The following is a 57,421-nucleotide window of genomic DNA, read 5'->3' on the forward strand; positions in this document are numbered from 1 at the left end:
CGGGCTTCAGCAGCTACGCTGCTGAAGCCCGGCTTTTGCGTTTTCTTATTTATTGAACTGCAAGGCGCAGCAGCGTACGCTCAATCATGGCATCGACTACTGCACTGGCGTTTTCGGTAAATTCCCCAGTGGCCCGGTTGGCCACAATGGCATTTAAGGAGAGCACCTCGTGCCCCAACAGGCGGCCCAAAGAATAGTACCCCGCGGTTTCCATCTCGAAGTTGGTGAGGCGGAACTCCCCCTCCGCGCTCTGGTGGCGGAAGTTTTGCAGGCGCGAAATGTAGTCGGGCTGCCGTAGGTCGAGGCGCAACACGCGGCCCTGGGGGCCATAAAAGCCAGGGCAAGTGAGGGTATTGCCCATCACCATGCCAGCGCCCAGCTGCTCGCGTAGCAGGTCGGAGCCCCGCACCACATACGGCGCGAAGGGCAACTGAAGGGTTTGCTGAAGCTCGGTAGCAATCTCAGTTTCGAGGCCAGTCTCTACCAACGGGTAAAACTGCATCAGGCTGTCGAGGCCCACGGCGTGCTCGGTGGCCAGCATTGACCCAACGGGTACATCGGCCTGCAGGCTGCCGCTGGTGCCCAGCCGGATGATGCGCAGGCTCATGCGCTCTTCGACCGGCCGCACGGTCCGCGATACAAAGTCAATGTTCACGAGGGCATCCAGCTCGTTCATCACGATGTCGATGTTGTCGGTGCCCATGCCCGTGCTTATCACCGCCAGGCGTTTGCCGCGGAAGTAGCCCACATGCGTCACAAACTCGCGGTGGGTGGTCTCAAACTCCACTGAATCGAAGTGCCGGCTTATCTGCGCCACCCGGGCGGGGTCGCCCACGGTGATAATGGTATCGGAGAGGTGGTCAGGCATCAAGTTGAGGTGGTAGATGCTGCCGTCGGGATTGAGAATGAGTTCGGAAGAAGGAATCATGATGAGAGAACAGATACTCCAAATGGAGCAACGGAGAAGAATGAAAGCATATAAAGCCAGTAGCGCCTATGTAGCTTTAATGCCACTACAGCTCGTGCTTTACGCCTTATACGAGGCTAAGCCCTGAGCAGGGTTATAGTGATTGCTAACCTTGGGATAAGCGCCAGTGCCATCGTAAGGGCGTTTGTCGGGGTGTGCGGCGCAGGCTTCGGAACAGGCGCCCTGCAGTTGCTCACCACAGGCCTCGCAGAGCGGCAGGTGGGCGTTGCAGTGCGGGTTGGCACAGTTCACGAGGCGGTTGCTGGGCCCTTGGCAATGCTGGCACCGGGAAATGACGGTGGGGTTTACTCGGTTGACGTCCACGGCCACTCGGTTATCGAACACGTAGCACTGGCCATCAAAATCTTCGCCGCCCGCTTCGATGCCATACTTAATGATGCCACCGTGGAGTTGGTACACGTTTTCAAAGCCCTGCTCGAGCAGGAAAGCGCTGGCTTTCTCGCATTTCACCCCGCCGGTGCAGTACGTCAAAATCTTCTTGTCTTTAAACTCCTTGAGTAGCTCGACCCGCTCGGGGAAGTCGCGAAAGTTCTCTATGTCCAGCGTGACGGCGTTTTTGAAGCGGCCCAGGTTGTATTCATAGTCCGAGCGCACATCCACCACTACCACGTCGTCGCGGTCTTTCAAGGCCTTGAATTCCTCGGGCGATAAGTGTTGGCCGGTTTTCTCGTGCGGGCGCACGTGGCGCAAGCTACTGTGCACAATTTCGGGCTTCACCCGCACGTGCAGCTTCTGGAAAGTATGGGCAGGCACGTCGTCAATCTTAAACTCAAGCGCGGCAAAGCGCCGGTCCGCCTTCACGGCCGCCATGTAGCGCGCGCAGCTCTCCACAGTGCCCGACACCGTGCCGTTCAACCCTTCGGCAGCCACAATGATGCGCCCGCGCAAATCCAGCTCCAGGCAAAAGCGATGGTGCTCCTCCCGGAACTGCTCCGGATTTTCGAGGGGCGTATAGCAGTAATAGAGAAGAACCTGGTACATAAATTGTTATGATTAAAAATTATAAGTCATGAATTGCGGGCCTTGAATTGTTCTTGCTGTCGTAAGAAAATTCTTAACTCAAAATTCATAACTCATAATTCCCCTAGACTTTCACCGCAGGGTTTCCAAAAACAGTTTGGCCACTGGGGACATCGGCCACCACCACCGAGCCTGCCCCAACACGGGCTTTGTCGCCAATTTTAACGCCGGCCACAACCACCGCTCCCGCTCCGATGAAGGCCAGCTCGCCCACCTGAACATCGGCCCCGAGCAGCGCACCACTGCCTATCTGGGCGAAGCTGCCAACGGTGGCGCGGGCTTCGACTACGGCATTTGCACCTACCAAGCAACCATCGCCGAGGGTGGCGGTCCCTACCACAACTGCGTTAGGACCGATGTAGTTGCCGTGCCCGAGGGTGGCGTGCGCCGCCACGCTGGCGCGCTGATGGATGGCATTGACCGGTACAGCTTCGTACTCGTTGCGTAGCATCTGGGTGAGGCTGCGACGGCTCGCGGTGTCATCGGTGGCCACGAAAACTTCGCACTTCTTGCCGAGTAGTTTGAGCAGTTCGCCGTCGTCAGTGTTACCCATCACGGGCACGTCGAGCAGTTCGGTGCCTTGCAGGGTTTTGTCGTCGTCGAGCAGGCAATACACCACGATGTCATTCGACAAAAAGGCGTCGAGCACAGCTGTGCCAACCGTTTGAGCACCAAGGATGATGACGGGATTTTCCATAAGAAGCAATTTCAATTCAAAGTTCGTGCGCGGGACATGATGGCCCCGCCGACATAGGAACAAGCCGCAAAGTTACGCCACCGGCCGGGCAAGCCATTTATACGGCTCTTAAACAACCATACATCTGCCTTTAGCCGGGCCGGCTAGCCCCACCCGCCGTAATAGCATGGCAGCGCAATCATTTTGCAGCAGCACCAAAAGCAGAAACGGCAGCAGTCCACTTTTATAACGGTTCAGCGAACCTAGGTTGGGAGTAGTGAGTCCCATCAGAAAAGCTAGAATCACGCAGAAAACCACCAGCCCCAACCCCAAACCAAAGGGAAGTCGCCCGGCGCGTCCACGGGCTACGGCCGCTAGCGCGAGGGCAAGCAGGCTTAAAATTGCCGCGTTTTCCAGCCCAGCAGCTACGTAGGTTGGCTGCCTCGACTCGCCGAGCCAAGGTCTCGTCAACACATTGGCCACAGCAAGCGGGGCGTGTGCCACCATACTCTCGAGCGTAGGCCGCAGGTCCGGATACTCGAAGTGAGGTTTCCCAGCTGAGTGCGCAACCTCGAAGGTGTAAACCTTAATCACCTGATTGGTGAATTTATTGGCACTAAAGCCCATACTTAGTTGAGGAGCTAGCCATATTCCCAGCCCCAATACTGTAGCCAACACCACGGCTTGCACCCAGCGGTAACGTGCCAACCCTAGCTGCTGCAGCCAATGCCCCAGAGCTACCCCGGCCAGTACCCCAAGCAATGGCACGGCAAAAAAGTAGCGCATTTTAAAATGTAAATACGCGAGGCCTATTGTCAGCAGCCCCCAGCCCAAGCGGTTCCAGACTCTTTGGGGTTGGTCTTGGACCTTTCCGTAAAGAAGGTCCAGCACTTGGGCTGTAAGCCAGGCGCCACTCCCAAGCAGAGCAGCTTCTTTACTGATGCCAGTAGTCCAGAACCAAACCGAGGGCCATAACAGAAAAGCCACCACCCCGGCCCCGTTTGGCGTGTTTGGTAGCACCTCTGCCAGCGTACGCACCAATTGCCAGCACCCTACAAAAGCGAACAAGCTCAGATACAGTCCATTTAGCCAATCTGTTTCGAGTGAGGCTAGGTTCAGCAATGCCAAAAGCTTGATTAAGTACCAAGTGTTAGATAACCCCTGGTATACGGCATCATAGCCAGTGCCGTCGGCATGAACTATCCGGAACACATTCACGGAGCCAAACAGCAGGCTTGTGGCCTCCTCAAGGCCCGACCATAGCCTTGTGGTGACTTGTCTGCCCAAATACGTCATGAATTGGGCATCCAGCTTTGGGGTCCAGCTACGGGCCACCCCCACCACTATCCGCAGAGCCAGCCCTACTCCAAAAACGGCTCGCCACCAGCCCGCGCCCGCCCATCGCCACTGCCGAACCAGCCAGGGCAGCAGCAGGGCCAATAGCCCGGCGTTAAGAAAAATGGCCAGTACTAGCTTCACCGGGCTACGCGAGTTTGCTGCACCAAACGGCTACCGATAGCGCAGTGCAGGCAGCGGCGTGGGGCACAGTAGTTCTTGTGCAAAGCCAGCAAACCCTGCGAATCTGCAGCGCTGCCGTGAGCAAAGCCCAAGGCATCATAGACATCGGTGAACTGGTTGTGCTCAGGAGGCAATTCGCTGAGCAAAGCGACGCTGCTTTCGACCAGGGCCGGCTGGTCCAAGTGGCGGGCATAAGCCACTCGCAGGGGTACCACTACGTTGGTGATGAGCAAATAAATACTGCTTTTGCCCAAGGCCGGCGCTTTACCAGCGCGGCCGGGCCGGAAGTGCGTGCGCCAATAGTTTGACACCGGAGTCTGGAAAAACTCGGCCAAAGCCGGCACACTTTGCGCCGTCAGCAAGGCATCAAACAAGGTGGGGCGTGCGTGAAGCAGGCCCGCCAGCTGCCCTAGCCGCACGGAAGGGAAATTGGCGGGGCGTAAACGAAGATAGTTCCATTCGTGAACCTGCAGTGCCGCAGCGCCCAAGTTGTATTTGTGCCGCAAATACTCGTGCTCCTGCTTCAAGTCCTGAATGTACCTATCGGCAATTGTCTCCTCATTATCAAAGAGAAAACCGGCCTGTCCAAATAGTAGCGCCTCCAGTTGGTGCGGGTTGTGCCGGTGCCGGCGCAGCACTGCTAATGGCAGTGCTTTAGCAAGGCGTGACAGGGGCTCACTGTTTTTCTGAAAGCCGAAAGCCGCCATCAGTGCGTGGTAAGTGGTGGCTTCCCAGTCTTGGCCAAGGTGCTGGTGAAGAGCCATAACCGCATCCGCTTTTCGCTCCACTCGCTCAAGCAGGGCCTGCTCAGCCATCATTGTTTTGGTGATGTCGGGCACCAGGCCAAGCAACGGCGCACAGGGCAGCGGGGCAGCCGCAGGCGCTTCCACCAAAGCGGTGTAGCGCCCCAGCAGCTCCGGCATTAGGCGGGGCTGCAAGGCCAGGGTTGGAATCGGGCTGCCGTTGGTACGGAGCACTTCGGCATCGTGGCTGCCCACTACGTGCAAAATAACCTGGTCGTACTTGGGGTCGGTCTGGTGGTTGTGCCGGGCCCAGTCCGAAGCCCGCAGGTGGATTTCTACTGCCCCGTTCCACTCCACTTCGCCCAGGCGCAAGCGGGCATTAAGAAAGTCGGGGCCGGCATCGGCGTTGCGGTGGCCGGGGCGCAATACCTGAATTTCCTCCCCCCCGGCAGTGCGTAAATCAGCCTTGTCGAAATACTGGTGCTGCCAGATGTAGTGGAGAAAATCTTCGTGCATGACTACAAATGTAAAACGGCCCACCTCTTTCGAAGCGGGCCGTTTTTAAGAAAGTCTGGTAACTGATAACTCAACCGCGGGTTTAGCGCAGGTCTACCACCTTCACACCCTTGTATTTGGCCTTGTCGAAGGCAAACGTGTTTGCATCGATGGGCGGATTGGGCTGGAATTTCTTGATATTGAACGTGTACTGGTTGCCGTTCTTTTTGAACATCTGCCAGCTTTTCACGGAGGAATCTTTCTTACGCACCTTCAACCGCACTTTAAACACGTCATTCTGGCGGTTTTCGGGGGCCAATTCAATCACATCGAGGGCCTCGCCACCTTCCTGCACCTGCTGCACATAGGTATACTTGTAGCCCTTTTTGTACATGGTGTAAATCTGCGAAGGAGACATTTCCTGCGAATCCGGGTCAGAATCCGAGATATTCACCTCATTTTCGTTCTTTAGGTACGTCCAGGTAGTCTTACCGTCGTTGATAACCTCCTGGCCGCTGATTTTTAAGCGAAACTTCTGTCCGCTTACAAGAATATCACCACTAATATTTTGTTTCACCTTAGCCGCCGGGTTCTCCAGGGTTTGAGTAAAAGCAGCTTGGAATGCGTTTAGCGCCTGATATTTGGCACTCATTTGGTCCAGAATTTTGCCTGCTTTGGGGTCCTGTTGGGCAGCAGCGGGCAACGCCATGGTCGCCATGAACAGCAACAGGGAGAATGATTTTTTCATTTTATGAGGGAGAACTGAAAGCGTTTTTAACCGCTTCGATGGCCTGATACGGGTTCAGTAAACAAACGGCCGGCCAAAGTGCTACTTAAAGGACAATAAAACCAAAAAAAGTTTGGATTGCCCGCAGCCGTAATCGACAACGAGCTGGCCAAGAGCAGACATTGAACCAATCAAGTCCCTGTCACTCGGCCAGATCGTCGCAAGCTGCAGCGTATGCTACTTCATGGAGTTCAGCAGCTGCTCCAACTGGTACTCGTCGGGAATGAGCACGTCGCGGGCCTTGCTGCCCTCGAACGGACCCACGATGCCCGCGTGCTGGAGCTGGTCGATGAGGCGCCCGGCCCGGTTGTAGCCCAGCTTGAGCTTGCGCTGGAGCAGGCTGGTGCTGCCCTGCTGGTGGAGGACAATGCAGCGGGCGGCTTCCTCAAACATGGTGTCGCGCTCCGAGGGGTCCATCTCTTCGTTGCCACTACCGGCGTCGCCGTCGGCCCCAGCCACTTCGGGCAGCAAATATGCGTCGGAGTAGCCTTGCTGCTCGCCAATAAAGTCGCAGACGCGGTCCACTTCAGGGGTGTCGATGAAGGCACACTGTACCCGAATCAGGTCGGAACCGGCCGAGAAGAGCATGTCGCCCTGGCCGATGAGCTGGTCGGCCCCGCCGGTGTCCAGAATGGTGCGCGAGTCGATTTTGCTGGTCACTTTAAAAGAGATGCGGCAGGGAAAGTTGGCTTTGATAATACCCGTAATCACGTTTACGCTGGGGCGCTGGGTGGCCACAATGAGGTGGATGCCAATGGCCCGGGCCAGCTGCGCCAGGCGGGCAATGGGCGTTTCCACTTCTTTGCCGGCGGTCATCATCAGGTCGGCCAGCTCGTCGATGACCAACACGATGAAGGGTAGGAACCGGTGGCCTTTCTTGGGGTTGAGGCGGCGCTCGATGAACTTGTGGTTGTACTCTTTCAGGTTGCGGCAGCCGGCTTCCTTCAGCAGGTCGTAGCGCCGGTCCATCTCCATGCACAGCGAGTTGAGGGTATTGACCACCTTCTTCGTGTCGGTGATGATGGCCTCGTCGGTGTCGGGCAGCTTAGCCAAGTAATGGCGCTCAATCTTGTTGAAAATGCTCAATTCGACCTTTTTAGGGTCGACGAGCACAAATTTGAGTTGGGCCGGGTGGCGCTTGTAGAGCAATGAAGCCAGAATCACGTTCAGACCCACCGACTTTCCCTGGCCCGTGGCACCGGCCATGAGCAAGTGGGGCATTTTAGCCAGGTCGGCCACGAATACCTCGTTAGTAATGGTGCGGCCAAAGGCAATAGGCAGGTCCATTTCCGACTTGGCAAATTTCTCCGAGCCCAGCACCGAGCGGATGCTTACCATCTCCTTCTTTGTGTTAGGCACCTCGATGCCGATGGTTCCCTTACCCGGGATAGGGGCAATAATGCGGATGCCCAACGCCGCCAGACTCAGGGCGATGTCGTCTTCCAGGGCCTTAATTTTGGAGATGCGCACGCCCGCTTCCGGCACGATTTCATAGAGTGTGACCGTGGGCCCAATCGTGGCCTTGATGCTGGCGATGCTGATGCCGTAGTGGCCCAGCGTTTCCACAATCCGGTCCTTGTTGGCCTCCAGTTCCTCCTTGGTCACCTGGGCCTTGGCGATGCCGTAGTCGTTGAGCAGCTCCAGGGTTGGGAATTGGAAGCGCGAGAGCTCCAGGGTAGGGTCGTAGTTGCCGGGCGGCATGGCGTCGGCGTCCTCATCCTCGTCGGCCACGGCGGCAATGTCGGCCCCGGCGTTCGGGTCCAGGTCATCGCGGCCGGGGGTGGTGATTTCCAGCGTGCGCAAGGCGGACGCTGGCACTGCTGGCGTGGGAGCAGGCAGGTCGCCGTCGGCCAAATCGGCCAACGAAAGCGGGGTGGGAATGGTAGAAAGCGGCACACTGGGCGCAACTTCCGGGGTGGGCATCTCAATGGAGAAGGCCGGGCCTGTAGCCACCAAAGGCACTGCTACAGCCGCTGCCACAGAAGCGGCGGCCGGTGCTGCGGTGGTGCTGGCCACGCTCAACGCTACGCCGGCGCCTATCCGAGGCGCGGGTTCAAACTCGACGGGTGCCGGAGCAGACGTCAGTTCTTCCTCGGGCTCATCTATGTTGATGCCTAGGGCGGGCGCAGAAGCTTTTGCCCCGCCAGCCGAAGTACGAGCACTTGTCGTAGCGGCCGATTCCTGGGCGACGGGCTTGGCCTTGGCAGGAGCCGAAGCCACCACTGGGGCCGCAGCCGCGGCTTGTTCGGCAGCAATTTCAGCTTCTAGCTCAGCGTCTTCCTCGGCGTCGTCTTCAGCGCCCATGCGACGGAAGCTGCCCAGGTTGATGCTGGTGACATTGAAAAAGAACACCACGAACGAAATCAAAGCAAAGGCCAGCAGCAGCACCGTGCCCCAGCCAATGAGGCTATCAAGCCAAGAGGCTGCTTCAAAACCAACGCCGCCGCACAGGAAATCGAGCCGGTGGGCCAGCGCGGGGTCGGCGCCGGGCGAGGCTAGTGTCACTACCACGTAGCCCAGCAGCACGCTTAGCCATGCCATGGTGAACAGGCCCAGGGCCAGCACGTAGCTCACTGAGCCGGTGGCGGAGCGGAACACAATTTTATATCCCAGGAAGAACACTACCGGAATCAGCGCAAACGCGGCAACACCGAAGAGCTTGTAAATAAACAGTTGTGCCGCCCAAGCACCCAGGAGCCCGAGCCAGTTGCCCGACTCATGCCCTGCCTCTTTGAGCGAGGTAGTGCCCAGGCCCGCTACCACACTCTGGTCGGCGTGGCCCGTGAACAGGAACGAAGTGAAGGCAATGGTGAGGTACAAGCTGGCCAGCAGCAACCCAAACCCGATGAATAGGTGAAAGCGGCGGTCGCGCAGGATAGCCAGCAGGTTCCCTACGCCGGGTAGCGGCCCACGCGGGGCGCGGGATGGCTTGGGCACAGACGCTACCCGAGCAGCTTTGGGTACGTTGGTAGCAGCGGGCCGGGGTTCGGGCCGGGACTCCGGGCGGACCGGAGCAGGCTCAGGGCGGTTGCCCGCAGGGCGCGGCTCGTTCCGCCGAGGCTGCCGGGAGTCGGCAGGGCGGTTGGCAGAAGGGCCGGCGGGAGTGTTTTTATAACGATTATCTGCCATTCGAAAGAAGCATAAAGGCCAAATTTAAGCAATACAGGCTTGAAACCTGGCAGCGGGCCAGAAAATGAAAAGCTGACGCCAAAGAACCCCCAGCTCCCCTCCTACCCCAGGTCAACTGCTAGCTCCGCGGATGAAACTCGGTAATTACCTGACGCAGGTAATCCCGGTCGAGGTGAGTGTAAATTTCGGTGGTGGTAATGCTGGCGTGCCCCAGCATCTCCTGCACGGCGCGCAGGTCGGCTCCGCCCTCAATGAGGTGCGTGGCGAAGGAATGGCGTAAGGTGTGGGGGCTAATAGTTTTGCGCAACCCCGCTTGCTCGGCCAGTTTTTTTAAGGTGGTGAAAACGGTGATGCGCGAGAGGGGCCGCCCACGCTGGCTAAGAAATACCACGTCTTCGGCTCCGCTTTTGATGTCCTGATGCCCGCGCACTCCGCTGAGGTAAAAGTTGAGGTGCTTTAAGGCTTCGCGGCCTATGGGTACCAACCGTTCTTTGTTGCCCTTGCCCACCACTTTCACAAAGCCTTGCTCGGCGTACATGTTGGAAAGGCGCAGGTCGCACAGCTCACTCACCCGCAAGCCCGACGAGTACATCACTTCCAGCAGGGCACGCGCCCGCAGGCCCTCGTCGGTGCTCAGGTCGATGACGGCCAGCAATTCTTCAATTTCGGGATAGCTGAGGGTGTCGGGAAGGTGGCGGCCGGTTTTGGGAGCCTCCAGGGTGTCGGTGGGGTCTAGCTTCAGCAGGTCTTCCATGATGAGGAAGTCGAAAAAGGCCTTGAGCCCTGATAGCGTCCGTGCCTGCGAAGTGGCGCTGAGGCCCAAGCCCTGCAGGGTGCCCAGAAAATCGCGCAGCAAGGCAGTGGTCACCTGCGTGGGGCCAGCGTGCACTTTCTCCATCATTAAAAACTGCTGGAGCTTGGTCACGTCACGCACATACGCCTCTACCGAGTTGGGCGAAAGCGACTTTTCGAGCCGGAGGTAACCCTGAAATTGCTGAATAGCCTGGGGCCAAGTCATGTCATTTGATAGTTAGCAATGAACATCTACCCCGCTTGTGGCGCTAATTGGCGAACGGCGTAGCTTGCACCGGCAAAGGTCGGGGCAATTCGTTCGTAAAGCCCAGCACCACGCTCCATGGGCCGCAAAGTACGTTTTCCGGTTCATTGTAAACTGCTCACTGTTAATTGTTAAATGAACATTCTCATTATCAACGGCCCCAACCTCAACTTGCTGGGCCGCCGCGAACCCGGCATCTATGGCACCCGCTCGTTCGACGATTTTTTTCCCGAGTTAGAGACGGCTTTCCCTGACCTCACTCTCAGCCATTTTCAGTCGAACCACGAAGGAGCAATCCTTGATAAGCTGCACGAAGTCGGCTTTACCCATCACGGCATCGTGCTCAATGCCGGCGCCTACACTCACACCAGCATTGCCCTCGCCGATGCCGTGGCCGGCATCGCGACGCCGGTGGTGGAGGTGCACCTGAGCAACTTAGCGGCCCGCGAGGAGTTCCGGCAGAAAAGCCTGCTGGGGCGGCACTGCGCGGGCAGCATCAGCGGCTTTGGGCTGGAAAGCTACCGGCTGGCGGTGCAGTGGTTTCTGAACCAGCAGCCCAAGCGGGTCGGGTTTCGGGTGTAAGCCTGCGCCTCGGCGGATTTTGGAAAAGGCCCGGATTTTTGCGTTGTCCTCCTTCGGATACGGACGATTTCGCGCCGAACTTTGCGCCCGTGGACGATTCTCCGTCTACCTCCCCCGTTTTGGGCGCCCCGCCCCACGGCCACAGCCAATACACGCAGTAGTGTATTCGTTACAGCCCCGGGCCCACGCCGCGCCCCTACGTTCCCTCAACCCGAAAAATCCGTGCAATCCGTGGTTCAGCCTTTCACTTTCAACCCCGGGCCTTCGGCCGTATATCCCGCCGTTCGCCAATACCTGACCGATGCTTTTGACGAGGGCTGGCTCTCGGCCCCCCACCGTAGCGAAAAAGTAACCAGCCTGGTGCGCCAAACCGTGGCCGACGTTAAGGCCAAGCTGAATATCCCGCAGGACTACACCGTTCTGTTTACCAGCTCGGCCACCGAGTGCTGGGAAGTGCTGGCGCAAAGCCTCACTCCCCGGCGCAGCTTCCACCTCTACAACGGAGACTTCGGTGAGAAGTGGCTGAAGTATGCCAAGGCCCTGCGGCCCGCCAGCAGCGGCATGTCCTTCGGCCTCGATGAGCTGCCCGACATTGGGGCCCTGCCCTTTTCGGCCGAAGACACCGACATGGTGTGCATTACCCAAAACGAAACCAGCACCGCCACCCAGCTGCGCGAAGGCTTCATCCTGAATCTGTTCAACCGCCTCGGCGGCGCCTTGCTGGCTGTAGATGCTACCAGCAGCCTCGGCGGCCTCAATCTCAAGTACATCAAGGCCGATGTCTGGTTTGGCTCGGTGCAGAAGTGCTTTGGCCTGCCCGCTGGCCTGGGCTTGCTGGTGCTCTCGACGCGAGCCGTGGCCCAGGCTCGCCTCGTGAACGACCGGGCGCACTACAACGCCCTGCCCGCCATGTTGAGCCAGATGCTCAACTTCCAAACCAACTACACACCCAACGTCCTCGGCATTTACCTGCTCAGCCGGGTTCTGGCTGAACGGGAGCCCATCAAAACGGTACACCAGCACCTCGCCGACCGCGCTCAGAAGCTCTACGACTTCTTTGAGCAGGCCACACCGCTGCAGCCCCTCATTACAAATCCCGAAACCCGCTCCACTACGGTTATCGGCCTAAAGGGTGACGCTGCCATCATCGAAGAAATCAAACGCAAGGCCCTGGAAGTAGGCCTGCACCTGGGCAGCGGCTACGGTCCGCTGAAAAACAACACCGTGCGCATCGCCAATTTCCCCGCCGTGCCCGACGCCGCTTTTGAGGCCTTGGTTCAGTTTTTCGCCAAGGAATTCCCCGCTTAACGCAACAAGAGAACGTCAAACTCCCCTCCTTGGATAAGGGGGGATGTTGTTGCGCAGCGACAACGGGGGTGGTTGGATTCGTTGAACGATACCCGAACAATATCGTCAGCCCGACCCGAACCCAGTCGTGCAACGCTCACAACCACCCCCGTTCAGCCTAGCGGCTTAACGTCCCCTCCTTGGTAAGGAGGGGAGTTTGACGTGCTTCGAGCACGCTTCCCAACTAAAATTTCACCCCATGATTCAATTATTCACCGACGGGTCGGCCCGCGGCAACCCTGGCCCTGGCGGGTACGGGGCCATACTGCGCTACGGGCCCCACGAGAAGGAGCTGACCCAAGGCTTCCGCCTCACCACGAACAACCGCATGGAGTTGCTGGCCGTCATTGTGGGCCTCGAAGCAGTGAACCGCCCCGACCTGCCCATCCGGGTCGTATCCGACTCGAAGTACGTGGTGGACGCCGTGGAGAAAAAGTGGGTGTTTGGCTGGGAGAAGAAACCAGACTTTGGCAAAAAAGCAAACGAGGACCTGTGGCGGCGCTTTCTGAAGGTTTACCGCCAGCGCAAAGTGAGCTTTCACTGGATAAAAGGGCACGCCGGGCACGCTGAAAACGAGCGCTGCGATGTGCTTGCCGTGCAAAGCGCGCTAGGCAAGGGCTTGCTCATTGACGAAGGCTACGAGGCCATCGCCAAGGCGTCGCTCCTCTAACTGCGGCATGCCCAACGATTATTTCCAATTCCAGCAGTTTCGCATTGAGCAAGGCAGCTGCGCCATGAAGGTGAGCACCGACGCCTGCCTACTGGGCGCAGCAGCTACGCTCACGGACGCCACCCGGCTGCTGGATGTGGGCACCGGCACCGGGCTACTGGCCCTGATGGCCGCCCAACGCCACCCCACCGTCCAAATCGAAGCCTTGGAGATTGACGAAGCTGCAGCCGCACAGGCTGCCCGCAACGCCGCCGCCAGCCCGTGGGCCGACCGCATCCGGATAAGAGCCGCCAGCCTGGCCGACTTTGCAGCTTCCACGCCGGCCCCTTACAGCCACATTGTTTGCAATCCACCGTTTTTCCGGCAGTCGTTGCCCTCGGCCAACGCCGCGCGCAGCACCGCCCGGCACGTCAGCGCCAGTTCCCTGTCGTTTGGGGAGCTGGCAGGCTTTGCCTCCCGGTTTCTGCTGCCGACAGGGGCTTTAACCGTACTGCTGCCGCCTCCCGAGATGCTTCACTTTGAAACAGCGGCCCAGCACGTGGGCCTGTATCTGGCCGAGCGTCTGACGGTGCGGCACCGCCCGGGCGGACGCCCCACCAGGCACATCAGTCGGTTCTTGCACACAGGTTCGGGTTCGGGTTTTGAAGAACAAGAATTAACAATTCACGCGGATGCGGGACCAGCCTATTCAGATGCCTTCCGGGCTTTGCTGTCGGGATTCTACCTTGCCCTTTAGGGGCTTGGGTAATAATGGATAGCGTATGCCGACAGTCTCAAACCAACGAATCTAGCAAGGCTAGCTTTCCATGGTGCAGGCTATTGAGCAAGTCACTTTCCAGCGTTCTGAACTCGGCCTCCTGGTAGTGGCGCTGCACGCGCCCGTCCACTAGCACCGTTATTTCATCGGCGGTTTCGGTGAGGGTGCCCAGAATGTGGGAGGTCAGCAGAATGCCGGTGCCCCAGTCACGCAGTCGGCATAGTATTTCTTTGAGCAGCAGGTTAGCTTCTAAGTCCAAGCCGTTGAAAGGCTCATCGAGAATCAGGTAGTCGAAATGCTGCACCAACAGGGCCAGCAGGGCCAACTTTTTGCGCATTCCGGCTGAGTATTCATCGGCATATTGGTCTAAGGGCTTTTCCAGTAGGCGGTTCCAGCCCGCAAAATCGGTGATGCGCCGGCCCCGGGCCTGCATGCAAAATTCCAGATACTCCCGCCCGGTGAGACGGGGGTAGAAGTAGGGTTGGTAGGGCAACAAGCCAGTGTGCTCCCGCAACGGCCGGCCGGCAGGGCCATGCACCTCGCCCGAGAAGCCGGTCTCCAGGCCGTAAAGACAGTTTAGCAAGGTTGTTTTGCCGGCGCCGTTGGCCCCCACCAAGCCGTGAATGGTCCCGGGTCGCAGGGTCAGGCTCACGTCGTGCAGCACAACGTGGCTGCCGTAGGCCTTGCGGAGGTTTCTAACTTCAAGCATCAGCAAATTTATTAATGGCCCAGTACGGTTCGCAGGCGATGCTGGCTCTGCCAAATCAGCCCTACGGCCGCTACCAGCAGCAGCACCGGATACACCGGGTTTCCTGGCAGGGCCAGGATTACTCCCACCACCAGCGCTTGGGTGATGCGAATGTGCATGGCGTTGGAATAGAAAGCATATTTCGTCAAAATCATTAATCCTACCAATCCCAGCCAGACCACGGCCACCGCCACGGCCCCGCCTATGCCGGCCGGGCCCACCGCCAGCAGCCACCAAAAAGGAGCCGCCGTGAGCCCTCCATACCCCAGCCCCAGTACCAGCCGATGCCCCAAAAACTGACTCGCTGAGCGCGCTGCCAGCACTAGCATGGTTGTCGGCTCAGGCACGCCATAGCAAGTCAGCACCACCAAAAACCACCCCACCAGTGCCAGCACCGGTCCAAGCGGCGAGGCGTGTTGCCACACAGCGCCCGCAAGGAGTACCAGCCACGCCCACCCTCCTGCGCGCATGCCACTCACCCACTCAAACGCCTCACTTCGAAACCAGCTTTGGGGTTTATTTCGTGTGCCCAGTGCCTCGCGCACCGGTGGCAACACGGCCACCCCAGGAGCCAGCAACAGTGTGAGCCCCGCGGCACCCCAGCTCTGAAACAGCGCCAGTACCACCGCCACCGGAATCGCCCACAGCAGGTATTCCACCACCAGCCATGACCGGTATGCCGAAGCGCTGATTGCCAGAAATTGCAAGTCGCTCCGCTGCCTGTGCGCCGAAGCCAGCAGCAGCGCCACGCTCATCGGCACGACCCATTGCCACTCAGGGCTGATTGCCGCCAGCACCACCACCCGCCCTACTGCCGCCAGCAGCATTGGCACCAGTAGTCCCAGCCGCACCCAGCCAACTTCTAGCAGCAGCCGGTCAATCAGCCGCCGACGCATAAGCAAATAGGCGAATAGTGCTTGTGTCATACCACCTCAACGCACCTACCTGAATAGCTATTGCCTGCCTTACTAGACGTCAGTTTCTTCCTCGCTGAAAATAATGCCGTAATCAGCCGCCAGTTCATCAAGAATGGGGTCGTAGAGGTCAGCCCCAATAGGCAGCAGCACTCCGGGTTTGCGGCCCTCGCCCCGTGCCAGGCGTCGCACCGCCATGCCCAGCGGCAAGCCTACGGTTTTCGCCATGCCGGTATGGATAGCATCCTCGCCCAGCACGGCCAACGAAGAAGTAAGCCGGTGCACAGCTCCGTTTAGCTCATACTCGAACAGGTGCTGCATCACAATCAGGTCGTGGTCGTGGGGCTGGAGTTGCCATTTCTCGCTGAGCAGGCGTTCGAGTAGTTGAGCAGGCGTAGCATTGGCACGGCCTACGGGCCGCGCCGAAAATAAGCCCAGCCAGTTGAGGCGGCCCATGTCTTCGCCTGTGGCCTCCAGGCCCAGGTAGGTGGCAAGGCGCACCGACAGGTCGAGTTTGGGAACGTGCGACAAGGGCAAGTAAGCTGCCACCAGCTCTGCCCACGTCATGGTTTCGGGGTTGCCCAGGTTCACCGAGTCATCGGTAAGGCCCAGGCGCACGAGGGCGTGCCAGGCAGCACAGTAACCAGGGCGCCGCAGGGTGCCGCGCAAGATGGTCGGAATGTCATCGAGGCCATACGGCGCGCGGTAGCTAAGCGAGTCGCGGTTGGCGTAGCCCTCGAAATCTCCGTAGCCCGGCAAGGCCAGCGTTTCGGTGCGGGCGAACAGCTGCTGATAGGGAATAAAGCGCGAATTACCGTTTTCCAAGTACTTGGCGGTGCTTTGGCCGGCCAGTACCACGTTGCGCGGGTTCCAGGTAAACTTGTATTTCCAGGGATTGTCGCCCTCGGCGGCTGGGGCCAATAACCCGCCGCAATACGACTTAAACGACGTAATTCGGCCACCTCGGCGCCGGATATGCTCAATGGCTCGCATGGCCGACATGTGGTCCAGTCCCGGGTCGAGGCCACATTCCATGAGCAGTGTAACGCCCGCCGCCACAGCTTCATCGTGCAGCGCTGAAATCTCAGGGCTGACGTAGCTTGCCGTGGCCAAATGTCGCCCGTGCCGCACGCACACGCGGGCCACTACAGGGTGCAGCATGGCCGGCAGCATCGAAATCACCACATCGGCCTGCGCAACCAGCTCTTCCAACAAGACAGCATTTTCCAAGTCAAAGGGCACGGCACGGGCGTATTCCGAATGTGCCGCCAGCACCGGCACTAAGTGCGCGTGATTGGCATCGGCCACGGTCAAAAACCACTTTTCGGTGGGCGCGTGGCCCAGTAGATACTGAATCAGGGACGAGGCAGAGCGCCCAGCGCCCAGTAATAACAAGCGGGTAGTCATGCGGCAAAAGTAGGGCGCCTACGCTACGCTGAACGAGGCCAAAGCAGCTTACCATGCGGAAACAGGCCGGAATTCAATGCGCATCATGTTCTTCATAGCCCTCATTCCGGCCAGCATCTTATCTTCGCCGCCCCCTTACCCGCACTACATGGCCCGAATTCCCCGCCAGCAGCTCATTGCCTACGAAGAGCTGGACTCTGCCACCGACCTTACTGCCGCCGAGCAGACTACGTGGCAAGCCGCCCGGGATGCTACCGCCAAGGCTTATGCTCCCTATTCTGGTTTCCACGTAGGCACAGCCTTGCTGTTGGCCGATGGCACCATTTTCCGCGGCACCAATCAGGAGAACGCCGCCTATCCTTCCGGCCTTTGCGCCGAGCGCACGGCGCTGTTCGGCCTAGCCGCTAACCAACCCGACCATGCCCCCATCGTGGCCATGGCCGTGGCCGCCCGCCCCAGCGACGGCGATTTTGGACCTGCCCTCCCCTGCGGCGCCTGCCGGCAGGTAATGCTGGAATACGAATCGCGCCAGGGCCAGGCCATTCCGCTGCTGCTGCCCAGCCGCACCGGTACCATTCTGCGCTTCAACTCCCTGTCCGCGCTAATGCCCTTTAACTTCTCGCCCGACGACTTGCCTGGGAGCTGAAGAGGCCTCGCAACCCGCTTGTTTAGACCGCTCAAATTTTTAATATGGAGCAGCCTCAGTCGCCTTTAAGCTTCCGTAACAGCATGACCGAGCATCACCTGGCCGTAACTCGCACCGCTCGCTACTATCAATTGGGCGAACTATCGGCCAGCACTACCCGGGTGTGGTTTGTGTGCCATGGCTATGGGCAGTTGGCCGCTTATTTCTCCAGGCATTTTGCTTTCCTAACTGAAGCCGACCCCCACACTGTAGTTATTGTACCGGAAGGACTCTCGCGCTTCTACCTCAGCGGCAATGGCGGCCGAGTCGGGGCCAGTTGGATGACCCGCGACGACCGCCTGCATGAAATCGAAGACCACATTGGTTTCCTCAATCAACTGGCCGGTCAAGTGCTGGCTGCCAGTTCCCCCAAGGTTCATGTTACTGTTCTAGGCTTTTCGCAAGGCACCGCTACCGTAAGCCGCTGGCTTACCCGCGCCCACTTAAGGCCTGCACACTTGGTGCTGTGGGCCGGCAGCTTCCCTGAAGACCTGGAGCCTGCCGTAGCCACACGCCTGCTCCAAAACCTTCCCCTCACACTCGTGGTCGGCACCGAAGACGAATACCTTTCTGACACGATAATAGCGCAGCAGCAAGCTCTGCTTCAAGGTTTGGGGGCCACACCGCAACTGGTCACCTTTGCGGGCAAGCACGAGCTCAACCGCCGCGTGTTGGAAGACATTGCCGACACCACCCACCCGTAACAAGAGCCAACCCTTTCATGCAGGCAGCCATCTTTTGCTACTTCCTGACAATGGTAGTGGCAGCCCCCTGCGCGCCAGCCAGCACCAATACTTCGGCAATGGTTACGTGTGGTGGCCGGGTGACCATAAACACAATAACTTCGGCTATGTCCTCCGGGAGCAGCGGCTGAAAACCTTCGTACACTTTAGCGGCCCGCGCCTCGTCGCCTTTGAAGCGCACGCGCGAGAATTCCGTCTCAACCGCTCCTGGGTTCACTTCGGCTACGCGCACGCCGGTAGGCAATAAGTCCAGCCGCATGGTCTTGGTTAGCATGGCCACCGCAGCTTTGCTGGCACAATACACGTTGCCATTGGCGTAAGCTTCGTGCCCCGCAATTGAGCCCACGTTCAGGATAAACCCCGTCTGCCGGGCCGTCATGCCCGGGAGCAGCGCGTGCGTGATGTTCAGCAAGCCCCGCACGTTGGCATCCAGCATCTGGTCCCAGTCGGCTGGATCGCCGGTCTGAATGGGTGCCAGCCCATGCGCACCGCCCGCATTGTTCACCAGCACATCGGGAGCCTGCAACGCGGCCGGGAGTGTAGCTACAGCCGCCTGCACCGCCGCACGGTCGCGCACGTCAAATACCAGCACATGCACCGGCACCGGCGCCAATTCGGCTGCCAGTGCTTCCAGCCGCTCGCGCCGCCGGCCGGTCACTACCAGCTCAAAGCCGGCCCCGACCAGGGCCACTGCCGTGGCGCGTCCAATTCCCGACGAAGCGCCGGTTATAAATGCAGTCCGCATTGGTATCAGGTGTGAGTTGCAGGTTGCTCGTCGTATGCTTCCGCCAAAGAAACTCTAAGCGAATAAAAGATTACAAACACCCAAACTAGTTTTGAATATTTATGTACAGCGTCACCGTGTTGGTGCTCATGCTCTGCAAGCTTCGGGTAAACACGTCTTTGTCGCCAGCTACCAATAGGTTTCGCAAGCCGTGCGAAAAGCGCAGTTCCGGCGCCAGTTTAAAAAGCGGATAGAATAAGTCCAGCCCTACGCCGTACTCCACCGTCAGGTCGCTGTCCAGAGCGCGGAGTTGGTTGCGCAAGGGGTCGCTGCGGCGGTTGCTGGCCGTTAGGCTGGGGCTCAGACCGGCAATCATGTACACGCGGCTGTTGCGCCGACGGTCCGACTGGTACTTGAGCAGCACCGGAAACTGAATCACCGTGGATGTTACCTCCTGCGTCACAATAGAATCTGGATTTGGGTAGCCCCGCGGCCGAAACTCGACGCGGCGCGTCAGAAAAGTAACCCCCGGCGCAAAGCGCAGCACAAAAGGCGACTCCGGAGCGCCCAGCCGGGCATCGCCAATGAACCCCACCCCCAAGCTCGGGCTGACCACTGAATTGGCGGTGATGTTTTGATTATTGATATAGGTCTGCGACTGCTCAATGATAAAGCGCGAGCCCGAAAAGCCGATGTACATGCCCGGGTGAAACCACCGCTCATCGTAAGCCGGCAGGTTTTTCACGGTGATGGACTTCACAGTGCCCCCCTTACCACGGGTGGCCTTGGAACTGGCTTTGCGCTGCGCCATGGCAGCCGTGGGCACCAGCAGCCCCAACAGGCCCAGCAGGGCCATGCGCTTTATTTGTGCGCCGTGTAAATGGAGCTGATACCGAATGTGAGTGGTTGCCATGCAGGTTCTTTAAAACCGACTTTGGTCAGGATTGCCAGGAAGTCGGTGCCGTCGGGAAAGGCCTGCACGGAGGCAGGCAGGTAGGTATAAGCCGATTGGTCTTTGGAAATCAATTTCCCAAAGACTGGCAGCACCCGTCGGAAGTAAAAATTATAAGCTTGCTTGAGCGGAAACGCCGTGGGCTTGCTGAATTCAAGGATAACGAGCTTGCCACCCGGCCGAAGCACGCGTAGCATCTCAGCCAGCCCTACCTCCAGGTGCGCAAAGTTGCGCACACCAAAAGAAGCAGTTACGGCGTCAAACTCCCCATCACTGAAAGGCAGGTTCTCCGAATCGCCAAGCTCGAGCTGGATGCGGTGGCCCAAGCCCTTGGCGGCCAGTTTCCGCCGCCCCACATCCAGCATTCCTTCCGAAATATCCACGCCAGTCACATGGGCATCGGCCGCAGCTGTGCGCAGCGTTTCAATAGCGAAGTCGGCAGTGCCGGTAGCAATGTCCAGAATGCGCGCCGGACGCAGAGCTTTCAACTCGTCCACTGCTTTGCGCCGCCAATAGATGTCGGTGCCTGCACTGAGGAAATGGTTCAGGAAATCGTACTTGCCCGCGATGGAGTTAAACATCTGGGCAACCTGCGATTTCTTATCGGCGGAATTGTCTTTGTAAGGTACTACGGCCATGAGCGGGCGCAAAGAACGGAAATGAAGCGAGAAAATTGTTCTCCCCCAACGCCCAACCGGGGAGTATTGTTAGCTGAACGGGCTACAAATGCACCATGCAGCCCCAGCAAAGCTCATAAAAAAGCGGGCCGGACAATTTGCCCGGCCCGCTCCCCTTATTAGAGGCCAAAGCCACTAGTCAACTTTGGTCTTGATTTTGGTCTTGTTGCCATCGGCGTCCTTGGCTTTGCCATCCAATTCACCATCCTTGGTTTTGGTTTTGGTATCGCCTTCGGGGCTCTTGGTTTTAACCTTCACTTTATCCGAGTCCTCGTCCACTTTGGTTTTCACCTTGGTGCCGTCGGCCAATTTCACTTTGCTCTTGCCAGGGGTCAGCGGAGCGGCAGTGCGTGAAGCACCGGCGCCCGAAAGGGTGCCAGCATCGGTACCGGTAGCACCCGTGCCAGTAGCGCCCGTGGTGGTGGGGTTCAGAGTAGGCATGGTTTCGCCTTCTTTCAGCACAATCCTAAACTCGTCGCGACGGTTGAGCTGCATGTTCTCAGGCGAATCGTTCGGCGCGGCCGGACGACGCTCGCCGTAGCTCACCGTGGTCATGCGGGTTTCGGCAATGCCCTGCTTCTTAAGGTAGTTGTAAGCTGCCTCGGCGCGGTTCTGGCCCAGTACCATGTTGTACTCGTCGGTATTGCGCGAGTCGCAGTGGCCCTCAATCGACATGTTGATGCCGGGGTTAGCCTTCAGGACGTTGCTGATGTTGTTCAACTCCTTGATGGACTCCGGACGCAGACGGTACTTGTCGGTGTCGAAGTAAATATTGGCGAAAGCATTTCTAGCCGTCGTATCGATGTAGTTCACGTAGAAGTTCTTCGTGATGGTCGTCGAATCATTCGTCGACACGGGCACGGCGAACTCCTGGGTTTCGATATTCTGACCGTCTTTGCTTACTGCCACCTGGTAGGTACGGCCCGAAAGCACAGCTACTTGGTAGCCGCCGTCAAACTTGGTTACGTCGCGGAAGCTCAGAGCCGTTTTGTCGGCCTGGGCACCGCTGAACACCAGCTCAACGCCGGGGATAACCGAGGTGCTGTCGCGCGACGAGAACACCTTGCCTTTGATGATGGCGTTCTTGATGTAGTTGATGGTGTAGATGTCCTTTTCACCGTAGCCGCCGATGCGGTAGGAGCTCAGGTAAGCATACGAGCCATCGGGGCTCAAGCGGTAGTAAGAATCATCATCCGGCGTGTTGACGGGATAACCGAGGTTTTCGGCCTGCCCCCAACGACGGGTTTCCGCGTTGTACTCCGACTTGAAAATGTCGTAGCCGCCCATGGTGTTATGGCCACGCGACGAGAAGTACAGCGTCTTGCCGTCCTGGCTCAGGTATGGGCTGTCGTCGTCGTACCTGGTGTTGATGGCACCACCCAACGACTTGGCCGGGCCAAATTCAGCCGTAATGGAAGGACGGGTCGACACGTAGAGGTCGAGGGTTCCGTCTTCCGAATAACGACCGGTTGAGAAGTAAAGCGTCAGACCATCCTGCGTAATGTGGGCATCGCCTTCGTACGACTTTGAGTTGATGTTGCTGCCCAAAGGCTTGGGAGCGGTCCAGTCACCGTTGGGGCCTCTTTCTGCTACAAAGATGTCGCCGTTGTTATCGTTGCGATACATCAACAGCTTGGTGTCGTTGTCGAACAGTTGGGTCGAAGCATCGTGGCCACGGCCGTTGAGCGAAGCGCTCAGCGAGCGGGGCTGCTCCCAGTTCTCGTCATCAACGCGCTTGGCTTCGAAGATGTCTTCGTAGTACTCACCGTCAGCGGCAATGCTCTTGTTTTTCTTGTCGCTGGGCTGGCCGGTAGCACCGGTCACTTTTTCACCGCGCGAAGTAAAAATCAGGGTCTTGTCATCCGACGAGATTACGGGGCTGTGCTCCGAGAACTGCGTGTTGATGGTGGGGCCAAGGTTCTTCACGAAGATGTCCTTTGGCGAGTTGAACTGCACCTTGGCATTCTTGCTGTGCTGCATCAGCTGAGCAATCTCCTCTTTGCGCTGGTCGTTCTTTTTCAGCGTAGCGTTGTAGGCCTGGAAGTGGGCTACTGCCTCATCGAAGTTGTAGTTGAGGTGGTCGACCCGGCCCAGCCAGTACTCCACGTCCTTCGAAACCTTCGGCTTCAGTTTTTGCGCCTTGTAGATGTAGTCGCTGGCCTTTTCCTTATCGAACGACATATAGGAAATACCGGCGTTGAACAATGCTTTGGCGTTGTTCGGGTCTTTGGCAAGTACTTTCTCGTAATAAGGAAGCGCAGCGCGGTAATTTTCCTGCTCGAAGAACTTGTTGCCGGTCTTGAGGTCCTTACGCGTGCTTTGCGCCTGAGCCGGAGTGGCGATAGCGGCAGTGAGGGCAACGGCGCACGACGCTTGCAGTAACCTTCTGGATAAGTTGTCCATTGGAGGATAAGTTTGAAAAAAAGAAATGCTGAAGGGTTTTGAAGAGAAACGCGCCGCGATTTGGTAGGGCTGCGGGCTATTTTTTGGGCTTATACTGAAAAACTCCAGTAGGGTTAGGCTTTAATCCGCGTTTACAGAGAAGGTAACCGTGTGGAAAAGACCGCCCCCTCATACTGTTTGGCATCAATAGCAGGATATTGACGGGCAAAGATAGGTTTTTTGCTTACTAAAAGCGGTTTTCAGCAAATTTTGAGCCATTCGACACCGTATAAATGCAGTAGCACTGACCCGCTAGATTAGCAGCCATGCCGCGCAAATATAGAGGCATCAACGAAATAGCAATCAAAAGCCTGTTTTTATTTACTCAGACGCCCCTTTATTTTAAGATGTAATTTTGCAGCTCTTTCTTTATCGCATTTTTACCTGTCAATCAATGATTATTCGTGATGCCCGCTTTCTAACCAGTAATTCACGAGCGGAGCTGTGCCCGGCCCCTACCCTGCCCGAATACGCCTTTATTGGCCGTTCCAACGTTGGCAAGTCTTCGCTCATCAACATGCTCACCGGCCGCAATGGCCTAGCCAAAACGTCTTCGTCGCCCGGTAAAACCCAACTCATTAATCATTTTATAATTAATGACGAGTGGTATCTCGTCGATTTGCCTGGCTATGGCTACGCCAAGGTGAGCAAAACGTCGCGGGCCGAGTGGGCCCGCATGATTAATTTCTATTTGCGTCACCGCCCCAATCTGATGTGCGTGTGCGTACTAATTGATTCGCGCCACGCGCCGCAGCCCGCCGACTTAGAATTCATGGAAAAGCTCGGCGAAGAAGGCATTCCGTTTGTGATGATATTCACTAAAACGGATAAGCAGTCGACGGCCCAAACCAAAGCGTTGGTAACTTCTTACCTGCAAAAAATGAGCGAAATCTGGGACGAGCTCCCCCGCTACTTTCAGACCTCAGCCGAGTCGGCCCTGGGCCGCGAGGAAGTACTGGAATTCATTGCCGGAGTTAACAAGGAATGGGTCGCAGGCCCGGATGCGAATTTGTAATTTGGCCCTTAAATTGCCAATAGCCGTGCGCTCTATGCGCATCATTTTTGTTCTATTCCCGCCCTTAATCATAAGATGATACAAAAACCATCCTTTCCGCAGCTGGCCCTTGGCTTGCTGCTGGCGGCTGCGGCACCGGCCGCGGCGCAAACAACTCCCACTTCGAAAGGCGAAACGGGCGCTGGCATTGCCTCGGCAGGCAAAGTGATTCCCGTAGCCGAATACTATGAAGGTGGCCAGGAGGCCATGTACGCCTTTATCGCCAAGGAGTTGAAATATCCGCTCATGGCTAAGCGTAACCGCATCCAGGGGCAGTGCATTGTTAGCTTTACTCTGAACCCCGACGGCACCATGCAGGGCATCAAGCTGGTGAAACAAGTAGGCGGCGGCACTGGCGAAGAAGCCCTGCGCGTGGTTCGGTTGCTGAAATTTAAGAAGCCTGAATACCCCATTCTCACCAGCTTGCCCATCACGTTTAAGCTGGGCGCGACTGGTTCGAACGCCACGGGAGGAGAATAAAGCGTAATTTTGAATGAGGAATGCAGCATGTGGGATTGAGGGAGTGACCGCTGTGGTCCTGCTCCTTTGTTCTTCATGCTGCATTCCTCATTTTTCATTTCATAATAAATAAGATGCCTTACGAACTGCAAGAGTTAGCCGCCATCAGCGGTATGCCCGGTCTTTACCGCTTAGTGCGCGCTGCACGCCACGGTGTGTTGGTGGAAAGCCTCGACGAGAAAGCAACCCGCACCCTGGCCCCGGCCCGCAATAAGGTGTCGCTGCTGTCGGAAATCTCCATTTACACGCAGGACCCCGAAGAGACTGTACCGCTGACGGAAGCGTTCGAGCGCATTTACCAAAAGCACGGCGCCACGGCCCCCGTAACGTCCAAATCGAGCGAAGGCGAGCTGACCGAATTCATGGCAAGCGTCATCCCCGACTACGACCGTGACCGCGTGTACCTGTCCGATATTAAGAAGCTGGCCACTTGGTTTAGCATCGTGAGCAAGCACGTTCCCTACCAGGAAGCCGCCACTCCGGCAGCCGCAGAGGAGACGGCCGAAGCCAGCGCTGAGCCTGCTGGTGCCGAGGCCCTCAACGCCGATGGCAGCTCCGAAGCTGCTGCTCCCAAGAAAAGCCGCAAAAAATCGGAGTAGCCGTCCCAACGCCAACTAAAAAGGGCCGCTCCTGATGCAGGAACGGCCCTTTTCTGTGGTAAGTGGGTTGGCTTTATTTAACAGCCGTGGTCTTCGGCTGCTTCTCTTTGGCCAGGAAAGCCTCGGCGGCCTCGACAAGCTCTTTGCTGCCGATGAAAACCGGGCAACGCTCGTGCGGGGTCTTTGGCTCGATTTCCATGGTGCGCTGGTAGCCGTTGGAACTCTTGCCACCTGCCTGCTCTACAATGAAAGCCAGCGGGTTGCACTCATACATGAGACGCAGCTTGCCTTGCGGGCCTTTGGCCGTGGCGGGATAAATGTAAATACCGCCTTTGAGCAGGTTGCGGTGGAAATCGGCCACCAGCGAGCCGATGTAGCGGGCCGAAAAGCTATTGTCTTTGCAGTGCTTCACAAAAGCGGCTACCCCGGGAGAGAAGGAGTCGGAGCTGCCTTCGTTGATGGAATAAATGTTACCGGTTTTGGGCGTGGCAATGTCAGGGTGCGACAGGAAGAATTCACCCAGCGAATGCTCGTAGGTAAACCCGTTCACGCCGTTGCCGGTCGTGTACACCAGCATGGTGCTGGAGCCATAGATAACGTAGCCGGCGGCTACCTGGTGGGTGCCGGGCTGCAGGCAGTCGGCCGCGGTGCCTTCCCGGCCGGTGGGCGATACGCGGCGGTAAATGCTGAAAATGGTGCCAATGCTGACGTTTACGTCGATGTTCGACGAGCCATCGAGCGGGTCGATGGCTACTACATACTTGCCTTGGTTGTTGCCGGTTTGAATCATCTCATCGTCTTCTTCCGAGATGATGGTGCAGACCTCGCCGCCGTTGCGCAGGGCCCGGATGAAGCGAATATTGGCAATAACGTCGAGCTTCTGCTGGTCCTCGCCCTGCACATTGCGGTTGCCATAGGCCCCTGCAATGTCAATCAGGCCCGAGCGGTTGATTTCGCGGTTTACAATTTTTGCGGCCAACGCGATATCGCGCAGCAGCTGCGACAATTCTCCCGTGGCATAGGGAAAATCCTCCTGCTTGCGCATAATGAAACGGTCGAGGGTAGTGCCAACAGGCAGGGCCAGTTTATTGTGGTCCATAATAATAGAAGGAGCGAAATGAGAGGGCAGGAACGCAGGACAAAGCTACTCTTTTGGGACCGAAATTTTTGCTCCCCTCAGGCCCTTGTTGAAGAATTAGGCCAATACTAACAAGGGCCTGGGTTAATTGAAGTTCTTTGCTCGGGTTCGGCAAAGCCTGCCGGGCCTCATACCTTTGCCGCACATGGAAAATGTGCAGGTTTATAAGTTTGGCGGGGCATCGGTGCGCGATGCTAACGCAATCAGAAACTTGGAGGGTATTGTGCGGCACTACGGCAGCCAGCAGCCCCTGGTCATTGTGGTTTCGGCCATGGGCAAAACCACCAATGCCCTGGAGCAACTCTACCAGTTGGCTTACTCCGGCCAAAGCTACGAGGAGCCGTTGGCGCAGCTGCGTACATTCCACGAAGGTGTAGCAGCTGAGTTAGGCAACGGACCTGTGGCAGCTACTCCGGGCAGCGCGCCTAGCCCCACGCTGGCCGAGATGCTTACCGAATTATCCGACCGGCTGGCTACGGTGGGCTACGGGGACTACGACCGGCAATACGACCAGATTGTAAGCTTCGGCGAGCTGCTGGCAACGTGCATTGTGGCGCAGGCTATTGGAGTGCAGTGGCTCGACTGCCGCCCCCTCATCCGCACCAACCACACCTGGCGTGAAGGCGGCCTGGACTGGCCTACTACCGAGCGCAACATTAGCGCAGTTCTGCCCGAGTTGCTGGGCCGGGGGCCGGTTCTCACCCAAGGGTTTCTGGGCGGCACGGCGGGCGGGGCCACCACCACGCTCGGCCGCGAAGGCTCCGACTACACAGCCGCTATCTTTGCCTACTGCCTGCGGGCGGCGGAGGTCACCATCTGGAAAGACGTGGCTGGCTTGCTCAATGCCGACCCCAAGCTGTTCCCGGACACGGTGCGCTACCCCGAAATCAGCTACCGCGAAACGATAGAAATGGCATATTACGGGGCCTCGGTCATTCACCCCAAAACGCTGAAGCCCCTGGCCGACCGTGGCATTCCGCTGCGAGTGAAATCATTTCTGGACCCCGAGGCCGAGGGCACCCTCATCCACGAATGTCAGCACCCGGCCCTGGCACCGGCATTCATTTGCAAGGCCGACCAGTGCCTGCTGTCCTTCGAGAGCAAGAACTTTGCGTTCATCTCAGAGGAGAATCTGGAGGTAATTTTTGGGGCATTGGCCCAGGCCAAACTTAAGATTAACCTCATGCAGAATTCCGCCATCAGCTTTTCGGTGTGCACCGATTTTTCGGAGCGTCGGGTACACAAACTAATGGATGTGCTGCGCGAGCATTTTACCCTGCACTATAATACGGGCCTGACGCTCTTCACCATTAAAAACTACGACGCGGCCAGTATTACCCGGCTCACCGAGGGCAAGCGCCTGCTGCTGGAGCAGCGCACCCGCAACACGTTTCAATTCGTTTGCAAATAAGCAGCTGGCTTGGCCCAGCTTCACTCACTTCACGGTAATGATGGAATTCATTCTTGTAACTCCCCAGTCGCGGCCCGGCGTAGCGCTGATACAGCTCAATCGGCCCAAAGAGCTCAACGCCCTCAACCTACAGCTGATGCAGGAAATCCGCGATGCCCTGAAAGCCCTAGACGAGGACGAGGCCGTGCGCGTGGTGGTGATAACCGGCAACGAGCGGGCTTTCGCCGCCGGCGCCGATATCAAGCAGATGGCCGGCAAAACGGCCATCGACATGTTCATCACCGACCAATTCAGCACCTGGGACCAGATTCGTAAGTTCCGCAAGCCGCTGATTGGGGCAGTTTCGGGCTTTGCCCTGGGCGGCGGCTGCGAGCTGGCCATGACCTGCGACATGCTGGTGGCCTCGGAAACGGCACAGTTCGGGCAGCCCGAAATCCGCATTGGCACCATGCCGGGCGCGGGCGGCACCCAGCGCCTGACCCGCGCCGTGGGCAAAGCCAAGGCCATGGAAATGGTGCTCACCGGCGAGTTTATATCGGCTCAGGAAGCCCGCCGCGTGGGCCTGGTAAACCGAGTGGTGCCCGTGGGCCAGTACCTGGAAGAAGCTTACCGGCTGGCGGCCAGCATCGCGGCCATGTCGCCGGTAGCGGCCCGCTTGGCCAAGGAATCGGTGAATCGAGCATTCGAAACGCACTTGGACGAAGGCCTGCACTTCGAGCGCAAAAACTTCTACCTCACCTTCGCGTCTGAAGACCAGAAAGAAGGCATGGCGGCGTTTGTAGAAAAGCGGAAGCCTGAATTCAAAGGCCGCTAGTCAGTACGCCGCGTCGAAAAGTGCGGGGCCACGCCACTATTCGTGGCCTTGCCTACGTACACATCAGCTCTGCTTTTTTAGGTTGGATTTTCGCATTCCCTACTCCCACCATTTTATAAATTTTAAGAATGTCAGTTCTTGTCGGCAAGCGTGCCCCTTCTTTTAAAGCCACTGCAGTAATTGATGCCACCTTCGAAGAAGACTTTTCGCTGGACCGCTACCTGGGCAAAAAGCACGTGCTGTTCTTCTTTTACCCGGCGGACTTTAGCTTGGTTTGCCCCACTGAAATTCTGGCTTTTCAAGACCGAATCGAAGAATTTGAGCGGCGCGGCGTGGCCGTAGTCGGCTGCTCCACCGACTCGCAGTACTCGCACCTGGCCTGGCAGTTGAAGCCACGCGACCGGGATGGCATTGCCGGGGTGAAATACCCGCTGGTGGCCGACGCCACGAAAACCATAGCCGCCAACTACGACGTGCTGGGGGGACATTACGATTACAATGCCGCCGGGGAAATGACTTTTGTGGGGTCGCCCATGGCCTACAGGGGCTTGTTTTTGATTGATAAAGATGGCATTGTGCGCCATCAACTAGTCAACGACCGGCCACTGGGCCGCAGCATCAACGAGGCCCTGCGCATGGTTGATGCCTTGCAGTACTATGAGAAGAATGGCGAGTCCTGCCCCGTGGACTGGGAATCTGACTCGCATGACACGCATCTATAATCAAGGCGCTGCCATTAAGCTGGGCCTGAATTGCGTATTTTTGGAGCTTGTTGTTTCTCTATAATATTGCTCTGGGCCTATATGGCCTGTTGCTGCGGCTGCTGGCGCCGTTCGTGCCCAAAGCGGCGGCTTGGGTGGCGGGCCGGCGGGGGCTGCTGGCGCACGTCCGCCGCACCATTGGCTCAGACCCCTCGCCGCGGGTGTGGTTTCATTGCGCCTCGCTGGGCGAGTTTGAGCAGGGCCGCCCGTTGCTGGAGGCCTACCGCCGCGCCCATCCCAGCACCAAGCTGGTACTTACGTTTTTCTCTCCTTCGGGCTACCAGATTCGGCATAACTGGCCGGGGGCAGATTTCATCTTCTACCTCCCGCTCGACACCCGGAGCAATGCCAAGGCGTTTCTTGATGCTGTGCAGCCCCGGCTGGTGGTATTCGTGAAATACGAATTCTGGTACCACTTCCTCAACGAGGCACATCTGCGCAGCATACCCGCCGTGGTAGTGTCCGCTATTTTCCGGCCCGACCAAATTTTCTTTAAGCCCTGGGGCGGTTTTTTCCGCGAAATCCTGACGCGGTTTGCCCACATATTCACTCAAAACGAAGCTTCCGTCAACCTGCTTCGCGACCTTGGCATCAAGCAGGTCAGCGTAGCCGGCGACACGCGTTTTGACACAGTGGTTGCCACGGCCGCTGCTCCGCCCCGCTCCCTCCCCACCGTCGATGCATTCGTGGCCGACGGCGCACCTGTGCTGGTGGTGGGCAGCAGTTGGCCCGAAGATTTGCCGGCCTTGGCTCCGCTCATTCGGCGGTATCAGCACGAGTTGCGGGTGCTAGTGGCTCCGCACGAAATTAATGAGAGCAACTTGCGCCTGGTAGAGAGTACATTTCCGGGCCTGGTGCAGCGCTATTCTCGGGCCGACGCAGCCACGGTTGCCCAATCCCGCATTCTGCTCTTCGACAATATTGGCCTGCTCAGTCAGCTCTACCGCTTTGGTAAGTATGCCTATATCGGTGGGGCCTTTGGCAAAGGGTTGCACAATACTTTGGAAGCCGCCGCTTTTGGCCTGCCCCTCTTCTTTGGTCCCACGTATGGCAAGTTCCAGGAGGCCGTCGAACTGACCGCGTTGAAATGCGCCTTCCCCGTGCATAATGCCGAGGAACTGGAAGCGGCCTTCACGTACTTATGGCACCATGAAGAAGCCCGGCTGCGGCTGCAAGATTCCATGCTCGACTACGTGCACGGCCAGGCGGGCGCCACTCGCACCATCATGGCCGCTCTGCCCGGCCTCCACCGCTCATGACTCCCGATACCTCCCCTATTACCAGCCCAAATGCTCTGCTGCACGGCACCGTAGTCAAATCCACGGGTTCCTGGTACGTGGTACGCGGCACCGAAACAGGCCAGCTTTACCGCTGCCGCCTGCGGGGCAAGTTTAAGATTAAGGGCCTGAAAGTAAGCAATCCGCTCGCTGTGGGCGACCATGTTGAGTTTACAGTAGAAGCCCAGGGCGAGGGGGCGGCGGTTATCTCTACCATTGTGCCGCGCCGCAACTACATCATTCGGCGCTCTGTACACAAAACGGGTCATTCGCACATCGTGGCTGCCAACCTGGACCAAGCGCTGCTGGTGGTTACGCTGGTATCGCCGGCGACATCGTTTGGGTTTATCGACCGTTTTTTGGTCACAGCCGAAGCCTACCATGTGCCGGTGACGCTGCTCTTCAATAAAACCGACCTTTACGACGCCGACGGGTTTGAGTACCAAGCCGAGATTGCGGGCATGTACGCCAGCCTGGGCTATCCCAGCCGAACCTGTGCCGCTACCACCGGCGAGGGCGTGGCCGAAATCGACCAACTGCTCGACGGCAAAGTGAGTTTGCTGGCCGGCCACTCCGGCGTAGGCAAGAGCACCCTCATCAATGCCCTGGTGCCCGACCTGGACCTCAAAACCGCCGAAATCAGCGAATTTTCCGATAAAGGCGTTCACACCACTACGTTTGCCGAAATGTTGGAAGTGCGCCCCGGCACGTTCATCATCGATACCCCTGGCATTAAAGAACTAGGGCTGGTAGACATGCCCCCGGCAGAGCTGGCCGGTTACTTCCCCGAAATGCGCGCCCTGCTCAACCAGTGCCGCTACCACAACTGCCAGCACACCCACGAGCCGGGTTGCGTAGTGCGCGAAGCCGTGGACCAGGGCCGCATCGCCCTGCCTCGGTACGATAGCTACCTGAGCATGCTTGCCGGCGAGGACAATCGGCACTAGGATATCACGTGAGGAGTCGTTTGTCATTGCGAGCGCAGCGGAGCAAACTAAGTTCAGCGAAGCAAACCCGTCCTGTTCTCAACGACCAACTTCGTAATATGACAAACCTTAATAGCAAAGCCCCGATACTGCATTGTGCCGGGGCTTTGCTATTAAGGTTTGTCACAAATCAGGGCCAATCACGCTACGCTGAGAAGACGGATTGCCATGGGCTGCGCCCCCGTAATTAGAGTCGAATCCCTCTATTTATTCAGCGGCAGAATCACGCCGTCAATTACGTGGGTCACCCCGTTACTAGAAATAACGTCGGCAATTTGTACGGTGGCGGGAGCATCTTTGCCATTGCTCACCATCACGCTACCATCCTTAACCGAGATACGCAGCTTTTCACCGTTCACCGTGGTCAGTTCTTGGCCATCTTTTAAATCGGCGGCCACTAAGCGACCCGGAATTACATGATAAGTAAGCACGCCGGCCAACTTGGCTTTGCTGGCGGGGTCCATCAGGCCAGCAACGGCGCCCTTGGGCAGCTTTTCGAAGGCGGCGTTGGTGGGGGCAAACACGGTAAAGGGCCCCGGGCCGCTCAGTGTCTCCGCCAAGCCAGCCTGCTTCACAGCGGCAACCAGGGTACTCACGCTCGAAGCGGCCGCCGCGTTTTCTACGATGTTTTTGTCAGCCGTCATGGCTACGCCATCTACCATCACGCCTTCGCGCTTGGCCATGCGGGCCGAATCGCCCTCCATTGCCAGGTTAGCATCGGACGTTTCCGCCGTGGTAGTGGTTTCGGTAGTGGCAGTGTCGGTGCCGCAGCTTGCCAGCAAGAGCGAGGTTGTTAATGCGGCCAGCAAGGGTGCAAATTTATTTTTCATGAAGTGGATTGTGAAAGATGCGTTGAAAAATGAAAGAATGTGAAGATGTCAAGGAATGTAGTTGAGTTTACGAAGCACAAAACCCCTTTGGATGTTTTGCACCACAACCGTTTTCTTACCTTCGCCCTTAGGATGGCGCAACTGCAATCCGTGAAATCTATTCAATCCGTTTATTCCGAGATACATGAAAACTGCTGAAATCCACACCAAGAAAGGTGTTATGAAGGTTGAGTTCTACGAACAGGACGCTCCCAAAACCGTCAAAAACTTCATCGACCTGGCCGAAAAAGGCTACTACGACGGTCTGAAATTTCACCGCGTTATCCCCAACTTCGTCATTCAGGGGGGCTGCCCCAACACCCGAGCCGGCGCCAAGGGCGCACCCGGCACCGGCGGCCCCGGCTATAAAATCGACTGCGAAACCAGCGGCAACAACCAGTACCACGAGCGCGGCGTGCTGAGCATGGCGCATGCTGGCAAAAACACCGGTGGCTCGCAGTTCTTCGTCGTCCACGACCGCCAGAACACCGCCCACCTCGACCGCGTGCACACCGTGTTCGGCAAGGTGGTGGAAGGCGTCGAGGTTATCGACCAAATTCAAGCCAACGATGAAATTGAGAAGATTGTGGTGAAAGAGGCGTAATCTTCCCCGCTACAAGTCTGAAATAGAGAACGTCATGCTGAGCTTGCCGAAGCATCTCTACTGCGTAAGTAATCCAATCGATTAGGTTTACTACTGCAGTAGAGATGCTTCGGCAAGCTCAGCATGACGTTCTTTTTCTTTCACCTATTTCTTAGCGGGAGCCGGGTTCTCAATTTCCTGCACCAATTCGCTATACCAGCCTTCGCCGTATTTGCGAATAAGTGGGTCTTTGAGAAACTGGTACACCTTCACGCCAAGTTTGCCGCCAAACTCACACGCCGGGTTGCAGATGCCCCACCGGTCATAATTCAGGGCGTCGAACCCCTCGTATTTTGTGATGCGTATGGGATACAGATGACAGCTAATCGGCTTTTTAAACGTGGTTGCTCCGGCCAGATAGGCCTGCTCGATGCCGCATTTTAGGATGCCTCGCTCATCATAAAGGGCGTAAGCGCACTCCTTATCGTCAATCGTTGTTGTGCTGAAGTCGCCTTCCCAGTCCTTGATGTAAAGACCCTGGGCCTCGATGGCCGCCCGGCCAGCATCGGTGAGGAAGGGCTTGATGTTGGCGTACTCCTGCTCCAGAATCTTAAGTTCAGGCTCTTCGAGGGGCGCGCCGAGGTCGCCCTCCACGCAGCAGGCCCCTTTGCAGGCTTCGAGATTGCAGACAAAAAAATTGTCGGCGATGTCGTCAGAGATGACCGTTTCTTGAATAATAATCATTAGTACAAAGATAACCCCGACAGCGGGGTCAGAAATTCATTGCGCCCCCTACTTGGTGGGCCGTATCTTTGTCAACCGCCCTCAAGGCGGCTTAATTCGCAGATGGCACTAGATTATTTATCCCTCCTAAATGGCTCGCAGGCCGCCGCGGTGATGCAAACCGAAGGCCCGTGCATGATTATTGCCGGTGCCGGCTCGGGCAAAACCCGGGTACTCACCTACCGCATCGCCAACCTTTTGGAAAAAGGCGTCGACCCATTCAACATCCTTGCCCTCACCTTTACCAACAAGGCCGCCAAGGAAATGCGCGCCCGCGTTGAGAAGGTGGTCGGCCCCGCCGCCCGCAACCTTTGGATGGGCACGTTTCACTCGGTGTTTGCTAAAATTCTGCGCTCCGAGGCCGACAAGATTGGCTACCCCCGCAGCTTCACCATCTACGACACCCAGGACTCTAAAACCCTGATTGGCCAGATTGTAAAAGAACTGGAGCTGGACGACAAGCTCTACAAGTCTAGCCTGGTGCTGGGCCGCATCTCGGCCGCCAAAAACAAGCTAATTTCGGTTAATCAGTACCTCAACGACGCTGCCATCAAGGCAGACGACGAGGCTGCGCTTCGCCCTAAAATCGGCGTGCTCTACCAGCAGTATCAGCAGCGCTGCTTCAAAGCCGGCGCTATGGACTTCGACGACCTGCTCTTCAACACTAACGTGCTGTTCAAGGAACATACCGACGTGCTGAACAAGTACCAGAACATGTTCCGGTTTGTGATGGTGGATGAGTACCAGGACACCAACTATTCGCAGTACCTGATTACCCGCAAACTCGCGGCGAAAGAGCGAAATATTTGCGTCGTCGGCGACGACGCGCAGAGTATTTACGCCTTCCGCGGCGCAGATATTACCAACATTCTCAATTTCGAGAAAGACTACCCGGAGCTGCAGGTATTTAAATTGGAGCAGAATTACCGCTCCACAAAAAATATCGTGTGGGCAGCTAATTCGGTCATTAAAAATAACCAGGCGCAATTGCGCAAGGACGTGTTTTCGGAGAACGAAGACGGCACCCTGATTGAGGTTCTAAAAGCCGCTTCCGACAACGAGGAAGGCAAATTGGTGGCTAACTCCATCTACGAGGACAAGATGAACGGGCATCTTTCCTACGACAATTTTGCCATACTCTACCGCACCAACGCGCAAAGCCGCGCGATGGAAGAAGCCCTGCGTAAATTAAATATTAAATACAAAATTGTTGGCGGCCTGTCGTTTTATCAGCGCAAGGAAATCAAGGATTTAGTGGCATATCTGCGCCTGACAGTTAACCAAAACGATGAGCAGGCCTTGCGCCGGGTAATTAATTATCCAAAACGCGGCATTGGCGACACTACCATTAGCAAACTGATTACGACGGCCGATGAGAACAACCACACTCTGTGGGAACTGGTGGCCAACGCCGACCAGTTTATGCCCGCCCGGGTGTCGAACCCGGTGGTGGGCTTTGCCGAGAAAATCAAGAGCTACATGGTGATTGCGGAGAAAGAGGATGCCTTTGAGGCCGCCAAATTCATCGCCAAAAACTCCGGCATGCTGGAGGAGCTTTACGCCGACAAGAGCATCGAGGGCCTTTCCCGCTACGAAAACATGCAGGAATTGCTCAACGGCATCAAAGAGTACGTGGACGACCCGGAGCGCGAAGACAAGAGTCTCGGCGCCTTCTTGCAGGACATTGCCTTGGTCACGGACTCCGACGTGAAGGATGCCCAGCAAGACGGGGAAGCCGTGACGCTGATGACCATTCACTCGGCCAAAGGTCTGGAGTTCCGAAACGTATACATCGTAGGCATGGAGGAAAACCTCTTCCCCAGCCAAATGATGATTACCTCGCGGGCCGACCTGGAGGAAGAGCGGCGGCTGTTCTACGTGGCCATCACACGAGCCGAGAAGAAGCTCACGCTGAGCTATGCGACGTCGCGCTACCAATGGGGCAACCTTCGCAGCTGCGAGAAAAGCCGCTTCCTGGACGAAATTGACCCGCAGTACGTTAACTTCAAGTTCGCGGCCGGCCCAGGAGCTGGGGAGTCCCCCTTTCAGCACGTATTCGAGCGCCGCTCCAACCTGATTCCAACGGCGCCCCGGAAAGTGCAGGCGACCAAGTATGTGGCACCGGCCGACTTCACTCCCTCCGACACTTCCAACCTCCAGAGTGGGCAGCGCGTAGAGCATGCCAAATTCGGTTTCGGCGTAGTCAGCCAGCTCGAAACCCAGCAAGGCACTACCAAAGCCACCATTCAGTTTGAGGAAGTGGGCGAAAAGGTGCTGCTGCTGAGCTTTGCAAAGCTGCGCGTGCACTAGGGTGCATCTACCCTACCCCAGAATGTCATGCTGAGCTTATCTTGGAGTTCTCGTATCCGCTTCCTTCTGAGCCAACCACAACCGTATCTTTGGCCTGAGCTCCGCCGCTGGCCGTGCTCCCCTAGCTTTTTATGACCGACCTCACCACCCTGCCCTTCCACCTGCAACTGCTGGTGCGCGAATATGGGCACAGCACCTACCAGCTCATTCAGGGTTTGGCTGCGATTGAAGACGTAGCCGAGCGCACCAAGCGGGCCGCGCAAATTGTGCAGCTCATGTTGCGCCTGCAGCCGGCCTTGCGCGAGCTGCCCGAAGTGCAAACCCGCCTCTGGAACCACCTGCACGCCATGGCGGGCGAAGAAGTAGCCTTGGAAGCTCCCGTGCCGCTCCGCAGCCTCACGGTTCGCACTGAGAAGCCTACCCGCGTACCCTACCCCCGCCAAGCACCCAAGTTGCGCGCTTACGGCGCCGCGGTCGAGGCCCTCATCGCGAAAGCCATCACCATTGAAGATGCCGCCGAGCGCGAACAGGCCACCGTGCAGATTGGTCGCACGATGAAGTTTCTGTACCGCCAGCACAACAAGGAAAACGCGAAAGATGTGACCATCCTACGCCATTTGGGCGAGCTTTCGGGTGGCCAGCTTAAGCTCGACCCGGCCGTGGTGGAGACCGAAAACCTGTTTGAAATGCCCGCGGGCACTGTTCGGCCCCATGCCTTCATAGTGCCCCAGCCCCAACAACGCGAAGGCCGCGACCGGCGCGAGGGCCGCGACAACCGCGAAGGACGCGGCGGCTTCGGCAACAAAGGTGGTAAAAAACGCAAAAAAGGTCGTCAGGAGCCCCAGCAACCTCCTCAGTAACGTCACACTCTTTAGAACGTCATGCTGAGCTTGCCGAAGCATCTTTACCGCGCAAGTAACTAATTACTGCTGCAGTAGAGATGCTTCGGCAAGCTCAGCATGACGTTCTGCTTATCCAGAATACCTAATACCGATTACACACAAACACATGGCAGCATTTGAAGTACGCGGTGGCAAAGCCTTACGCGGTGAAATCACGCCCCAGGGCGCTAAAAACGAAGCCCTCCAGATTCTCTGCGCCGTATTGCTCACGTCCGAGCCGGTTACTATCAGCAACATTCCGGATATCCGCGACGTCAACAAGCTCGTTGAACTGCTGCGCGACTTGGGTGTGAAGGTGGGCAAACTGGCCACTGACACTTACATTTTCCAGGCTGAAAATGTAAACCTGGACTACATGGATTCGCCGGAATTCATTGCCCAGGCAGGCGCTTTGCGCGGCTCGGTGATGATTCTCGGTCCTATGTTGGGCCGCTATGGCCGCTGCCAGCTGCCGAAGCCGGGTGGTGATAAAATCGGCCGCCGGCCGATGGACACGCACTTTCTGGGCCTCGAAAAATTGGGCGGCAAGCTCACTCTCGAAGGGTTGGATTTCTACCGCATCAAGGCCGATGGAAAGCTTAAAGGCACCCACATGCTGCTTGATGAAGCGTCTGTAACGGGCACAGCCAACATCCTGATGGCCGCGGTTTTGGCTGAAGGCACCACCACCATCTACAACGCGGCCTGCGAGCCCTACCTGCAGCAGCTGTGCCGCATGTTGGTGCGCATGGGCGCCAACATCCAAGGCATCGGCTCCAACCTGCTCACCATCGAGGGCGTGGAAAGCCTGGGCGGCACTGAGCACCGCATGCTCCCAGATATGATTGAAATTGGTTCCTTCATCGGCCTCGCAGCCATGACGGGCTCCGAAATCACCATCAAAGACTGCCAGATTCCGCAGCTTGGCCTCATCCCCGATACCTTCCGCAAGCTTGGTATTCAGATTGAATTCCGGGGCGACGACATCCACATTCCGGCACAGCCGCATTATGAGATTGCCACGTACCTGGACGGCTCAATTCTAACGGTGAGCGACCACACTTGGCCCGGCTTCACCCCCGACCTGCTCAGCATTGTGCTGGTGGTGGCCTGCCAGGCCAAGGGCACCGTGCTCATTCACCAGAAGATGTTTGAGAGCCGCTTGTTTTTCGTCGACAAGCTCATCGACATGGGCGCCCAGATTATCCTCTGCGACCCGCACCGCGCCACAGTTATCGGCCTCGACCAAGCCAAGCAACTCCACGGCATCACCATGACCTCACCCGATATCCGGGCTGGAGTGGCTCTACTCATCGCCGCGCTTTCGGCCGAAGGCACCAGCACCATCCTCAACGTGGAGCAGATTGACCGCGGCTACCAGTTTATTGACCAGCGGCTAAATGCGCTGGGGGCTGATATTCGGCGGATTTAAAACTGTAGCTTTCAACCGACTCAGTACAATGTTGCCGTCTATCTCAAATGGGTAGACGGCAACTTTTTTATACCACCAATTCATTCCCACCTAAATGAGATGAATAATGCTGTAGTAGAGCAATGAACAGTAACAATGGTAACGTTGCAACGCATTTGAAAAAGTAATCAAAGCTATTATAAAAAATTATTAATAAAAACTAATGCAAGGAGTTACAGAGCTTATATTGATACAATTTGTTTATGTAGCTATTATGTTCTTCATTATTCGTGCAACGCACCTCAAAAGGCAAAATGCGCTTTTTTATTGGTTAGTCGTTGTAGTATACATAGTAACATTGGCCTCGTTGGCAACAGAGTTTGTAAATATTCCTAAAGAGGGAAATGGAGGATACGGCTTTGCAATTGGAATGTACTCGATGATTATTCCAGGCATATTAGTTTTCATATCGTCGTTGGTGTTTTTAATTGGCATTAGTATAAGCAAAAAGGCCTAAGAACGAGCTTGATTAAAACGTTTAATAAATAATGGAGGCAAGTACTTGAAACATAAAAGCGCCGCGGCTGAAATCTCAGCGGCGGCGCTTTTATTTTAGCAACGAACCAGCCTGGTTTAGTCTATCACCAAATCCACGACAGCGTTTACTATTGACAATGCAATGCTAAACAGCAATGCATTGAGCAGGCCGTGCACATCGAAGCTGCTCATCAGGAAGTCAGCCAGCTTCACGATAATGACGTTGATGACCAGCAGAAACAAGCCCAGCGTGAGCACCGTGATGGGGAAGCCCAGAATCTTGAGGATGGGCTTGACCACGGCATTCAATACACCGAGCACCAGCACCAAGATGGCCGCGCTGCCGAACCCACCGAGTACTACACCCGGCAGCACCATGCTGAGGCCGTAGACAAGCGCTGCGGTGAGAATGAATTTGAGGATAAAACCAAGCATAAGAACAAGGGTTGAGGTGAAAGAAGATTACTCTGCCACCTCCATGCCTTTGGCAACGAGGCGCCCTTGCGATACGGCCATCCAGTTGCAAAGTTGGTAAAGCAGGCGGGCGCCCACAATGCCATTCCAATCGGTGTCGCCGGGCGCTACCTCGTTGAGGTCGCAGCCGATGATGGTGATGCCGGCTCGCACAATGGAGCGAATCAGGTACGTGGCTTCTTCAAACTCCAAGCCGCCGGGCACGGGCGTGCCGGTGCCAGGGCAAAGTTTGGGGTCCAGCCCATCAATGTCGAAGCTGATGTACACTTTGGGCGGCAGCTGGGCAATGATTTTGCCGCACACCTTCTTCCACGATTTTTTGGCAAACTTCTCTTCGCTCAGGAAGCGCTGGCTGAACAGGGCCACGCGGCCGTTTGAGTGCGCAATGTAGTCGGCCTCCTGTTCGCTCATGTCGCGGATGCCCACCTGCACCACCTTCTTTACCTGGGGCAGCTCCAGGGCGTTGAGCATGATGCTGGCATGCGAGTACTGGAAGCCTTCGTAGGCCGGACGCAGGTCGCAGTGGGCGTCGAACTGTAGAATGGCAAACTCCTCGTGGCGCTCGGCCAGGGCGTGCAGATATCCCAGGGGCGTGCTGTGGTCGCCGCCGAGCACCACCACGCCTTTGCCGGCATCGAGCAGGGCGCCGGTTTTTTCTTTGAGCCACTTCACCATTTTGGCTCCTTCGGCGGTGATGTTTGCCGGCACGCCACCGTGTTTGCCACGGCCGTCTTCGGGTTGGCCATCTTCGACCCAGTTGATGTACTCAGCGGCAATGGGACGCAGCTTGTTGTTGGCCGCGGCGATGGTTTCGTCTTCTTCCTCCATGGCCAGGCCCAGCTTCCAGGCATTGGGAAGGTCCGGGTCGTAGAGGTCTACTTGCAGCGAGGCTGCGTGAATGGCGGCCGGCCCCTGAGCCGTACCGGCGCGGTAGCTCACGGTTACTTCCCACGGCACAGGCACCACCACTACCTGCGCTTCCTCGGGCGTGAAGGGCAGGCCGAACAAACCACCAGCGGAGTCACCAGGAGCGTTGGGGTCAAAAGAAGCTATTTTATTAGCCAGAGCGGCTTCAGATTTGGACATGTTTATTTCTAAGAATGGTTGAAGAAGGAAAGGGCGGGTAGTAACTGAATGTGAGCAAGGAATGCGGAATAGAGCAAAAAAATGTCATGCTGCGCTAAGCCCAGCATGACATTTTTTGGTATTCAGCTTACTGCCACCTACGCCGACATCTGGCTGCCTAGGAAATCGTAGCTACGAATTATCTCCAGGATTTTCGTAAAAGTTTCCCGGTCAAAGAACAGCATTAAAGGTAACTCCACCATGTTGTCCTTGTCAGAAAACTGGGTAATAACCGAAAAGATGAGCGGTTGAAGCTGGTGTTCGGGCAGCAGGCTCTGCATGATTTCAGCAATATCGCCGCGCGGGGCAGTGGGCGGTGCTCCGTAGATATTGGCCTTGAGTATGTTGGCTAGTTGTGTTACCAGCGCACCGGTAATAATGTTGCTAATTTCGAGTAGCAAGGACTCCTGCAGCTCGTTTACCTCTAATGTCTCGCTGGTTTGCATGCGCAGGCACACCCGTGAAAGACGCTGAATGTGTTGGCCCGAGAAAAACATCAAGGTCGTGCCATTAAAGTCACCCCGGATGTCGGATTGAATAGGCACGTGCTTGGCTTGATAGTCGCGGATTCTTACCAGAATGTCGTCGCTATCGAGCAGGTCGATATTCGGCACCTCCAACAGTACCCGCTCCTGGGCAATAACGGCGAATGAATCGGCGGCCCGAGCCAGGCCGATGTTCAAAATCTCGCGGATTATGTCACGCTCTAAATCAGTCATCGATAAATCCATAACGTACAGAATAGGGGAAGTGCAGCTGCGAGTACTGGGGTGAAAGAAAATTAGTTTAGGGTCGTTTGTTCAAGAACAGACGATTTAAGGCGGGCACGTCGAGCACAAGGCAGACTTGTCCGCTCCCGAGTAGGGTCACTCCCCCAAACAGGTCAATGGTATCGAGGGGCTTGCTAAGCGGTTTGATAACGATGTTCTGCTGACGCATAAATCGGTCAACCACCAAGCCCAAGCGACGGTTGTTGTAATTCACCACCAGCACGTGCTGGGGGCCATTCATGTCATTTTTAGTGGCGGGTGGCAAAGGCTCATCGCCCTCGTCGAACAGCAACTGGCGCAAGGGTACCAGCGGAACCGCTTGCTCATGGAAGTGCGTCACAAGCACATCACCTACAATTGAAATTTGCCCGGGGTGCAAAGCCAATACGGTTTCAGTATGCAGCAGCGGTACAGCATAAGGCCGTTCGTCTACTTCCACCAGCAAGGCACCCTTCACGGCGATAGATGTAGGCAAAACCAGCGTAAACGTGGTCCCTGCCCCCATCTCGGAGTCTACGCGAAGCTGACCGCCCAAAGAATCCAGGGCCAGCTTCACCACATCGAGACCCACGCCCCGACCAGAAATATCAGTCACCTGCTGCGCCATGGAAAAGCCGGGCTCGAATAAGAACGCCCAGATGGCTTGTTCATCCAGATTAGCGGCCGCTTTGGCAGTGGTCAGCCCGCGGTCTATCGCTTTGCGGCGGACGGCTTCGGTATCGATGCCGCGGCCATCGTCACTCACTTGAATAAGGACGTCGTCGCGCTCGGTCAAAGCCGAAAGAGTGAGTTGCCCTATGGCCGGTTTGCCACTCGCCTGGCGCTCCTTGGTTGTTTCGAGCCCGTGGCTGACGGCGTTGCGCACCAAGTGCAGCAAGGCATCCGTAATAATTTGCAGAATGTTGCGGTCAATCTGCACATCTTGACCGCTCATGAGGAGCTCCACCTGTTTGTCCTCAGCAGCAGCTACGTCGCGCACTACCCGGGGGAATTTATTCAGCAGCACGCCCACGCCCACCAGACGGGCATCCATCACGCTGTACTGCAAGTCGTCGGAAATACGGAACAGGTGCTGTGCAGTAGCGAGCAAGGCCGGGTTGTCGATTTCCTGCGCCAGGGTCATTATCCGGTCACGGTCAATCACCAATTCCCCAACCAGGTTCAAGAGGTTATCGAGCTTTTTCACCTGGATGTACACCAAGTCCGATAGCTCCATTTTCCGGCCGGCCTCCTCGTCGGTTTCCGCGAGGTCATCTTCCAACACCGGTTCTTCACCGCGCACTAAGCGGTCAAGGTTTTCCAGCAGAGTGGTTACATTGGGCAAAGGCTGATTTGCACCTACGGCACGAATCATATTGCCTAAGGCATCCACCCCTGTGAATACCACCTGAATCAACGGGCCGCTAAAGGCACGCTCTCGGTCCCGAATGAGACCAAATAGAGTTTCGAGGTGATGGGCTACTTCACCCAAGTCCGTGAAGCCCATTGCACGCGCATTGGCCTTCAGGTTGTGCATAAGCCGGAACAGCTCGTTGAGAGCAGGCCCGGCATCGGGATTGCGCTCCAGCTCGCTCAGATGCCGGCTCATGGAGTCGTAGTACTCTAGGGCTTCGGCCATGAACAGCTCCCGGTATTCCTGGTCGCGCGATTTCATCGGCTGGAGCTTTTAGGGTTAACCATTCCGCAAACCGAGGCGCACAGCCAAGCCCCGTCGCTTCCGACAGAGCACAATACCACCACGGAGGAATGCAGCCGCACCTTATGCAGTTTTTTCGGTGGCGTCGTTTTGCAACGCGGCTCCCACTATTTCCAACACCTTTTCCTCCGAAAATGGCTTGACGATGTATGCCAACGCTCCATTCTCGATGGCCTCGTTCACAATAACTTCTTGGCCTACAGCGCTACACATCACCACCTTTGAAGAAGGCTGTGTTTGACGAAGGCTTTTGAGCACATCTAATCCCGTGTTATCGGGCAGAATTACGTCAAGAGTAATGAGGTCGGGCGAAGTAGAAACTGCCATTTCCAGAGCCTGAGCTCCATTAGCCGCCTCGCCAACTACCTCGTAGCCAGCATCGGTGAGCATGTTCTTGAGCATCGTGCGCATGTAGAAAGAGTCGTCGACGATGAGAATGCGCTTGTTCATGGTATTGGATGACATGAGGAAAATCTAAAATATGGCCGAGCCTTGTGGCCCAGCCCCGGTTGTACGGGCTGGGCCCTACGAAGATGCCGCTTTGCCCGGCAAACGCATTACCTCGCTCGGAGTGAGCAGCTTGCGCATATCCAAAACGATAATAACGCCGCCTTCAGGCAATTTTGCAATGCCTTCGAGGTATTTGTCGCGTGTGCTGGAATCTTGTACAAACTCCGGCGGCGGTTCAATCTGGCTCAGAGGTAGGGTAAAAGGTCGGGGTACCTCGCGCACTACCAGCCCAAGGGTATAGTCGGCCGCTTCTACCGCTACCGTGTAAGAGCGCTCGGGCAAGGGACGCCCTGCTGGCCGGAGGCGAAATCGCTCCTCTAAGTCAATGATGGCAATGATATCGCCACGCAAGTTGGCAATGCCCTTTATGAAAGGGGGAGTTTTGGGCATACGCGCCACTTCGGGCGTTACCGTCACCTCCTTCACCTGCTCGATGCGAATGCCATAGTCCTCATCGCCCAACCGAAATACAATGAGTTGAACCAACTCAGCGGGCTTGGCACGTTCGGCTTTTGGTGCGGGGTTAGCTAATTCTATTTCAGCCATGTACTTGATAATCAGTAATGCGTAGACAGTAAATCACAGTAGGTAATCGACAGCCATAATACGCCAGCTTTTTTAGCTGTGGCTGTCGATTACTCACTTCCTGCCTACTTGGCTTTAGCTTTTGCTTTCGTTTTTGGGGCTGACTCCTTTTCTTTCGCTCCTTGCCCGTTTTCTTGGCTTTTGCCATTTTTCGCAGGCTCGGCCTTGGCAGCCGCAGACCGGTTGGCGGCGGGCCGTGGTACTGGTGCTGCAGATGCAGGCGCAGCCTGTTCGGGCGTGTGAGAAGGGCGAACGCGTCGCTCTGCCCGGGTTTCAACAGGTGCAGACGCCGCATTAGCTGCTTCTATACGAGCGTTGCGACGAGCTATGCCATTGCGACGAGCGCCGTCGGCAGGCTCGGCAACGGGTTCGTTGCGGGTCTGCGTACGGCGGCTTGCCATCCCAGTCTGCGGAGCAGCTGCTGAGTAAGAATCGCGGGCCCGGTATATTTCCCGGGCACTGGGTCCCCGACGCATCGGCACGGGCTCGGGTTCGGGCTCGTAGTACGAGCTGAGCTGGAAGGTTTCCAGGCCGGCCTGCAAGTCGTCGGCAATGTCGGTGAGGCGCTGCGAGCTGGTGGTCAGTTCCTGCATAGCTGTCGACAATTGCTTGGCGGTGCCAGCTACTTGCTGGGTGCCGGTTGCCGTCTGCTCGGCAATGGCTACCACGTCCTCTACATATTTCACTACGTCGCCAATCGAGGTTTTCTGCACCTCGGTGGCCGTAAGAATGTCGCGCGAGGTACGGAGCGTTTCGCCGCTGCTGGTGGCAATGTTTTTAAAGGCAGAGCTGGCTTCGAACGTTGCGTTCTTGCCTTTAAGTACTCGCCCTTCCATGGTCGAAATAGCGGTTGCAGCCGAGGTGGTGTCCTTCCGCACATCTTCTACCAACGTGGCAATTTCGTTGGCCGATTTGCGGGAGCCTTCAGCCAGTTTGCGAATTTCCTCGGCTACTACGGCAAAACCACGGCCAGCTTCCCCGGCTCGGGCCGCTTCGATGGCGGCGTTCAGAGCCAGCAGGTTGGTTTGCGAGGCGATGTCGGTAATCACACCCAGCGACTTGCTGATTTCACCCGAACGGGTGCTCAGTACTTCGATGGTGCGGGACGTCTGCATTGCGGCGCTGGATATCTCTTCCATGTTTTTCACCACTTCCGCCACCGTTTTCAAACCGAGCTGCGAGGTCTGCTCACCCAGGATAGCCGCTTTGTTCACCACGTCGGCCTTGTTGGCCGTTTCCTTAGTGGCCTGCATGATTTCCTCGATGAGCTTGAAAGCCTGGTCGGTTTTCAAAGCTTGATTCTGGGCACCTTCTGCCATCTGCTGCATGGCCAAAGCCACGTCGACGGTTACACGGCTCATCTCCTGACCTTTGCCAGCCATTTCTTCCGAGGAAGTACCCACTACCTGAGATGAATCGCTGATTTCGCCGAGCAGCTCATTTAGGTTTTCGACGGCGAGGTTTAGAGCGCTTGACATAGCCAGAATGTCACCCGTGGTGGGGACTTCCACGCGCTGAGTTAGGTCGCCCTCAGAGATGGCGCGTACCACGCGGCTCACTTCCAGTACCGGCGAGGCAATGGATTCGAGCAGGGCGTTGAGCGTGTCCACCAATTCTTTCCAGGAACCCGATACGCCACCTACCGTAGCACGTTCAGTCAGCTTGCCTTCCACACCGGCTACTTTGGCCACGCGGCTAACTTCGACGGCGAGGCGGTTAAGGTCATCGACCATTCGGTTGATGGTGTCGGCCAGTTCTGCTACTTCGCCTTTGGCTTGCAGCGTTAGTTTCTGGGTCAAGTCACCTTTCGATACCGCAGTTACTACTTTTACTAGGCCCCGCACCTGCGTGGTGAGGTTGGCCGCCATGGTGTTTACGTTGTCGGTAAGGTCCTTCCAGACCCCGGCCACGTTGGGTACGCTGGCCTGGCCGCCCAGTTTACCCTCCGTGCCTACTTCCTGGGCCACGCGGGTCACCTCGCCGGCAAACAGGTTCAGCGAGTCCACCATCTGGTTGAGGTTTTCCTTGAGCTGCAGGAACTCCCCTTTTACGTCCACCGTGATTTTTTGTGAAAGGTCGCCCTTTGCTACCGCGGTTGCTACGTTGGCAATGTCACGCACCTGACTGGTCAGGTTGAGCGCCATGGTGTTTACATTATCGGTAAGGTCTTTCCAGGTTCCGCGCACGTTGGGCACCGAGGCTTGACCGCCGAGTTTACCCTCAGTGCCTACTTCACGCGCCACACGGGTTACCTCGCCGGCGAAGATGTTGAGCGAATCCACCATTTCGTTGAGGTTTTCCTTCAACTGTAGGAGCTCGCCGCGCACATTCACCGTGATTTTCTGGCTCAAGTCGCCTTTCGCAACGGCAGTTGCCACATTGGCAATGTCGCGCATTTGCGAGGTCAAGTTCGAGGCCATCGTATTTACGTTGTCCGTCAAGTCCTTCCAGGTGCCGCTTACTTTCGGCACGTTGGCCTGACCGCCCAGAATACCTTCGGTGCCCACTTCACGGGCCACACGGGTTACCTCGCCGGCGAAGATGTTGAGCGAGTCCACCATCTGGTTGAGGTTGTCCTTTAGGTCCAGCAGCTCGCCTTTTACGTCTACCGTAATTTTCTGCGAAAGGTCACCTTTCGATACGGCTGTAGCTACGTTGGCAATGTCTCGCACCTGACTAGTCAGGTTGCTGGCCATGGTGTTTACGTTGTCGGTGAGCTCTTTCCAGGTACCGCCTACGCGGGGCACTACGGCTTGGCCGCCCAGTTTTCCTTCGGTACCTACTTCGCGGGCCACGCGGGTTACTTCGTCACCGAAGATGTTGAGCGAGTCCACCATCTGGTTGAGGATGTTCTTCAGCTCTAGGATTTCGCCCTTCACGTTCACCGTCATCTTCTGGCTCAAGTCGCCGCGGGCTACAGCCGTTGCCACGTTGGCAATGTCTCGTACCTGCGAGGTAAGAGCCGCGGCCATGTCGTTTACGTTGTCGGTAAGTGCTTTCCATACACCAGCTACGTTTGGCACCGAGGCCTGACCGCCGAGCTTTCCTTCAGTGCCCACTTCCTGGGCCACGCGGGTTACCTCGCCAGCAAACAGGTTAAGGGACGCCACCATCTGGTTCAGGTTCTGCTTTAGTTGCAGGAATTCCCCTTTAACATCAACGGTTACCGTCTGCGTCAAGTCGCCCTTTGCTACCGCGGTTGCTACATTGGCGATGTCGCGCACCTGACTGGTCAGGTTGCTCGCCATGTAGTTTACGTTGTCGGTGAGGTCCTTCCACACGCCGGCCACGTTGGGCACTACGGCCTGACCGCCAAGGCGGCCTTCGGTACCCACTTCCTGGGCCACGCGGGTTACCTCGCCAGCAAACAGGTTCAGCGAGTCCACCATCTGGTTCAGGTTCTGCTTCAGCTGGAGCAGCTCACCTTTTACATCGACGGTAACTTTCTGGCTGAGGTCACCTTTCGCAACCGCAGTTGCTACGTTGGCGATGTCGCGCACCTGACTGGTCAGGTTGCTCGCCATGTTATTTACGTTGTCGGTCAGGTCTTTCCACACGCCGGCTACGTTCGGCACCAAGGCTTGACCGCCGAGCTTTCCTTCAGTGCCCACTTCCTGGGCCACGCGGGTTACCTCGCCAGCAAACAGGTTCAGCGAGTCCACCATCTGGTTCAGGTTCTGCTTCAGCTGCAGAAACTCTCCTTTAACATCAACGGTAACTTTTTGCGTCAAGTCACCTTTGGCTACGGCGGTTGCTACGTTGGCGATGTCTCGCACCTGACTGGTCAGGTTCGAGGCCATGTTGTTTACGTTATCCGTCAGATCTTTCCAGATACCGCCTACGTTGGGTACGCTGGCTTGACCGCCGAGCTTTCCTTCGGTACCTACTTCCTGCGCCACACGGGTCACCTCGCCGGCGAAAATGTTCAGGTTATCAATCGTTTTGTTAATGGTTTCAGCCATCAGCTTGAAGTCGCCCGATACCGGAATCTGGAAGCTTTCGTCCAAGTTGCCGCGGCTGATGTTCTTCAATACCTTGCCTACTTCCAATACCGGAACGGCGATGCTGTCCACCAGGCCGTTGATATTATTTATCATGTCGCGCCAGAAACCGGCAGCTCCTTCGGCCGAGGCTCGCGCTTTCAGGTTTCCTTCCACTCCAGCCACTTTCGAGATGCGCGACACCTCGCCACCTACCCCGCCTATCATTTCCACCATGGAATTATAGGCCTCGGCGATTTCGGCAAAAATGTCGTCGTTCTGCTTGGTCAGGCGCACGGAAACGTCCCCTTTTTTAAAGGCGTCTAAGGCGTAGAGCACACGGTTGAGCTGGTCGTTTACATAGCCGGGGTCCTGGGTGTCGATGGAACCACGCGAGCCGCCTTTTTTGCGGGTCAGGTCGTTGTTTGTGCGGACCACGTCAAGAGCCGAAATTGCCCCGGATTGCGGCGTTCCACCGGTGACATCGTCCGTTGTAGCCACCGCAGGGGTCCGACGCGGCTTAGATTGCGGAGTCTTGGGGGAAGCCATATAATATAGGAATCAAGCGAAGGAAAGGAGGATAAAAACGGAAAGGCGAAGTACGGGTAATATCCCGGAATAAGCAAAGATACAAACAAGCCTAAGTCGGTGAACTACTCTCCGGTGTTGGCCTGTTTTGAGCAGCACAAGGCGGCTAGATAATTGCTAGGTGCGTGGCTGCTGGGAATATTCCGGCATCTTTGCGGCCAATTTCAACATTTTTCTACGGCTGGCCGTTTCAATTCCTACCGCCCTCTTATTCGTCTGCCGCATCCTCTCACCCGCTCACATGGTCAAGAATTTAGTTATCGTCGAGTCGCCGGCCAAGGCCAAAACCATTGAAGGCTACCTCGGCCAAGACTTCGTGGTGCGCTCCAGCTATGGGCACGTTCGCGACCTGCCCAAGGACAACAATGCCATTGATATTGCCAATGGTTTTAAGCCTACCTATGTGGTGTCGGCCGACAAGCGGGAACTTATCGCGCAGCTAAAAAAACTTGCAAAAGAGGCCGAAATGGTTTGGTTGGCGAGTGACGATGACCGCGAAGGCGAAGCCATTAGCTGGCACTTGGCCGAAACGCTGAACCTGCCCGATGCCAAGACCAAGCGCATAGTATTCCGCGAAATCACCAAAAGTGCAATTCTTGGTGCCATTGCCAACCCCCGCATTGTTGACCAGAACTTGGTAAACGCGCAGCAGGCTCGCCGTGTGCTCGACCGCCTCGTGGGCTTTGAACTGAGCCCCGTGCTGTGGAAGAAAGTAAAGCCGGGGCTTTCGGCTGGTCGGGTGCAATCGGTGGCGGTGCGCCTGGTGGTGGAGCGCGAACGCGAAGTAGCCAGCCACCTCTCGGCCAGCGCTTACCGGGTAGTAGCGCGCTTTGACGCCGGCCGCGGGGCAGTGCTCGAAGCGGAACTGCCCACCCGCTACAAAGTGCGGGACGAAGCAGAAGCCTTTTTGCAGCGCTGCGTTGCTGCCACTTACCAAATTGAGAGCCTCGACAAAAAGCCGGGCAAACGCAGCCCTGCCGCACCGTTTACGACCTCTACACTGCAGCAGGAGGCATCACGCAAACTGGGCTTCTCGGTAGCGCAGACCATGAGCGTGGCACAGAAGCTGTACGAAGCGGGCAAAATCAGCTACATGCGTACCGACTCCGTGAACCTGTCGCAGGAAGCCATGGCTGGTGCGCAGGCGGCCATCACGGCTGCTTACGGAGCCGAGTATCACCACACCCGCACATTCAAAACCAAATCCGCTTCGGCCCAGGAAGCGCACGAAGCCATTCGGCCCACCGACTTCAGCGCGGTGAAGGCAGGCGCTGATGCATCCGAGCAGCGGTTGTACGACCTCATTCGCAAGCGGGCCATGGCTTCGCAGATGGCGGAGGCCGTGATTGAGCGCACTACAGCAGTTATTGGCATCAGCACGCAGCCTAGTGCGACGTTTACCGCCACCGGCGAGGTCATCACCTTTGAGGGTTTCCTGAAAGTATATGCCGAGAGCAAGGACGATGAGGACGAAGAAGACGGCAAGGATGGAGAATCGAGCTTTTCGCGAGGCTTGCCGCCGTTGAGTGTTGGCCAGGTGTTGCCCCTGCAACGGCTGAGTGCCACCGAGCGGTTTTCGTCGCCCCCGGCGCGCTACACCGAGGCTTCACTGGTGAAGAAACTGGAGGAGATGGGTATTGGCCGTCCTTCTACCTACGCCCCTACCATCAGCACCGTGCAGAAGCGCGGCTACGTAGAGAAAGACACCCGCGAAGGCAAGGAACGCAAGTTTCACGTGCTCACGCTGGATGGCGAAACGGTCAACACCGAAGTTAAAACCGAGAACTACGGAGCCGAAAAAGCCAAGCTATTTCCCACGGATACGGCAATGGTGGTAAACGACTTTCTGGTGGAACACTTCCCCGTGATTGTGGACTACCAGTTCACGGCCAAGGTGGAAGACGAGTTCGACCAAATAGCCAACGGCCACGAAGACTGGACGCAGATGCTGACCGGCTTCTACGGCAAGTTTCACGCAACCATTGAGGCCGGTCAGGATATTGAGCGGAGCACCCTGGGCAGCACCCGCGAAATTGGTGTGCATCCCGAAACGGGCGAAAAGATTACGGCCCGCCTGGGCCGCTACGGCCCCTACGTGGCCCTGGGCGATACCGAAGGCGAAACAAAACCGGCTTATGCGAACCTGCGCAAAGGCCAGTTCATTGAAAGCATTACCCTGGAAGAAGCCCTGGACCTTTTTAAACTGCCCCGTGTGGTGGGCGAGTTTGAAGGCAAGGACATGACTGCCAACCTCGGCCGCTTTGGTCCCTACATCCGTCACGACAGCAAGTTCTTTTCCCTCACCAAGGAGCAAGACCCGCACACCATCACGGCCGAAGAGGCTGTGGCCCTGATTGAGCTCAAGCGCAAGACCGACGCCGAGCGCCTCATCAAGTCCTTCCCCGAAAACCCGGACATCCAGGTACTGAACGGCCGTTTCGGCCCCTACATCGTGGCGGGCAAAAAGAACGTAAAAATTCCCAAAGGCGAAGAGCCCACCGAACTAACTCTGGAGCGCTGCCAGGAGCTAGCTGATGCCACGCCTGACAAGCCCGCCAAAGGTGGCCGCTTCGGCAAAAAGGCTGCTCCAGCTGCTAAAGAGGAGAAAGCCGACACCCCCGCCAAGAAGAAGCCTGCCGCCAAAAAGGCTCCGGCGAAGAAAAAGCCTGCTGCTAAAACCGCAGCTAAACCTGCCGCTAAAAAGGCCGCTGCCAAAGCAAAATAAACCGCGCCTGACACCGTTCTTCGCGCTCCGGTTTCACCCTCAAAAACCCGCCTTGGTGCGGGTTTTTGTTTGCACCCTTGCCAGTAGCGATGCGTACCTCCCTCCTCTTGATGACGCTGGCGCTGTGGGCCGGCGGGCCATGCCTTCGGGCCGCTGCACAGGCCCAGCCCGATGGGCTGGTTTACCCTTGGCTAACACAGCCCGGCAGTGCAGCTGCTACGCTGGCAGCCCGGTTTCCGGCCCCGGCGGGATGCCAGCGGGTGGCGGTGGCGGCGGGCTCCTGGGGCGAATGGCTGCGCTATTTGCCCCTGAGCCCAGTGGGTACGCCGGCCCGCACTTTTTCGGGAGGTTTAAAGAACCGACAGGAGGTGGTGGCCGCAGTGGTAAAAATTGATGTGGGCACCCAGGACCTACAGCAGTGCGCCGATGCTGTTATCCGCCTGCGAGCCGAGTACGGCTTCAGCCGCAACCCCAACAAAATTCACTTTCACCTTACCACGGGCTATGATTTCTGGTTTTCCGATTATGTGGCCGGTCGAACCTTTCGGGTGGTGAACGAAGAAGTGCTACCCGCTACCCGGCCGGCGGAAGCGCCTACGCATGCAGCCCTGGCACGCTACCTGGTGCCCACTTTCGGGTACGCTGGCACGCTATCGCTGAGCCGGGAGTTGCGGCCGGTGCCCCTGGCCCAGGCGAAGCCGGGCGATGTGCTCATTCACGGCGGGAGCCCTGGCCACGCAGTGTTGGTCGTAGACGTGGCCGAACACGCTGTTACGCGCCAGAAATACCTGCTGCTGGCGCAGAGCTACATGCCTGCCCAGAGCATTCATGTGCTGCGCAATGTAGAAGAGCCGCGGTTAGGTGCTTGGTTTGCACTGCCCGGGCCGGATGAAACCGAGTTTAGCACGCCGGAATGGGTGTTTGGGCGCCAAGAATTGGGACGCTTCGAGTAGCAGAGAAGGGCGTCTACGTGGGCACAGTTGCTATTATGGACGCGGCCGACAATTCAGCGAAATCCTGAATGATGCGGTCGGCGCGGTGGAGGTCTTGCCCCCCGGAATGCGGACTAGCGTAGCCGATGCAATAGATTCCAGCGGCCTTGGCTGCTGCTACGCCATTAGCAGAGTCTTCGATGACGATGCACTGCGCCAACGGTGTTTCGGACAGGGCTGCGGCGTGGAGGAAGATAGCCGGGTCAGGCTTCGAGCGCTCAAAATCTTCGCCGCTCACCAAGTGGGTGAAATAAGGCGCCAGTTCGAACCGCTGAAACACCCTGGCAATGGTGCCCTTGGAGGCCGACGAAGCCAGAACCAGCTGCACACCGTGCGCGCGCAGGTCGTCGAGGAGGTTCCGCACGCCGGGCAGCAGGTCCAGAGTGGCATCTTCATCGAAAGACTTATTAAACAAAGCCCGTTTTTGGGCCAGTAGTTCCTCTACGTCTTGCGGCAGTTGGTATTGCTGCTTAAGCTTTTGAAACACATTGCGAGTGGACCTGCCCAGAAAGGTGGTGTACTCTTCTTCGGTAATGGCAAGGCCCAATTCGGCAAACAGGGTAAAAAAAGCGTTGTGATGCGTGGGTTCGGTGTCAATAATGACGCCATCCATGTCAAAAATTACAGTGCGTATCATTGGGGCCGCGAGGTGAGGATTGAGTTGGCAAAGGTAGGCAGCCGGCCTCCTCAGCTGTTCTTCAATACTTTTTCGTTGCAATAGCCTAACGATACTACATTTTGTTCCTGATTTTCTGGTTTGTTCTCATTACAGCAGAGGCGCTTAACGAATTCATGACTCCCGCACTCATACTGGACAGTGAGGGCATTCTAGGACAATTAAATCTAATTATGTAACTAATATTCAATTAGTATTTAAATGTTATAACCTGAGCATTAGGTTTACAAATAAAAGCAACTTGAAATGAGGATATTATCATAATTACTGGGTATTATTATAACCTGTATCCTCTCCTCTTCGTACTGACCCCACCCCAATCCTGAAGCGTATGGCTGCTAAGACTTTGAAAGATATTGCTGCCAAATTGGCGAATTTGGACATTGCCATTCTGACGACACACACCAGTAAAGGGCAAGTGAGCAGTCTTCCAATTAGCAACAACGGGAAGGTAGAATACGATGGCAACTCTTATTACTTCACCCACGAAGGCTCCCGTACGGTGCAGGACATTCTGGAAAATCCGCACGTGCACCTAAACTTTGAAGGGCCACGGCGGCTGTATATCTCCATTGTTGGCACAGCCCACCTTATTCGACAAAAGGCCGCGATGCGCAAACACTGGGTGCCTGACCTGGAAGCTTGGTTTAAGAATGGTATCGACACGCCGGGGGTGGTATTGGTGCACGTGCAGGCTAACTGCATCAAGTATTGCGAGGGCGAAGAAGAAGGAGAGCTGCAAATACAATACTCGGAAAACGCGGTTGCTCACAATAACTCCTGTGTTGCCACTGGCTAAACAGGCTAAATAGGTGGCTTCGCAGACACGACTGGATGCGTTAGCTCATCGGGTGCGAATGCGTTATCGCATAAAATTAGCCACGCCAACACCTGCCTAACAGAGTTTGCCCGGCTTGACGAGTTAGGCCTGGAGCGTGTGTAACTTTCGATGCAACCGGCACTGCACAGTAGGCTGCTACCTTTGGAGCTCTTGGGTGCTGCCCGCTCATTCATCCTGCAATCCTCATTCCAGTCCCCGTGAAACACCTCGTCGTCCTCACTGGTGCCGGCGTCTCGGCCGAGTCGGGCATCCGCACGTTCCGCGACTCCAATGGCCTGTGGGAAAACCACCGGGTGGAGGACGTAGCCTCGCCCGAAGGCTTTGCCCGCAATCCAGCCCTGGTGCTCGAGTTCTATAACCAGCGCCGCCGGCAAGCACGTGAAGTGGAGCCCAACGCCGCCCACCTGGCCCTGGCGGGCTTCGAGGAAGCACCCGGTTGGCGCGTCACCATCATTACCCAAAACGTGGACGACCTCCACGAACGGGCCGGGTCAAGTGAGGTCATTCACCTTCACGGCATGCTCAACAAGATGCGCTCGGTGAAGAACGAGACGGTGGTATACGACTGCCCCGGCGACATTAACGTGGGCGACCTGGCTCCCGATGGCGGGCAGCTGCGCCCCCACATTGTGTGGTTTGGCGAAATGGTGCCCCTGATTGAAGACGCCGCCTCCGTTACATCCACTGCCGATGTGCTGCTTGTGGTCGGCACTTCGCTGCAAGTGTATCCGGCGGCTGGCTTGCTGCACTATGCGCCAATGGGCTGCCCGGTCTACGTTATCGACCCGCACCAGCCGGTGGCGGGCCGCCGCAATGTGCGCTATGTAGCCGAGCCTGCCAGCACGGGGGTGCCCAAGGTATTGCGTGAGCTGACTTGATGGTTTGATGCTCACAGCCCGGGTCTTCACTGGTGCCGTGGTTGCCACCACTTCGTTCCTCGCTCAATCATTTTTTTTCAGCGTATGGCTTCTGCATTTGGCCACGCGGCCCTGGGCGCTACCCTGGGCAAACTATTGCTCCCTAACCAACTGCACCGGCGCTACTGGCTGGCAGCGGCCTGCTGTGCGGCACTCCCCGACCTTGATGCACTGGGCTACAAATTGGGGGTGCCCTACGCCAGCCTCTGGGGTCACCGGGGCATCACCCACTCCCTGCTGGCCGCTGCGCTGGTTGCTGCGCTGGGTTTGGCTTCTCGGTTACTTTCGCAACCGGACCGACGTCCGCCAGTTGGCCGCCTGGCCCTGCTGCTGTTCTTGGCCACAGCCTCGCACGGCTTGCTCGATGCCATGACCACAGGTGGGCTGGGAGTGGCTTTCTTCAGCCCTTGGGACCAGGAGCGTTATTTTCTTGGCTTGCGGCCCATTCAGGTATCGCCCATCGGTATCAAGGCCTTTTTTAGTAGCCAGGGACTCCGGGTGATGGCCAGCGAATGTTTATGGATTGGTGTGCCTTGCTTACTGGCCCTGGCGCTGCAGCGGCTTGGGCACCGGAATGAAGCGGACCAACGGCCTTACGCATGAGCTTTATCCTACTTTTTAGCTGAACTGCCGTAAGAGAGTCTATACACAGACTTTATGAACCGGATTTTAACCCTTTTACTAGCAACTTCGCTGTTGCTGGGTGGTACCTCATACGGACAAACTACTTTTCCAGTCCACACCGTTTTTCTACTGGGCAACACCGCCCAGACCAATCTGCCCACCGCCCGGCTCAAGCTGCTCCGCCAAACCCTAGAGCAGCAGACTGGCCCTTTCACCGTGGTTCACCTCGGCGACATTGTGAGCAACACCGGCCTTTCGGCCAAGAGCGATACCGCACTGGCCCAGGCCGACCGCAGCCGCGCCGATGCCCTAATTGCCTTGGTACAGGGCTTGCCCCAAGGTAAAATCTATTTCCTGCCCGGCGATAAGGACTGGGCCAACTCCGGCCGCGCCGGTCTGAAAGCCGTCCGCCGCCTCGAAAAATACATTGAAAAGCAGCTCCCCGGCCAGAATGCGTTTTTACCCAGCAACGGTTGCCCTGGCCCGGAGGTGGTGGACGTAGCGCCGCTAGTACGGCTGGTTGCCCTCAACACGCCTTGGTTCACCCATCCGTTTGACCGCCCCGAAGCGCCCGACACGGACTGCAAAACCCTTACGAAAGAAGAATTTCGGGAGCAGCTGCAGGACCTGCTTGATGACACCAAGGGGAAGAATGTACTACTAGTTGGCCATCATCCCGTGCTAAGCAACGGCGTATACGGCGGCGCGCAGCCACTTTCCCGCCACTTGAGTCCACCGGTGCTGGGCACCGTCTACGCCGCCTATCGCCAGAACGTAGGTAGTCCCCGCGACCTCGCCAACCCGCGCTATCAGGAATTGCGTCAGGAACTGCTGAACACCCTGCAAAGCAACCCCGGCGTAGTTTACGCGGCCTCCCACGACTACAGCCTTCAGCTCACGCCTTTTCAGGGCAACTACCACCTGGTGAGCGGCAGCTTCGCCGAAAGCCAGCATGTGGGTCCCAAAGGCGATGCGCGCTACAGTGAGAGCAAAGCAGGGTACTCTACGCTTGAATACTTTGCCGATGGCGCTGTAAAGACCCGATTTTATACCTTCGGCGAAGGTGCTGCGCCGGCTAAGGAGAGCTACAGCACCACGCTTTTCCGCTCGGCCTGCAGCACGCCGGCTGCCCGTAACGACCGGGGTCAGGAAGGCGATGCCCCCATCAACCCCTTCCTCTCCGACTGCCCTGGCGTGGCCAAAACTGCTGCCGAAGGCAAACCCGATGCTCCGTTTCAGGCCACTACCGTGGTGGCGGCCGGCCCTCAGTACGGCGGCACTCCCGGCAAGCGCTTCTTTCTTGGCACCAACTACCGCTCCTCCTGGCTGCAGCCCGTCACGGTGCCCACGCTGGACCTGGCCTCTGAAAAAGGCGGCCTGCGTCCATTCGGCAAAGGCGGCGGACGCCAAACGACTTCGCTTAAGCTCATTGCCGCCGATAGCTCAGAATACGTTTTTCGGTCGGTGGATAAGGATGTCACCAAGATTCTGCCTCCGGAGCTTCGCAGTTCGGTGGCCGGCAATGTGCTGCGCGACATCACGGCGACGGCCCACCCGTACTCGGCCCTCGTCATTGGCTCGCTGCTCGACCAAACAGACATCTTGCATGCCCGGCCCCGCCTGTTTCGGCTGCCCGACAACCAGCAACTGGGGTCCTACCGCGAGGAATATTCCGGGCTGCTCGGCACCCTCGAAGACCGCCCCAAAGACCCCAAGCCCAACCTCCCCGGTTTTGGCAATTCCGACGATGTGGCGCGCAGCTTCAAGCTTTTCAGCAAGCTCTACAAAGACAACGACAACCGGGTCGATGCGCCCGCCCTGGCCCGCGCCCGCGCCTTCGACATGCTGGTGGCTGACTTCGGCAAGCACGAAGACAACTGGAAGTGGGCCGGCTACAAACAGCCCGGTGGCGGCACCCTCTACC

At 57.1% G+C, this 57,421-nt stretch carries 50 protein-coding genes (1 of these 50 cut by a window edge); 24 read left to right on the top strand and 26 right to left on the bottom strand.

Annotation, left to right across the window (positions count from 1 at the left end; translation table 11 throughout):
• Window positions 1-49 precede the first annotated feature (49 nt).
• The 8 genes from ACP7AJ_RS09220 to xerD form a co-directional block, all read right to left on the bottom strand.
• Window positions 50-928, bottom strand: coding sequence for a nucleoside phosphorylase (locus ACP7AJ_RS09220; protein WP_426059910.1), 879 nt, complete (start codon window positions 926-928; stop codon window positions 50-52).
• A 99-nt stretch (window positions 929-1,027) separates the two neighbouring features.
• Window positions 1,028-1,969: a rhodanese-related sulfurtransferase gene (locus ACP7AJ_RS09225; RefSeq protein ID WP_426059911.1), complete on the bottom strand. Its 942-nt coding sequence runs from the start codon at window positions 1,967-1,969 to the stop codon at window positions 1,028-1,030.
• Between the two features lie 103 nt (window positions 1,970-2,072).
• Window positions 2,073-2,705 (bottom strand): NeuD/PglB/VioB family sugar acetyltransferase, encoded by a 633-nt coding sequence (locus ACP7AJ_RS09230; protein WP_426059912.1) that lies wholly within the window; start codon window positions 2,703-2,705, stop codon window positions 2,073-2,075.
• Window positions 2,706-2,813: 108 nt separating this feature from the next.
• Window positions 2,814-3,980 carry a hypothetical protein gene (locus ACP7AJ_RS09235; protein WP_426059913.1) on the bottom strand — a complete coding sequence of 389 codons (1,167 nt, stop codon included), beginning with the start codon at window positions 3,978-3,980 and terminating at the stop codon, window positions 2,814-2,816.
• Window positions 3,981-4,159: 179 nt separating this feature from the next.
• Window positions 4,160-5,461, bottom strand: coding sequence for a DUF2851 family protein (locus ACP7AJ_RS09240; RefSeq protein WP_426059914.1), 1,302 nt, complete (start codon window positions 5,459-5,461; stop codon window positions 4,160-4,162).
• 82 nt (window positions 5,462-5,543) lie between these two features.
• On the bottom strand, window positions 5,544-6,188 hold the full coding sequence (locus tag ACP7AJ_RS09245) for a LolA family protein (protein ID WP_426059915.1): 645 nt from the start codon (window positions 6,186-6,188) through the stop codon (window positions 5,544-5,546).
• 216 nt (window positions 6,189-6,404) lie between these two features.
• On the bottom strand, window positions 6,405-9,356 hold the full coding sequence (locus ACP7AJ_RS09250) for a DNA translocase FtsK 4TM domain-containing protein (RefSeq protein ID WP_426059916.1): 2,952 nt from the start codon (window positions 9,354-9,356) through the stop codon (window positions 6,405-6,407).
• 118 nt (window positions 9,357-9,474) lie between these two features.
• Complete coding sequence (gene xerD, locus ACP7AJ_RS09255) at window positions 9,475-10,374, bottom strand: site-specific tyrosine recombinase XerD (protein ID WP_426059917.1); 900 nt, start codon at window positions 10,372-10,374, stop codon at window positions 9,475-9,477.
• A 174-nt stretch (window positions 10,375-10,548) separates the two neighbouring features.
• On the opposite strand from xerD, the gene aroQ reads away from it, so the two are divergent.
• The 4 genes from aroQ (at window position 10,549) to ACP7AJ_RS09275 (ending at window position 13,748) form a co-directional block, all read left to right on the top strand.
• The gene (gene aroQ, locus ACP7AJ_RS09260) at window positions 10,549-10,995 is read left to right on the top strand and encodes a type II 3-dehydroquinate dehydratase (RefSeq protein ID WP_092668469.1); all 447 of its coding nucleotides are present in this window, start codon (window positions 10,549-10,551) and stop codon (window positions 10,993-10,995) included.
• A 231-nt stretch (window positions 10,996-11,226) separates the two neighbouring features.
• Window positions 11,227-12,303: an aminotransferase class V-fold PLP-dependent enzyme gene (locus tag ACP7AJ_RS09265; protein ID WP_426059918.1), complete on the top strand. Its 1,077-nt coding sequence runs from the start codon at window positions 11,227-11,229 to the stop codon at window positions 12,301-12,303.
• 238 nt (window positions 12,304-12,541) lie between these two features.
• Window positions 12,542-13,012: a ribonuclease HI gene (rnhA, locus tag ACP7AJ_RS09270; RefSeq protein WP_092668465.1), complete on the top strand. Its 471-nt coding sequence runs from the start codon at window positions 12,542-12,544 to the stop codon at window positions 13,010-13,012.
• 7 nt (window positions 13,013-13,019) lie between these two features.
• Window positions 13,020-13,748 (top strand): tRNA1(Val) (adenine(37)-N6)-methyltransferase, encoded by a 729-nt coding sequence (locus ACP7AJ_RS09275; protein WP_426059919.1) that lies wholly within the window; start codon window positions 13,020-13,022, stop codon window positions 13,746-13,748.
• 37 nt (window positions 13,749-13,785) lie between these two features.
• Here the strand turns inward: ACP7AJ_RS09275 and ACP7AJ_RS09280 are convergent, their stop codons facing one another.
• Genes ACP7AJ_RS09280 through ACP7AJ_RS09290 form a run of 3 tightly spaced genes read right to left on the bottom strand, consistent with a single transcriptional unit; the run spans window position 13,786 to window position 16,838 of the window.
• Window positions 13,786-14,478, bottom strand: coding sequence for an ATP-binding cassette domain-containing protein (locus ACP7AJ_RS09280; protein ID WP_426059920.1), 693 nt, complete (start codon window positions 14,476-14,478; stop codon window positions 13,786-13,788).
• Window positions 14,479-14,489: 11 nt separating this feature from the next.
• Window positions 14,490-15,443 carry a hypothetical protein gene (locus ACP7AJ_RS09285; protein WP_426059921.1) on the bottom strand — a complete coding sequence of 318 codons (954 nt, stop codon included), beginning with the start codon at window positions 15,441-15,443 and terminating at the stop codon, window positions 14,490-14,492.
• Window positions 15,444-15,485: 42 nt separating this feature from the next.
• Window positions 15,486-16,838, bottom strand: a complete 1,353-nt coding sequence (locus ACP7AJ_RS09290; RefSeq protein ID WP_426059922.1) for a saccharopine dehydrogenase family protein — start codon at window positions 16,836-16,838, stop codon at window positions 15,486-15,488.
• 85 nt (window positions 16,839-16,923) lie between these two features.
• Between ACP7AJ_RS09290 and ACP7AJ_RS09295 the strand changes: the two genes are divergently transcribed.
• Entirely contained in the window at window positions 16,924-17,484 is a 561-nt protein-coding gene (locus tag ACP7AJ_RS09295) for a cytidine deaminase (RefSeq protein ID WP_426059923.1), read from the top strand.
• An 83-nt stretch (window positions 17,485-17,567) separates the two neighbouring features.
• On the top strand, window positions 17,568-18,227 hold the full coding sequence (locus ACP7AJ_RS09300; protein ID WP_426059924.1) for an alpha/beta hydrolase: 660 nt from the start codon (window positions 17,568-17,570) through the stop codon (window positions 18,225-18,227).
• 37 nt (window positions 18,228-18,264) lie between these two features.
• On the opposite strand, the gene ACP7AJ_RS09305 is transcribed toward ACP7AJ_RS09300, so the two are convergent.
• The 4 genes from ACP7AJ_RS09305 to ACP7AJ_RS09320 all read right to left on the bottom strand — a co-directional run bounded on the left by ACP7AJ_RS09305 (window position 18,265) and on the right by ACP7AJ_RS09320 (window position 23,022).
• Entirely contained in the window at window positions 18,265-19,011 is a 747-nt protein-coding gene (locus ACP7AJ_RS09305; RefSeq protein ID WP_426059925.1) for an SDR family NAD(P)-dependent oxidoreductase, read from the bottom strand.
• An 85-nt stretch (window positions 19,012-19,096) separates the two neighbouring features.
• Window positions 19,097-19,903 carry a porin family protein gene (locus tag ACP7AJ_RS09310; protein WP_426059926.1) on the bottom strand — a complete coding sequence of 269 codons (807 nt, stop codon included), beginning with the start codon at window positions 19,901-19,903 and terminating at the stop codon, window positions 19,097-19,099.
• Window positions 19,852-20,580, bottom strand: a complete 729-nt coding sequence (gene ubiE, locus ACP7AJ_RS09315; protein WP_426059927.1) for a bifunctional demethylmenaquinone methyltransferase/2-methoxy-6-polyprenyl-1,4-benzoquinol methylase UbiE — start codon at window positions 20,578-20,580, stop codon at window positions 19,852-19,854. The genes ACP7AJ_RS09310 and ubiE overlap by 52 nt, the downstream gene beginning before the upstream one ends.
• A 174-nt stretch (window positions 20,581-20,754) precedes the next feature.
• Window positions 20,755-23,022, bottom strand: a complete 2,268-nt coding sequence (locus ACP7AJ_RS09320; RefSeq protein WP_426059928.1) for an OmpA family protein — start codon at window positions 23,020-23,022, stop codon at window positions 20,755-20,757.
• Window positions 23,023-23,455: 433 nt separating this feature from the next.
• On the opposite strand from ACP7AJ_RS09320, the gene yihA reads away from it, so the two are divergent.
• The 3 genes from yihA (at window position 23,456) to ACP7AJ_RS09335 (ending at window position 25,233) form a co-directional block, all read left to right on the top strand.
• A complete protein-coding gene (gene yihA, locus ACP7AJ_RS09325) occupies window positions 23,456-24,076 on the top strand; it encodes a ribosome biogenesis GTP-binding protein YihA/YsxC (protein WP_426059929.1) in 621 nt (206 codons plus the stop codon).
• 75 nt (window positions 24,077-24,151) lie between these two features.
• Window positions 24,152-24,595: an energy transducer TonB gene (locus ACP7AJ_RS09330; protein WP_426059930.1), complete on the top strand. Its 444-nt coding sequence runs from the start codon at window positions 24,152-24,154 to the stop codon at window positions 24,593-24,595.
• 113 nt (window positions 24,596-24,708) lie between these two features.
• On the top strand, window positions 24,709-25,233 hold the full coding sequence (locus tag ACP7AJ_RS09335; RefSeq protein WP_426059931.1) for a DUF5606 domain-containing protein: 525 nt from the start codon (window positions 24,709-24,711) through the stop codon (window positions 25,231-25,233).
• Between the two features lie 73 nt (window positions 25,234-25,306).
• On the opposite strand, the gene fbp is transcribed toward ACP7AJ_RS09335, so the two are convergent.
• On the bottom strand, window positions 25,307-26,332 hold the full coding sequence (gene fbp, locus ACP7AJ_RS09340) for a class 1 fructose-bisphosphatase (RefSeq protein ID WP_426059932.1): 1,026 nt from the start codon (window positions 26,330-26,332) through the stop codon (window positions 25,307-25,309).
• A gap of 184 nt (window positions 26,333-26,516) precedes the next feature.
• Between fbp and ACP7AJ_RS09345 the strand changes: the two genes are divergently transcribed.
• From ACP7AJ_RS09345 to rsgA, 5 genes are all read left to right on the top strand, one after another.
• Window positions 26,517-27,782, top strand: coding sequence for an aspartate kinase (locus ACP7AJ_RS09345; RefSeq protein ID WP_426059933.1), 1,266 nt, complete (start codon window positions 26,517-26,519; stop codon window positions 27,780-27,782).
• Between the two features lie 40 nt (window positions 27,783-27,822).
• Window positions 27,823-28,596 carry an enoyl-CoA hydratase-related protein gene (locus tag ACP7AJ_RS09350; RefSeq protein WP_426060286.1) on the top strand — a complete coding sequence of 258 codons (774 nt, stop codon included), beginning with the start codon at window positions 27,823-27,825 and terminating at the stop codon, window positions 28,594-28,596.
• Window positions 28,597-28,724: 128 nt separating this feature from the next.
• Window positions 28,725-29,318, top strand: coding sequence for a peroxiredoxin (locus ACP7AJ_RS09355; protein WP_426059934.1), 594 nt, complete (start codon window positions 28,725-28,727; stop codon window positions 29,316-29,318).
• 47 nt (window positions 29,319-29,365) lie between these two features.
• Window positions 29,366-30,616: a 3-deoxy-D-manno-octulosonic acid transferase gene (locus ACP7AJ_RS09360; RefSeq protein ID WP_426059935.1), complete on the top strand. Its 1,251-nt coding sequence runs from the start codon at window positions 29,366-29,368 to the stop codon at window positions 30,614-30,616.
• Window positions 30,613-31,581: a ribosome small subunit-dependent GTPase A gene (gene rsgA, locus ACP7AJ_RS09365; RefSeq protein WP_426059936.1), complete on the top strand. Its 969-nt coding sequence runs from the start codon at window positions 30,613-30,615 to the stop codon at window positions 31,579-31,581. Before ACP7AJ_RS09360 ends, rsgA begins: the two co-directional genes overlap by 4 nt.
• Before the next feature lie 242 nt (window positions 31,582-31,823).
• Here the strand turns inward: rsgA and ACP7AJ_RS09370 are convergent, their stop codons facing one another.
• Window positions 31,824-32,450 carry a fasciclin domain-containing protein gene (locus tag ACP7AJ_RS09370; protein ID WP_426059937.1) on the bottom strand — a complete coding sequence of 209 codons (627 nt, stop codon included), beginning with the start codon at window positions 32,448-32,450 and terminating at the stop codon, window positions 31,824-31,826.
• Window positions 32,451-32,634: 184 nt separating this feature from the next.
• Between ACP7AJ_RS09370 and ACP7AJ_RS09375 the strand changes: the two genes are divergently transcribed.
• Complete coding sequence (locus ACP7AJ_RS09375) at window positions 32,635-33,093, top strand: peptidylprolyl isomerase (protein ID WP_426059938.1); 459 nt, start codon at window positions 32,635-32,637, stop codon at window positions 33,091-33,093.
• 144 nt (window positions 33,094-33,237) lie between these two features.
• Here the strand turns inward: ACP7AJ_RS09375 and ACP7AJ_RS09380 are convergent, their stop codons facing one another.
• On the bottom strand, window positions 33,238-33,816 hold the full coding sequence (locus tag ACP7AJ_RS09380) for a DUF3109 family protein (RefSeq protein ID WP_426059939.1): 579 nt from the start codon (window positions 33,814-33,816) through the stop codon (window positions 33,238-33,240).
• Window positions 33,817-33,918: 102 nt separating this feature from the next.
• Here ACP7AJ_RS09380 and ACP7AJ_RS09385 point away from each other — a divergent pair, with 102 nt between their 5' ends.
• The 3 genes from ACP7AJ_RS09385 (at window position 33,919) to murA (ending at window position 38,478) form a co-directional block, all read left to right on the top strand.
• Window positions 33,919-36,165, top strand: a complete 2,247-nt coding sequence (locus ACP7AJ_RS09385; RefSeq protein ID WP_426059940.1) for an ATP-dependent helicase — start codon at window positions 33,919-33,921, stop codon at window positions 36,163-36,165.
• A 131-nt stretch (window positions 36,166-36,296) separates the two neighbouring features.
• Window positions 36,297-37,025 carry a DUF4290 domain-containing protein gene (locus tag ACP7AJ_RS09390; protein ID WP_426059941.1) on the top strand — a complete coding sequence of 243 codons (729 nt, stop codon included), beginning with the start codon at window positions 36,297-36,299 and terminating at the stop codon, window positions 37,023-37,025.
• Window positions 37,026-37,173: 148 nt separating this feature from the next.
• Complete coding sequence (gene murA / locus ACP7AJ_RS09395; protein WP_426059942.1) at window positions 37,174-38,478, top strand: UDP-N-acetylglucosamine 1-carboxyvinyltransferase; 1,305 nt, start codon at window positions 37,174-37,176, stop codon at window positions 38,476-38,478.
• 612 nt (window positions 38,479-39,090) lie between these two features.
• Here the strand turns inward: murA and ACP7AJ_RS09400 are convergent.
• From ACP7AJ_RS09400 to ACP7AJ_RS09430, 7 genes are all read right to left on the bottom strand, one after another.
• The gene (locus ACP7AJ_RS09400) at window positions 39,091-39,429 is read right to left on the bottom strand and encodes a phage holin family protein (protein WP_426059943.1); all 339 of its coding nucleotides are present in this window, start codon (window positions 39,427-39,429) and stop codon (window positions 39,091-39,093) included.
• Window positions 39,430-39,456: 27 nt separating this feature from the next.
• Entirely contained in the window at window positions 39,457-40,554 is a 1,098-nt protein-coding gene (locus ACP7AJ_RS09405; RefSeq protein ID WP_426059944.1) for an agmatinase family protein, read from the bottom strand.
• A 137-nt stretch (window positions 40,555-40,691) separates the two neighbouring features.
• The gene (locus ACP7AJ_RS09410; RefSeq protein ID WP_426059945.1) at window positions 40,692-41,324 is read right to left on the bottom strand and encodes a chemotaxis protein CheC; all 633 of its coding nucleotides are present in this window, start codon (window positions 41,322-41,324) and stop codon (window positions 40,692-40,694) included.
• Window positions 41,325-41,379: 55 nt separating this feature from the next.
• Complete coding sequence (locus ACP7AJ_RS09415) at window positions 41,380-43,017, bottom strand: chemotaxis protein CheA (RefSeq protein WP_426059946.1); 1,638 nt, start codon at window positions 43,015-43,017, stop codon at window positions 41,380-41,382.
• Between the two features lie 105 nt (window positions 43,018-43,122).
• Window positions 43,123-43,524 carry a response regulator gene (locus ACP7AJ_RS09420; RefSeq protein ID WP_234794943.1) on the bottom strand — a complete coding sequence of 134 codons (402 nt, stop codon included), beginning with the start codon at window positions 43,522-43,524 and terminating at the stop codon, window positions 43,123-43,125.
• Window positions 43,525-43,584: 60 nt separating this feature from the next.
• Window positions 43,585-44,115 carry a chemotaxis protein CheW gene (locus ACP7AJ_RS09425; RefSeq protein WP_426059947.1) on the bottom strand — a complete coding sequence of 177 codons (531 nt, stop codon included), beginning with the start codon at window positions 44,113-44,115 and terminating at the stop codon, window positions 43,585-43,587.
• A 104-nt stretch (window positions 44,116-44,219) separates the two neighbouring features.
• Entirely contained in the window at window positions 44,220-48,683 is a 4,464-nt protein-coding gene (locus tag ACP7AJ_RS09430; protein WP_426059948.1) for a HAMP domain-containing protein, read from the bottom strand.
• A 280-nt stretch (window positions 48,684-48,963) separates the two neighbouring features.
• Here ACP7AJ_RS09430 and topA point away from each other — a divergent pair, with 280 nt between their 5' ends.
• Window positions 48,964-51,447, top strand: a complete 2,484-nt coding sequence (gene topA, locus ACP7AJ_RS09435) for a type I DNA topoisomerase (protein ID WP_426059949.1) — start codon at window positions 48,964-48,966, stop codon at window positions 51,445-51,447.
• 89 nt (window positions 51,448-51,536) lie between these two features.
• The gene (locus ACP7AJ_RS09440; protein WP_426059950.1) at window positions 51,537-52,400 is read left to right on the top strand and encodes a DUF4846 domain-containing protein; all 864 of its coding nucleotides are present in this window, start codon (window positions 51,537-51,539) and stop codon (window positions 52,398-52,400) included.
• Between the two features lie 13 nt (window positions 52,401-52,413).
• On the opposite strand, the gene ACP7AJ_RS09445 is transcribed toward ACP7AJ_RS09440, so the two are convergent.
• Complete coding sequence (locus tag ACP7AJ_RS09445) at window positions 52,414-53,076, bottom strand: HAD family hydrolase (protein ID WP_426059951.1); 663 nt, start codon at window positions 53,074-53,076, stop codon at window positions 52,414-52,416.
• Between the two features lie 370 nt (window positions 53,077-53,446).
• Here ACP7AJ_RS09445 and ACP7AJ_RS09450 point away from each other — a divergent pair, with 370 nt between their 5' ends.
• The 4 genes from ACP7AJ_RS09450 to ACP7AJ_RS09465 all read left to right on the top strand — a co-directional run.
• The gene (locus ACP7AJ_RS09450) at window positions 53,447-53,914 is read left to right on the top strand and encodes a pyridoxamine 5'-phosphate oxidase family protein (protein ID WP_426059952.1); all 468 of its coding nucleotides are present in this window, start codon (window positions 53,447-53,449) and stop codon (window positions 53,912-53,914) included.
• A gap of 239 nt (window positions 53,915-54,153) precedes the next feature.
• Complete coding sequence (locus ACP7AJ_RS09455) at window positions 54,154-54,834, top strand: SIR2 family NAD-dependent protein deacylase (RefSeq protein WP_426059953.1); 681 nt, start codon at window positions 54,154-54,156, stop codon at window positions 54,832-54,834.
• Between the two features lie 84 nt (window positions 54,835-54,918).
• Window positions 54,919-55,476, top strand: a complete 558-nt coding sequence (locus ACP7AJ_RS09460; RefSeq protein WP_426059954.1) for a metal-dependent hydrolase — start codon at window positions 54,919-54,921, stop codon at window positions 55,474-55,476.
• Between the two features lie 54 nt (window positions 55,477-55,530).
• Window positions 55,531-57,421: the 5' portion of a hypothetical protein gene (locus tag ACP7AJ_RS09465; protein WP_426059955.1), read on the top strand. The gene runs 1,856 nt beyond the window's last position; 1,891 of the gene's 3,747 nt are visible here — the first part of the coding sequence; it begins with the start codon at window positions 55,531-55,533; its stop codon lies off the right edge, out of view.

This window comes from Hymenobacter sp. B1770 (assembly GCF_049896385.1).
Lineage (GTDB): Bacteria > Bacteroidota > Bacteroidia > Cytophagales > Hymenobacteraceae > Hymenobacter.

Coding starts and splice junctions, on each gene's coding strand:
- ACP7AJ_RS09220 (WP_426059910.1), bottom strand. CDS start 928: ATGATTCCTTCTTCCGAACTCATTCTCAATCCCGACGGCAGCATCTAC.
- ACP7AJ_RS09225 (WP_426059911.1), bottom strand. CDS start 1,969: ATGTACCAGGTTCTTCTCTATTACTGCTATACGCCCCTCGAAAATCCG.
- ACP7AJ_RS09230 (WP_426059912.1), bottom strand. CDS start 2,705: ATGGAAAATCCCGTCATCATCCTTGGTGCTCAAACGGTTGGCACAGCT.
- ACP7AJ_RS09235 (WP_426059913.1), bottom strand. CDS start 3,980: ATGACGTATTTGGGCAGACAAGTCACCACAAGGCTATGGTCGGGCCTT.
- ACP7AJ_RS09240 (WP_426059914.1), bottom strand. CDS start 5,461: ATGCACGAAGATTTTCTCCACTACATCTGGCAGCACCAGTATTTCGAC.
- ACP7AJ_RS09245 (WP_426059915.1), bottom strand. CDS start 6,188: ATGAAAAAATCATTCTCCCTGTTGCTGTTCATGGCGACCATGGCGTTG.
- ACP7AJ_RS09250 (WP_426059916.1), bottom strand. CDS start 9,356: ATGGCAGATAATCGTTATAAAAACACTCCCGCCGGCCCTTCTGCCAAC.
- xerD (WP_426059917.1), bottom strand. CDS start 10,374: ATGACTTGGCCCCAGGCTATTCAGCAATTTCAGGGTTACCTCCGGCTC.
- aroQ (WP_092668469.1), top strand. CDS start 10,549: ATGAACATTCTCATTATCAACGGCCCCAACCTCAACTTGCTGGGCCGC.
- rnhA (WP_092668465.1), top strand. CDS start 12,542: ATGATTCAATTATTCACCGACGGGTCGGCCCGCGGCAACCCTGGCCCT.
- ACP7AJ_RS09275 (WP_426059919.1), top strand. CDS start 13,020: ATGCCCAACGATTATTTCCAATTCCAGCAGTTTCGCATTGAGCAAGGC.
- ACP7AJ_RS09280 (WP_426059920.1), bottom strand. CDS start 14,478: ATGCTTGAAGTTAGAAACCTCCGCAAGGCCTACGGCAGCCACGTTGTG.
- ACP7AJ_RS09285 (WP_426059921.1), bottom strand. CDS start 15,443: ATGACACAAGCACTATTCGCCTATTTGCTTATGCGTCGGCGGCTGATT.
- ACP7AJ_RS09290 (WP_426059922.1), bottom strand. CDS start 16,838: ATGACTACCCGCTTGTTATTACTGGGCGCTGGGCGCTCTGCCTCGTCC.
- ACP7AJ_RS09295 (WP_426059923.1), top strand. CDS start 16,924: ATGTTCTTCATAGCCCTCATTCCGGCCAGCATCTTATCTTCGCCGCCC.
- ACP7AJ_RS09300 (WP_426059924.1), top strand. CDS start 17,568: ATGACCGAGCATCACCTGGCCGTAACTCGCACCGCTCGCTACTATCAA.
- ACP7AJ_RS09305 (WP_426059925.1), bottom strand. CDS start 19,011: ATGCGGACTGCATTTATAACCGGCGCTTCGTCGGGAATTGGACGCGCC.
- ACP7AJ_RS09310 (WP_426059926.1), bottom strand. CDS start 19,903: ATGGCAACCACTCACATTCGGTATCAGCTCCATTTACACGGCGCACAA.
- ubiE (WP_426059927.1), bottom strand. CDS start 20,580: ATGGCCGTAGTACCTTACAAAGACAATTCCGCCGATAAGAAATCGCAG.
- ACP7AJ_RS09320 (WP_426059928.1), bottom strand. CDS start 23,022: ATGGACAACTTATCCAGAAGGTTACTGCAAGCGTCGTGCGCCGTTGCC.
- yihA (WP_426059929.1), top strand. CDS start 23,456: ATGATTATTCGTGATGCCCGCTTTCTAACCAGTAATTCACGAGCGGAG.
- ACP7AJ_RS09330 (WP_426059930.1), top strand. CDS start 24,152: ATGATACAAAAACCATCCTTTCCGCAGCTGGCCCTTGGCTTGCTGCTG.
- ACP7AJ_RS09335 (WP_426059931.1), top strand. CDS start 24,709: ATGCCTTACGAACTGCAAGAGTTAGCCGCCATCAGCGGTATGCCCGGT.
- fbp (WP_426059932.1), bottom strand. CDS start 26,332: ATGGACCACAATAAACTGGCCCTGCCTGTTGGCACTACCCTCGACCGT.
- ACP7AJ_RS09345 (WP_426059933.1), top strand. CDS start 26,517: ATGGAAAATGTGCAGGTTTATAAGTTTGGCGGGGCATCGGTGCGCGAT.
- ACP7AJ_RS09350 (WP_426060286.1), top strand. CDS start 27,823: ATGGAATTCATTCTTGTAACTCCCCAGTCGCGGCCCGGCGTAGCGCTG.
- ACP7AJ_RS09355 (WP_426059934.1), top strand. CDS start 28,725: ATGTCAGTTCTTGTCGGCAAGCGTGCCCCTTCTTTTAAAGCCACTGCA.
- rsgA (WP_426059936.1), top strand. CDS start 30,613: ATGACTCCCGATACCTCCCCTATTACCAGCCCAAATGCTCTGCTGCAC.
- ACP7AJ_RS09370 (WP_426059937.1), bottom strand. CDS start 32,450: ATGAAAAATAAATTTGCACCCTTGCTGGCCGCATTAACAACCTCGCTC.
- ACP7AJ_RS09375 (WP_426059938.1), top strand. CDS start 32,635: ATGAAAACTGCTGAAATCCACACCAAGAAAGGTGTTATGAAGGTTGAG.
- ACP7AJ_RS09380 (WP_426059939.1), bottom strand. CDS start 33,816: ATGATTATTATTCAAGAAACGGTCATCTCTGACGACATCGCCGACAAT.
- ACP7AJ_RS09385 (WP_426059940.1), top strand. CDS start 33,919: ATGGCACTAGATTATTTATCCCTCCTAAATGGCTCGCAGGCCGCCGCG.
- ACP7AJ_RS09390 (WP_426059941.1), top strand. CDS start 36,297: ATGACCGACCTCACCACCCTGCCCTTCCACCTGCAACTGCTGGTGCGC.
- murA (WP_426059942.1), top strand. CDS start 37,174: ATGGCAGCATTTGAAGTACGCGGTGGCAAAGCCTTACGCGGTGAAATC.
- ACP7AJ_RS09400 (WP_426059943.1), bottom strand. CDS start 39,429: ATGCTTGGTTTTATCCTCAAATTCATTCTCACCGCAGCGCTTGTCTAC.
- ACP7AJ_RS09405 (WP_426059944.1), bottom strand. CDS start 40,554: ATGTCCAAATCTGAAGCCGCTCTGGCTAATAAAATAGCTTCTTTTGAC.
- ACP7AJ_RS09410 (WP_426059945.1), bottom strand. CDS start 41,324: ATGGATTTATCGATGACTGATTTAGAGCGTGACATAATCCGCGAGATT.
- ACP7AJ_RS09415 (WP_426059946.1), bottom strand. CDS start 43,017: ATGAAATCGCGCGACCAGGAATACCGGGAGCTGTTCATGGCCGAAGCC.
- ACP7AJ_RS09420 (WP_234794943.1), bottom strand. CDS start 43,524: ATGTCATCCAATACCATGAACAAGCGCATTCTCATCGTCGACGACTCT.
- ACP7AJ_RS09425 (WP_426059947.1), bottom strand. CDS start 44,115: ATGGCTGAAATAGAATTAGCTAACCCCGCACCAAAAGCCGAACGTGCC.
- ACP7AJ_RS09430 (WP_426059948.1), bottom strand. CDS start 48,683: ATGGCTTCCCCCAAGACTCCGCAATCTAAGCCGCGTCGGACCCCTGCG.
- topA (WP_426059949.1), top strand. CDS start 48,964: ATGGTCAAGAATTTAGTTATCGTCGAGTCGCCGGCCAAGGCCAAAACC.
- ACP7AJ_RS09440 (WP_426059950.1), top strand. CDS start 51,537: ATGCGTACCTCCCTCCTCTTGATGACGCTGGCGCTGTGGGCCGGCGGG.
- ACP7AJ_RS09445 (WP_426059951.1), bottom strand. CDS start 53,076: ATGATACGCACTGTAATTTTTGACATGGATGGCGTCATTATTGACACC.
- ACP7AJ_RS09450 (WP_426059952.1), top strand. CDS start 53,447: ATGGCTGCTAAGACTTTGAAAGATATTGCTGCCAAATTGGCGAATTTG.
- ACP7AJ_RS09460 (WP_426059954.1), top strand. CDS start 54,919: ATGGCTTCTGCATTTGGCCACGCGGCCCTGGGCGCTACCCTGGGCAAA.